Origin of the sequence: Pseudomonas sp. Irchel 3A7, from assembly GCF_900187565.1 — a bacterium.
In the GTDB taxonomy this organism is placed as follows: domain Bacteria; phylum Pseudomonadota; class Gammaproteobacteria; order Pseudomonadales; family Pseudomonadaceae; genus Aquipseudomonas.
Window position 1 is genome coordinate 243193 of the sequence record NZ_FYED01000002.1, and the last position, 57448, is coordinate 300640.

General features: G+C 60.4%; 55 protein-coding genes and 1 pseudogene (1 of these 56 cut by a window edge). 29 read left to right on the top strand and 27 right to left on the bottom strand.

From position 1 onward, the window contains the following. Window positions 1-381: 381 nt before the first annotated feature. The 4 genes from betA to speB all read right to left on the bottom strand — a co-directional run bounded on the left by betA (window position 382) and on the right by speB (window position 6343). On the bottom strand, window positions 382-2070 hold the full coding sequence (betA, locus tag CKW21_RS03685) for a choline dehydrogenase (RefSeq protein ID WP_095192665.1): 1689 nt from the start codon (window positions 2068-2070) through the stop codon (window positions 382-384). Window positions 2071-2073: 3 nt separating this feature from the next. Beyond that, window positions 2074-3642, bottom strand: a complete 1569-nt coding sequence (locus tag CKW21_RS03690) for a cytosine permease (RefSeq protein ID WP_095192666.1) — start codon at window positions 3640-3642, stop codon at window positions 2074-2076. Window positions 3643-3822: 180 nt separating this feature from the next. Further along, the gene (locus CKW21_RS03695) at window positions 3823-5334 is read right to left on the bottom strand and encodes an aldehyde dehydrogenase (protein ID WP_095192667.1); all 1512 of its coding nucleotides are present in this window, start codon (window positions 5332-5334) and stop codon (window positions 3823-3825) included. A gap of 10 nt (window positions 5335-5344) precedes the next feature. Further along, on the bottom strand, window positions 5345-6343 hold the full coding sequence (gene speB, locus CKW21_RS03700) for an agmatinase (protein WP_095192668.1): 999 nt from the start codon (window positions 6341-6343) through the stop codon (window positions 5345-5347). Between the two features lie 151 nt (window positions 6344-6494). Between speB and CKW21_RS03705 the strand changes: the two genes are divergently transcribed. The 3 genes from CKW21_RS03705 (at window position 6495) to CKW21_RS03715 (ending at window position 10512) form a co-directional block, all read left to right on the top strand. Beyond that, window positions 6495-7418: a LysR family transcriptional regulator gene (locus tag CKW21_RS03705; RefSeq protein ID WP_095192669.1), complete on the top strand. Its 924-nt coding sequence runs from the start codon at window positions 6495-6497 to the stop codon at window positions 7416-7418. A 251-nt stretch (window positions 7419-7669) separates the two neighbouring features. Further along, window positions 7670-8926: a serine hydroxymethyltransferase gene (gene glyA / locus CKW21_RS03710; protein WP_095192670.1), complete on the top strand. Its 1257-nt coding sequence runs from the start codon at window positions 7670-7672 to the stop codon at window positions 8924-8926. A 161-nt stretch (window positions 8927-9087) separates the two neighbouring features. Further along, window positions 9088-10512 (top strand): M15 family metallopeptidase, encoded by a 1425-nt coding sequence (locus CKW21_RS03715; RefSeq protein ID WP_095192671.1) that lies wholly within the window; start codon window positions 9088-9090, stop codon window positions 10510-10512. Between the two features lie 69 nt (window positions 10513-10581). On the opposite strand, the gene CKW21_RS03720 is transcribed toward CKW21_RS03715, so the two are convergent. The 5 genes and pseudogenes from CKW21_RS03720 to CKW21_RS03740 form a co-directional block, all read right to left on the bottom strand. Next, window positions 10582-11634: a sterol desaturase family protein gene (locus CKW21_RS03720; protein ID WP_095192672.1), complete on the bottom strand. Its 1053-nt coding sequence runs from the start codon at window positions 11632-11634 to the stop codon at window positions 10582-10584. Between the two features lie 186 nt (window positions 11635-11820). Then, on the bottom strand, window positions 11821-13218 hold the full coding sequence (locus CKW21_RS03725; protein ID WP_095192673.1) for a cytosine permease: 1398 nt from the start codon (window positions 13216-13218) through the stop codon (window positions 11821-11823). Window positions 13219-13284: 66 nt separating this feature from the next. Then, window positions 13285-14190, bottom strand: a pseudogene (locus CKW21_RS03730) (amidohydrolase); the annotation flags it as partial. Continuing rightward, window positions 14163-14354: a hypothetical protein gene (locus CKW21_RS03735; RefSeq protein WP_141232896.1), complete on the bottom strand. Its 192-nt coding sequence runs from the start codon at window positions 14352-14354 to the stop codon at window positions 14163-14165. The gene CKW21_RS03735 and the pseudogene CKW21_RS03730, both read right to left, overlap by 28 nt. Before the next feature lie 155 nt (window positions 14355-14509). Next, window positions 14510-14869: a DUF6124 family protein gene (locus CKW21_RS03740; protein WP_095192675.1), complete on the bottom strand. Its 360-nt coding sequence runs from the start codon at window positions 14867-14869 to the stop codon at window positions 14510-14512. A gap of 490 nt (window positions 14870-15359) precedes the next feature. Here CKW21_RS03740 and CKW21_RS03745 point away from each other — a divergent pair, with 490 nt between their 5' ends. Continuing rightward, complete coding sequence (locus CKW21_RS03745) at window positions 15360-15743, top strand: DUF6124 family protein (protein WP_095192676.1); 384 nt, start codon at window positions 15360-15362, stop codon at window positions 15741-15743. On the opposite strand, the gene CKW21_RS03750 is transcribed toward CKW21_RS03745, so the two are convergent. From CKW21_RS03750 to CKW21_RS03765, 4 genes are all read right to left on the bottom strand, one after another. After that, entirely contained in the window at window positions 15720-16748 is a 1029-nt protein-coding gene (locus tag CKW21_RS03750; protein WP_095192677.1) for a helix-turn-helix transcriptional regulator, read from the bottom strand. The genes CKW21_RS03745 and CKW21_RS03750 overlap by 24 nt on opposite strands. A gap of 254 nt (window positions 16749-17002) precedes the next feature. Further along, complete coding sequence (locus CKW21_RS03755; RefSeq protein WP_095192678.1) at window positions 17003-17725, bottom strand: gamma-glutamylcyclotransferase; 723 nt, start codon at window positions 17723-17725, stop codon at window positions 17003-17005. 83 nt (window positions 17726-17808) lie between these two features. Continuing rightward, the gene (locus CKW21_RS03760) at window positions 17809-18654 is read right to left on the bottom strand and encodes a nitrilase family protein (protein ID WP_095192679.1); all 846 of its coding nucleotides are present in this window, start codon (window positions 18652-18654) and stop codon (window positions 17809-17811) included. Continuing rightward, a complete protein-coding gene (locus CKW21_RS03765) occupies window positions 18651-20150 on the bottom strand; it encodes a cytosine permease (RefSeq protein ID WP_095192680.1) in 1500 nt (499 codons plus the stop codon). Before CKW21_RS03765 ends, CKW21_RS03760 begins: the two co-directional genes overlap by 4 nt. Before the next feature lie 199 nt (window positions 20151-20349). On the opposite strand from CKW21_RS03765, the gene CKW21_RS03770 reads away from it, so the two are divergent. Then, window positions 20350-21252, top strand: coding sequence for a LysR family transcriptional regulator (locus CKW21_RS03770; protein ID WP_095192681.1), 903 nt, complete (start codon window positions 20350-20352; stop codon window positions 21250-21252). Between the two features lie 116 nt (window positions 21253-21368). Here the strand turns inward: CKW21_RS03770 and CKW21_RS03775 are convergent, their stop codons facing one another. Beyond that, window positions 21369-21902 carry a cysteine hydrolase family protein gene (locus CKW21_RS03775; RefSeq protein ID WP_095192682.1) on the bottom strand — a complete coding sequence of 178 codons (534 nt, stop codon included), beginning with the start codon at window positions 21900-21902 and terminating at the stop codon, window positions 21369-21371. 69 nt (window positions 21903-21971) lie between these two features. Next, the gene (gene ggt, locus CKW21_RS03780; RefSeq protein WP_095192683.1) at window positions 21972-23699 is read right to left on the bottom strand and encodes a gamma-glutamyltransferase; all 1728 of its coding nucleotides are present in this window, start codon (window positions 23697-23699) and stop codon (window positions 21972-21974) included. A 135-nt stretch (window positions 23700-23834) separates the two neighbouring features. On the opposite strand from ggt, the gene CKW21_RS03785 reads away from it, so the two are divergent. Then, a complete protein-coding gene (locus tag CKW21_RS03785) occupies window positions 23835-24356 on the top strand; it encodes a methylated-DNA--[protein]-cysteine S-methyltransferase (protein WP_095192684.1) in 522 nt (173 codons plus the stop codon). 170 nt (window positions 24357-24526) lie between these two features. Here CKW21_RS03785 and CKW21_RS03790 read toward each other — a convergent pair whose 3' ends face one another. Further along, window positions 24527-25117, bottom strand: coding sequence for an NUDIX domain-containing protein (locus CKW21_RS03790; RefSeq protein ID WP_095192685.1), 591 nt, complete (start codon window positions 25115-25117; stop codon window positions 24527-24529). 64 nt (window positions 25118-25181) lie between these two features. After that, window positions 25182-25619 (bottom strand): hemerythrin domain-containing protein, encoded by a 438-nt coding sequence (locus tag CKW21_RS03795; RefSeq protein ID WP_095192686.1) that lies wholly within the window; start codon window positions 25617-25619, stop codon window positions 25182-25184. Window positions 25620-25764: 145 nt separating this feature from the next. Between CKW21_RS03795 and CKW21_RS03800 the strand changes: the two genes are divergently transcribed. Further along, window positions 25765-26199, top strand: coding sequence for a GNAT family N-acetyltransferase (locus CKW21_RS03800; protein ID WP_095192687.1), 435 nt, complete (start codon window positions 25765-25767; stop codon window positions 26197-26199). 31 nt (window positions 26200-26230) lie between these two features. Here the strand turns inward: CKW21_RS03800 and CKW21_RS03805 are convergent, their stop codons facing one another. Then, window positions 26231-26581, bottom strand: a complete 351-nt coding sequence (locus tag CKW21_RS03805; protein ID WP_095192688.1) for a hypothetical protein — start codon at window positions 26579-26581, stop codon at window positions 26231-26233. Between the two features lie 92 nt (window positions 26582-26673). Here CKW21_RS03805 and CKW21_RS03810 point away from each other — a divergent pair, with 92 nt between their 5' ends. The 7 genes from CKW21_RS03810 to CKW21_RS03840 all read left to right on the top strand — a co-directional run bounded on the left by CKW21_RS03810 (window position 26674) and on the right by CKW21_RS03840 (window position 30677). Beyond that, on the top strand, window positions 26674-27009 hold the full coding sequence (locus CKW21_RS03810; protein WP_095192689.1) for a DUF6388 family protein: 336 nt from the start codon (window positions 26674-26676) through the stop codon (window positions 27007-27009). 199 nt (window positions 27010-27208) lie between these two features. Next, on the top strand, window positions 27209-27601 hold the full coding sequence (gene tusD, locus CKW21_RS03815; protein ID WP_095192885.1) for a sulfurtransferase complex subunit TusD: 393 nt from the start codon (window positions 27209-27211) through the stop codon (window positions 27599-27601). A 1-nt stretch (window position 27602) separates the two neighbouring features. Continuing rightward, window positions 27603-27965 (top strand): sulfurtransferase complex subunit TusC, encoded by a 363-nt coding sequence (gene tusC, locus CKW21_RS03820; protein WP_095192690.1) that lies wholly within the window; start codon window positions 27603-27605, stop codon window positions 27963-27965. Then, window positions 27965-28258, top strand: coding sequence for a sulfurtransferase complex subunit TusB (tusB, locus tag CKW21_RS03825; protein ID WP_095192691.1), 294 nt, complete (start codon window positions 27965-27967; stop codon window positions 28256-28258). The genes tusC and tusB overlap by 1 nt, the downstream gene beginning before the upstream one ends. After that, a complete protein-coding gene (locus tag CKW21_RS03830) occupies window positions 28255-28590 on the top strand; it encodes a TusE/DsrC/DsvC family sulfur relay protein (RefSeq protein ID WP_095192692.1) in 336 nt (111 codons plus the stop codon). Before tusB ends, CKW21_RS03830 begins: the two co-directional genes overlap by 4 nt. Further along, on the top strand, window positions 28587-29588 hold the full coding sequence (locus CKW21_RS03835) for a glycosyl transferase family protein (RefSeq protein WP_095192693.1): 1002 nt from the start codon (window positions 28587-28589) through the stop codon (window positions 29586-29588). The genes CKW21_RS03830 and CKW21_RS03835 overlap by 4 nt, the downstream gene beginning before the upstream one ends. 90 nt (window positions 29589-29678) lie before the next feature. Next, window positions 29679-30677 carry a glutathione S-transferase family protein gene (locus CKW21_RS03840; RefSeq protein WP_095192694.1) on the top strand — a complete coding sequence of 333 codons (999 nt, stop codon included), beginning with the start codon at window positions 29679-29681 and terminating at the stop codon, window positions 30675-30677. A 111-nt stretch (window positions 30678-30788) separates the two neighbouring features. Here the strand turns inward: CKW21_RS03840 and cysG are convergent, their stop codons facing one another. From cysG to CKW21_RS03870, 6 genes are all read right to left on the bottom strand, one after another. Next, window positions 30789-32183 carry a siroheme synthase CysG gene (cysG, locus tag CKW21_RS03845; RefSeq protein WP_095192695.1) on the bottom strand — a complete coding sequence of 465 codons (1395 nt, stop codon included), beginning with the start codon at window positions 32181-32183 and terminating at the stop codon, window positions 30789-30791. Then, window positions 32184-33464 carry a serine--tRNA ligase gene (gene serS / locus CKW21_RS03850; protein WP_095192696.1) on the bottom strand — a complete coding sequence of 427 codons (1281 nt, stop codon included), beginning with the start codon at window positions 33462-33464 and terminating at the stop codon, window positions 32184-32186. It abuts the gene before it with no gap. A gap of 16 nt (window positions 33465-33480) precedes the next feature. Beyond that, window positions 33481-33855 (bottom strand): fluoride efflux transporter CrcB, encoded by a 375-nt coding sequence (gene crcB, locus CKW21_RS03855; protein ID WP_095192697.1) that lies wholly within the window; start codon window positions 33853-33855, stop codon window positions 33481-33483. Then, the gene (locus tag CKW21_RS03860; RefSeq protein ID WP_095192698.1) at window positions 33855-35177 is read right to left on the bottom strand and encodes a replication-associated recombination protein A; all 1323 of its coding nucleotides are present in this window, start codon (window positions 35175-35177) and stop codon (window positions 33855-33857) included. Before CKW21_RS03860 ends, crcB begins: the two co-directional genes overlap by 1 nt. Before the next feature lie 156 nt (window positions 35178-35333). Continuing rightward, the gene (lolA, locus tag CKW21_RS03865) at window positions 35334-35957 is read right to left on the bottom strand and encodes an outer membrane lipoprotein chaperone LolA (protein WP_095192699.1); all 624 of its coding nucleotides are present in this window, start codon (window positions 35955-35957) and stop codon (window positions 35334-35336) included. Between the two features lie 66 nt (window positions 35958-36023). Continuing rightward, window positions 36024-38432 (bottom strand): DNA translocase FtsK, encoded by a 2409-nt coding sequence (locus tag CKW21_RS03870; protein ID WP_056854604.1) that lies wholly within the window; start codon window positions 38430-38432, stop codon window positions 36024-36026. A 329-nt stretch (window positions 38433-38761) separates the two neighbouring features. Between CKW21_RS03870 and trxB the strand changes: the two genes are divergently transcribed. The 4 genes from trxB to infA all read left to right on the top strand — a co-directional run bounded on the left by trxB (window position 38762) and on the right by infA (window position 41574). Continuing rightward, entirely contained in the window at window positions 38762-39721 is a 960-nt protein-coding gene (gene trxB, locus CKW21_RS03875; RefSeq protein WP_095192700.1) for a thioredoxin-disulfide reductase, read from the top strand. Window positions 39722-39787: 66 nt separating this feature from the next. Continuing rightward, complete coding sequence (gene aat, locus CKW21_RS03880) at window positions 39788-40468, top strand: leucyl/phenylalanyl-tRNA--protein transferase (protein ID WP_095192701.1); 681 nt, start codon at window positions 39788-39790, stop codon at window positions 40466-40468. Window positions 40469-40535: 67 nt separating this feature from the next. Continuing rightward, window positions 40536-41243: an arginyltransferase gene (locus CKW21_RS03885; protein WP_095192702.1), complete on the top strand. Its 708-nt coding sequence runs from the start codon at window positions 40536-40538 to the stop codon at window positions 41241-41243. Window positions 41244-41355: 112 nt separating this feature from the next. Further along, complete coding sequence (gene infA, locus CKW21_RS03890) at window positions 41356-41574, top strand: translation initiation factor IF-1 (protein WP_002553999.1); 219 nt, start codon at window positions 41356-41358, stop codon at window positions 41572-41574. A gap of 239 nt (window positions 41575-41813) precedes the next feature. Here the strand turns inward: infA and clpA are convergent, their stop codons facing one another. Together clpA and clpS are read right to left on the bottom strand one after the other, a co-directional pair. Next, window positions 41814-44084: an ATP-dependent Clp protease ATP-binding subunit ClpA gene (clpA, locus tag CKW21_RS03895; RefSeq protein WP_095192703.1), complete on the bottom strand. Its 2271-nt coding sequence runs from the start codon at window positions 44082-44084 to the stop codon at window positions 41814-41816. 30 nt (window positions 44085-44114) lie between these two features. Beyond that, window positions 44115-44477 (bottom strand): ATP-dependent Clp protease adapter ClpS, encoded by a 363-nt coding sequence (clpS, locus tag CKW21_RS03900; RefSeq protein ID WP_015094394.1) that lies wholly within the window; start codon window positions 44475-44477, stop codon window positions 44115-44117. A 224-nt stretch (window positions 44478-44701) separates the two neighbouring features. Here clpS and cspD point away from each other — a divergent pair, with 224 nt between their 5' ends. Beyond that, entirely contained in the window at window positions 44702-44968 is a 267-nt protein-coding gene (cspD, locus tag CKW21_RS03905; RefSeq protein ID WP_095192704.1) for a cold shock domain-containing protein CspD, read from the top strand. 81 nt (window positions 44969-45049) lie between these two features. On the opposite strand, the gene icd is transcribed toward cspD, so the two are convergent. Beyond that, a complete protein-coding gene (gene icd, locus CKW21_RS03910; RefSeq protein WP_095192705.1) occupies window positions 45050-46306 on the bottom strand; it encodes an NADP-dependent isocitrate dehydrogenase in 1257 nt (418 codons plus the stop codon). Between icd and CKW21_RS31435 the strand changes: the two genes are divergently transcribed. The 10 genes from CKW21_RS31435 to aceA all read left to right on the top strand — a co-directional run. After that, window positions 46305-46472, top strand: a complete 168-nt coding sequence (locus tag CKW21_RS31435) for a hypothetical protein (RefSeq protein WP_170948625.1) — start codon at window positions 46305-46307, stop codon at window positions 46470-46472. The two genes, icd and CKW21_RS31435, sit on opposite strands and share 2 nt — an antisense overlap. A gap of 351 nt (window positions 46473-46823) precedes the next feature. After that, window positions 46824-49049: an NADP-dependent isocitrate dehydrogenase gene (locus CKW21_RS03915; RefSeq protein ID WP_095192706.1), complete on the top strand. Its 2226-nt coding sequence runs from the start codon at window positions 46824-46826 to the stop codon at window positions 49047-49049. Window positions 49050-49265: 216 nt separating this feature from the next. After that, the gene (locus tag CKW21_RS03925) at window positions 49266-49712 is read left to right on the top strand and encodes an NUDIX hydrolase (protein WP_095192708.1); all 447 of its coding nucleotides are present in this window, start codon (window positions 49266-49268) and stop codon (window positions 49710-49712) included. Window positions 49713-49771: 59 nt separating this feature from the next. Next, window positions 49772-50905: a tRNA 2-thiouridine(34) synthase MnmA gene (mnmA, locus tag CKW21_RS03930; RefSeq protein WP_095192709.1), complete on the top strand. Its 1134-nt coding sequence runs from the start codon at window positions 49772-49774 to the stop codon at window positions 50903-50905. Further along, window positions 50902-51525: a high frequency lysogenization protein HflD gene (hflD, locus tag CKW21_RS03935; RefSeq protein WP_095192710.1), complete on the top strand. Its 624-nt coding sequence runs from the start codon at window positions 50902-50904 to the stop codon at window positions 51523-51525. Before mnmA ends, hflD begins: the two co-directional genes overlap by 4 nt. Window positions 51526-51652: 127 nt before the next feature. Beyond that, on the top strand, window positions 51653-53023 hold the full coding sequence (purB, locus tag CKW21_RS03940; protein WP_095192711.1) for an adenylosuccinate lyase: 1371 nt from the start codon (window positions 51653-51655) through the stop codon (window positions 53021-53023). A gap of 86 nt (window positions 53024-53109) precedes the next feature. Continuing rightward, window positions 53110-54279 carry a cupin domain-containing protein gene (locus CKW21_RS03945; protein WP_095192712.1) on the top strand — a complete coding sequence of 390 codons (1170 nt, stop codon included), beginning with the start codon at window positions 53110-53112 and terminating at the stop codon, window positions 54277-54279. Further along, on the top strand, window positions 54272-54697 hold the full coding sequence (locus CKW21_RS03950) for a GNAT family N-acetyltransferase (protein WP_095192713.1): 426 nt from the start codon (window positions 54272-54274) through the stop codon (window positions 54695-54697). The genes CKW21_RS03945 and CKW21_RS03950 overlap by 8 nt, the downstream gene beginning before the upstream one ends. Window positions 54698-55081: 384 nt before the next feature. After that, window positions 55082-55843 carry a secretin N-terminal domain-containing protein gene (locus CKW21_RS03955; RefSeq protein WP_095192714.1) on the top strand — a complete coding sequence of 254 codons (762 nt, stop codon included), beginning with the start codon at window positions 55082-55084 and terminating at the stop codon, window positions 55841-55843. Between the two features lie 512 nt (window positions 55844-56355). After that, window positions 56356-57448: the 5' portion of an isocitrate lyase gene (gene aceA, locus CKW21_RS03960; protein WP_057399864.1), read on the top strand. Its footprint extends 233 nt past the window's final position; 1093 of the gene's 1326 nt are visible here — the first part of the coding sequence; it begins with the start codon at window positions 56356-56358; its stop codon lies beyond the right edge, outside the window.

A 57448-nucleotide genomic window follows, 5' to 3' on the forward strand; every position in this document is an offset into this window, starting at 1 on the left:
CGTCTTCGCGAGCAGGCTCGCTCCCACAGTGGATCTGCGTCGTACCGCAGTTTTGTGTTCACTGACGATCAGATGTGGGAGCGAGCCGGCTCGCGAAAGCGGTGGGTCAGGCACCCGCAATGTCGACTGACACTCCGTCTTCGCGAGCAGGCTCGCTCCCACAATGGATCTGCGTCGTACCGCAGTTTTGTGTTCACTGACGATCAGATGTGGGAGCGAGCCTGCTCGCGAAAGCGGTGGGTCAGGCACCCGCAATGTCGACTGACACTCCGCCTTCGCGAGCAGGCTCGCTCCCACAATGGATCTGCGTCGTACCGCAGTTTTGTGTTCACTGACGATCAGATGTGGGAGCGAGCCGGCTCGCTCCCACATTGACTTGCACTACACCCGCACGTTACGCCCCGGTAACGCCGAGCGTTGGCTGTTTTCCCAGTTCTCCACAAGCCCGACCGGCACCTGCGATGCCGGCAGCATCGTCACCCCGCGCACCAGATCCGACGCCCGCTCGGCCAGCATGATGGTCGGGGCGTTGAGGTTGCCGTTCGGTTCGGTCGGAAACACCGAGGAGTCGATCACCCGCAGCCCGGCAATGCCATGCACCCGCAGCTCGGAATCCACCACCGCCATGTCGTCCTCGCCCATGCGGCACGAGCCACAAGGGTGATAGGTGCTTTCGAGGTTGTCACGGACGAAGGCGTCGATCTGTTCATCGGTTTGCACCAGCGGACCAGGGGCGATTTCGCCGTCGCGGAAACGGTCCATGGCCTTCTGGCCGATGATCTCACGGGTCAGGCGGATGCAGCGGCGGAAGCCTTCGCGATCCTCCTCGCGTTGCAGGTAGTTGAAGCGGATTTCCGGGTGTTCATACGGGTCGGCGGAACGCACCCGCACGTAACCACGACTTTTCGGTTTATTCGGCCCGGTGAGCACCATGAACCCGTGGCCCTTGATCGGCTTGTTGCCGTCGTAACGCATGGCGGCCGGCAGAAAGTGAAACTGGATGTCCGGCCAGCGCAGGCCCTTGTCGGAGCGGATGAAACCGCCGGCCTCGAAGTGATTGGTGGCGCCCAGGCCATCCTTGAACAACAGCCAGCGCAGGCCGATCAACAACTTGCTCAGGGGGTCCATTTTGCTGTTGAGCGTCACCGGCTCCTTGCAGCCGAACTGGATGTACACCTCGGCGTGATCCTGCAGGTTCTCCCCTACCCCGGGCAGGTCATGGCGCACCTCGATCCCGGCTTTGCGCAGAACCTCGGCCGGGCCGATGCCGGAGCGTTGCAGCAAATGCGGCGAACCGATGGGGCCGGACGAAATCAGCACTTCGCGGTTGCAATACACCTCATGGGTCTGGCCATTGTGGTCATAGCGGATGCCCACCGCGCGCTTGCCTTCGAGGATGATCTGCCGGGTCATCGCGTGGGTGATCACGGTCAGGTTCGGGCGGCCCATGGCCGGGCGCAGATAAGCGTTGGCGGTGGAACAACGCACACCATTCTTCACGGTCATGTGCATCGCCCCGAAGCCCTCCTGCATGAAGCCGTTGCAGTCGTCGGTCTTGATGTAGCCCGCCTCGGCACCGGCTTCGACCCAGGCCCCGTACAGCGGGTTTTTCATGTGGTTGCCGTTGGTGGTGTGCAGCGGGCCGGTTTGCCCGCGATAGCTGTCCCCACCGGACTCGTAACTCTCGGCACGCTTGAAGTACGGCAGGCAATTTTTATAACCCCAGCCCTGGGCGCCGAGGGTTTCCCACTCATCGAAGTCATAGGCATGGCCACGGATATAGACCAAACCGTTGATCGACGACGAACCACCCAACACCTTACCGCGCGGGCAGTGAATGCGCCGGCCATTGAGGTACGTCTCAGGCTCGGTTTCGTAGCGCCAGTTGTACTTTTTGGTGTTCATCGGGATCGAAAACGCGCTCGGCATCTGGATCACCACACTGCGGTCGCTGCCGCCGAATTCCAGCACCAGCACAGACGTGGCCGGGTCTTCGCTGAGACGGTTGGCCAACACACAACCGGCCGAACCGGCACCGATGATGATGTAGTCGTATTTTTGCGTAGCCATGATTTATCTCCGAGCCGCCGATTCGTTGAACACCGGCAACGAGGGTTTGCTCAGCGGGTCGCCGGTGGTGTAGTGCGGGCAGGTTTTTTCGATGTGCTGGATGATGATTTCTTCGCGCTTGAGATCGATGGAGCGGCTCAGCCAGTAGTACGCCAGCCCCGACACGATCAGCCCGACCAGCCAGGCGATGTCGATGCTGCCCAGCGCCTTGGCCAGCGGGCCGACATACACCTCGCGCTGCTCGACACCGTCGTAGATGTAGAAGAACGGGATCATCGAGATGAAGCCGATGGCATACGCGGCAATGCCCCGCAGGCCCCAGCTGCCGTAGATGTTGCCGTGGGGCATGAAGAAGTGCGGAATGGCGTAGCGGCCCTTGCGCACGAAGAAGTAGTCGGTGAGGTTGACCGAGGTCCAGGGCACCAGGAAGTACAGCATCACCACCAGGTAGATGCCGAGCACCGACAGGCCCTTGCCCGAACTCTGGATGCTCAGGGCCACGCCCAGTTGCAGCAGGATCACGAAACCGATGGCCAGGATTCGCGCCTTGCGGGTCGGTTCGATGTGTTTGATGGAATCGATGCAGGTCAGCGTGGTCAGCTTGGCGCTGTAGATGTTCATCGCAATCACCGGCAGGAACGCCAGGATGGTGATGACCACAACCGCGGTGCCCATCAGCGGCGACACGGTATTGCCGACTTGCCCCAGGGCCACCAATACGTCGGTGGAGTGCAGGTGATCGGCCAGCCAGCCGCCCACGGAAATCATCCATGCACCGGACAACGACGCACCGAGGAACACCACCGCGATCAACTTGCCGCTGGAGGTGTTCTTCGGCAGGTAACGCGAATAGTCGGACACATACGGGGCGTAAGCGATGTTGTAGCTCGCCGCCGCCGCGAACTGCGCGATGAAGCCGGTCCAGTTGAAACCCAGCGGCGCCGGGGCCACTTCACCTTCGGCGAGTGGTGGCAGCACCGCATCCGGCACCCAGCCCATCAACACTGCCAGCGTCACCAGGCCGTACAGCGGCAGCGACAGGTACAGGGCCCATTTGAAACTGCGGTGCATCCAGTCATGACCCAGAATCGCCAGCACCGCCGCCGGGATGGTCACCGCCACCGCAATCACCGTGGGGCTGAACCCGAACAGCGTGTGCAGCCCCTGCATCATCAACACCAGATTGACGATGTTGAAACCGGCGAACACGAACAGCGTCGCCAACAGCACCAGGATCACCCCGCGATAACCGAACTGCGCCCGGGACTGGATCATCTGTGGCAGGCCCAGGTGCGGACCTTGCGAACCATGAAAGGCCATGAACAGCGTGCCGAACATGATGCCCAGCGTGCCGGCCAGGGTGGTCCAGAGCGCCGTCAGGCCAACGCTCGGCCCGACGAAGCCGATGGTCATGGTGAAGAAGGTGAAATTGCCGAGGAACCAGAACGGGCCTTGGCTCGACAGTTTGTCAGTGCGCTCGTTCTCAGGGATGAAATCGATGGAATGCCCCTCGACCACGGATTTGTTGTCGAGGATGGACAGACTCGGAGCAGGCTTGGCGTCAATGTTCATGATGGTCTCTTATTGTTGGAAGATCATGACGAAATAACCGCATTCTTTTGGCGCGTCCGTGCCGACAAACCTGTAGGAGCGAGCTTGCTCGCGATGAACCCAGGAACACCACGGGGTGTCAGGCTGCCAGCGTTATCGTTGGCGACCATCGCGAGCAAGCTCGCTCCTACAGGGTCAAGGTCAGCCGGGCAGCGTGATCCACACCGCCTTGGTTTCGAGCAGGTAGTCGAGCTGCTCCGCGCCCAGGTCCTTGCCGAAACCCGACTGCTTGTAGCCACCGAACGGCATCGACGGGTCGAGGGTGCCGTGGACGTTGACGTAGACCGAACCCGCTTTCAACCGCGGAATCAGGCTGTGCACTTTTCCAAGGTCGTTGGAATACAGGGCCGCCGCCAGGCCGTAAGGCGAGTCATTGGCCAGGGCCAGTGCCTCTTCTTCATCGTCGAACGCGGCGGTCACCAGCACCGGGCCGAAGATCTCTTCCTGGACGATGCGCATGTCGTTGCGGCAATGGGCAAAAATGGTCGGCTCGACGAAGAAACCCGGACCCTCGACCGGCTGGCCGCCGTAGACCAGTTCGGCACCTTCGCGCTTGCCGGTCTCGATGTACTCGGTCACGCGCTGCTTCTGCAACGCCGAGACCAGCGGGCCGATGAAACAGTCCGGGTCCAGCCCCGGGGCCATCTTCAACGTCCGGGTGTAGGCGATCAGTTCACCCAGGAATTCGTCGTAGACGCTGCGATGAACATAGGCCCGCGTACCGGCGTCGCATACCTGCCCCGAGTTGAAGAACACGCCATTGGCGACCGCTTGCGCGGCGGCGGGAATGTCTGCGTCGGCCAAGACGATTACCGGTGATTTTCCTCCGAGTTCCAGGGTTAGTCGCTTCATTTCGTCGAGCGCGGCGCGGCCGACGGTGCGGCCCACCGGGGTCGATCCGGTGAAGGTCAGTTTGTCGATGCCGGGGTGGGTGGCCATGGCCGCGCCGACCACGCTGCCGCGCCCGGTGACGATGTTGATCACGCCGTCCGGGATGCCCGCTTCCTGCACCAGCTCAGCAAATCGCAGGGCCGAGAGCGAGGTCAGTTCGGCGGGCTTGACCACCACGGTGCAACCGGTGGCCAGCGCCGCGCCAAGCTTCCAGGCCATGGTTTGCAGCGGGAAATTCCACGGCACGATAGCGCCGACCACCCCCACTGCTTCCTTGCGGGTATAGGCCAGGTAATTGCCCGGCAGCGAAGGTTCGACGGTACGCCCGTGGAGCTTGGTGGCCCAACCGGCGAAGTAACGCAGGGTGTCGACCGTGCCCTGGATATCGACATCCTTGGCGAACGCCACGGATTTGCCCATGTCGATCGATTCGATCTGCGCCAGCTCAAAGGCGTTTTGCTCGATCAGGTCCGCCAGGCGCTGTATCAGCCGTTCGCGTTCCGCCGGTTTGGCCTGGCGCCAGGCGCCGCCGTCGAACTGGGCACGGGCGGCTTGTACGGCGCGGTCCAGATCTTGCGTGGTGCCCATGGGAATGCGGGTGATCAGGCCTTCGGTCGAGGGTTCGATCACCTCGGAGGTCTGGCCGTCGCTGGCTTCGACCCAGGCACCGCCGATGAACATTTTCTGCACCTTGCTGAGGAAGGTTTGGGTGGCTTCGCTGACGCCGAATTTTTGCAGGTAGTTTTTGACGATCGTGTCCATTTTTATGCTCTCAGGCCGGAGTGGCTTCGTTGATGGACTGCCGCGCCTGGGCGCGCTCGTGGAAGATGAAACCGATGCTGTTGAGCAGCAGTTGCGCGGCGAGAATCGAGGTCATGCCGGTCGGGTCGTACACCGGCGCGACTTCCACCAGGTCCATGCCGACGATGTTGCCCTGGCTGCGTTTGGCCAGCGCCTGGATGATCTCCAGCACTTCGTAGTAGAGGAAGCCGCCATGGCTGGGGGTGCCGGTGCCGGGGGCGATGGACGGGTCGAAACCGTCGATGTCGATGGTGATGTAGTAATTGATGTTCTGCGGGATCAGCGCCAGCACCCCGTCGACGCCGAGCCGACGCACGTCGCGCACCGAAAGAATCTTCGAACCCGCCGCGTGGGCCGCTTCGTAGTCATCGCGGTTGGACGACGACACGTTACGAATGCCCATCTGGGTCATGCCGACGATGTGGTTCATTTCCGAGGCGCGGCGCAGCGGGTTGCCGTGGCCGTAGCGCACGCCATGGCGCTCGTCGACGAAGTCCAGATGCGCATCGAAATGGATGATGTGGATCGGACCGCGCCCTTCGAACGCCTTGATCACCGGGGCATGCACCGAGTGATCACCGCCCAGTACCACCGGCATCACGCCGGCATCGAGGATCTTGCGCACCGCGTATTCGGTGTTGTGGTTACTGGTGACCATGTCGGTGTGGACGATGTCGGCATCCCCGACGTCGACCATGCGCACGTCGGCGGCGGTCAGGTACATGACGTCATCTTCGTGGTCGTACGCGCCGGCATGGCCGAAGGAAAACAGCGTCGATGCCTCGCGAATGCCCCGTGGTCCGAAGCGTGCGCCGGAGCGCCACTGGGTGCCCATGTCGTTGGGCACGCCGAGCACCGCCACGTCTGCGTCCAGGGCATCCCAATCGGTGCACACCGGGGATTTGCCGAAGGTGCAATGCCCCACGAATGGCAGGTTCAGGCGGCCGGATTCATAACCGTTGTTCGACATTTCAAGCCTCTCCACTTCTTGTTATCGGCTGGGCGGACTGCAAGGCGACCGCCGTTGGAAAGACTATGGGCGCAGCTTTTCGTGGAAAAAATGCTAAACATCAGATACTCATATCGGCATTGCCGATGTATTCGCAGGCGGGAGGCCCAAGGTGATTCAACTGCACGATGTCGACCTGAAATTGCTCAGGGTGTTTGCCACGATTGTCCGCTGTGGTGGCTTTTCCGCGGCGCAGGCGGCGTTGAACGCCGGCCAGTCGACCATCAGCGAACAGATGACCCATCTGGAGACCCGGCTTGGGGTCAAGCTCTGCCAGCGTGGACGCAGTGGCTTTCGCCTGACCGAGCAAGGCGTGGCGATTCATGAGGCCACCCAGCGCCTGCTCTCGGCGGTGGAAAATTTCTGCATGGACGCCGATGTGCTCAAGCAGCACATCAGCGGCAAGCTCAACCTGGGGATCATCGACACCACCATCACCGACCCCGATTCGCCGATCCCGCGCACCACCCAACGCTTCGTATCGCGCGGGCACGATGTGCACCTGAGCGTGTACGTCGGCGAACCTGCCGAACTGGAGGAACGGGTGCTCGACGGCCGCCTGCACCTGGCCATCGGGCACTTCCCGATCCATGTGCCGGGGTTGCAGCATTCACCGCTGTATCAGGAAGCGCTGGGTCTGTATTGCGGGCGGCGGCATCCGCTGTTCGGCAGCCAGGCCGAAGGTGACGAGCTGCTTGAAGAAATCAGCACCAGCCGCATTGTCGTGCGCGGCTACATGCAGCAATACGACCTGGAACACCTGGGGGTGAGCAAGGCGGCGGCGACCGTGGACAACATCGAGGCCCTGGCGATCCTGATCATCTCCGGGGCTTACCTGGGCTTTCTGCCGGCCCATTTCGCCGCCCAGTGGATCAAGACCGGCGAGATGCACCAGCTCGCCCCGCAGAGCCTGCAACTGATGTCACCGTTCGACGTGATCACCCGGCGCGGCACGGCACCGCCGCCGATTCTCCAGGCATTTCTTGAGGATCTGGCGGCCTGTTCGCGCAAAGTGGCTTCACCCGGGAAGCCCTGACAAACCTCCTCCCACAAGGGCTGTGTATGCAAATCGATACACCGTAGTGAATTCAAGACAAGCCCCTGATCACCCGCACAGCCTGGACGTCGTTCACTCATGCCTGCATGCCTGTATTGATTTCAATACGACCCACTCGCGCCATTCCATACAAGAACAATCATAAGCCTTTGTTTTAAAACAAATAACCAACACTGGCATCAGCCTTGCGAACAGCAACGTCCAACAACAACGAAAGCAGAGGGCTCACCATGTTCAGCAAGCACGACCAGATCAAAGGCTACGACGACGAACTGCTGGCAGCGATGGACGCCGAAGACGCACGGCAGGAACACCACATCGAATTGATCGCTTCGGAGAACTACACCAGCCAACGGGTGATGCAAGCGCAAGGCAGCGGCCTGACCAACAAGTACGCCGAGGGCTATCCGGGCAAGCGTTATTACGGCGGTTGCGAACACGTCGATGTGGTCGAGCAATTGGCCATCGACCGCGCCAAGCAACTGTTCGGCGCCGATTACGCCAACGTCCAACCGCATTCCGGCAGCCAGGCCAACGCCGCGGTTTACCTGGCGTTGCTGCAAGCGGGCGATACCGTGCTGGGCATGAGCCTGGCCCACGGCGGGCATCTGACTCATGGTGCCAAGGTGAGTTTTTCCGGCAAGTTGTACAACGCCGTGCAATACGGCATCGACACCGCGACCGGGTTGATCGACTACGACGAAGTCGAACGTCTGGCGGTTGAGCATCAACCGAAGATGATCATTGCCGGTTTCTCGGCTTACTCGAAGACCCTGGACTTCCCGCGTTTGCGGCAGATCGCCGACAAGGTGGGCGCGTACCTGTTCGTCGACATGGCCCACGTTGCCGGGTTGGTGGCGACCGGTCTGTATCCGAACCCGATTCCATTCGCCGACGTGGTCACCACCACGACCCACAAGACCCTGCGCGGTCCGCGTGGCGGATTGATCCTGGCCAGGGCCAATGCGGAACTGGAGAAAAAACTCAACGCAGCCGTGTTCCCCGGCGGCCAGGGCGGCCCACTGATGCACGTGATCGCGGCCAAAGCGGTGTGCTTCAAGGAAGCGCTGGAGCCGGCCTTCAAGACTTACCAGGCGCAAGTGATCCGCAACGCCCAGGCGATGGCGCAGGTCTTCATCGAGCGCGGCTACGATGTGGTGTCCGGCGGTACCGACAACCACCTGTTTCTGGTCAGCCTGATTCGCCAGGGCCTGACCGGCAAGGACGCCGACGCCGCGCTCGGCCGTGCCGGCATCACCGTGAACAAGAACGCGGTGCCCAATGATCCGCAGTCGCCGTTCGTAACCTCCGGCCTGCGCATCGGTACGCCGGCGATCACCAGTCGCGGTTTCAAGGAAGCCCAGAGCATCGAACTGGCGGGCTGGATCTGCGACATTCTCGACCACCTCGGCGATACCGGGATCGAGGCCCGGGTCGCCCGGCAAGCGGCAGCCCTGTGCAGTGATTTCCCGGTCTACCGCGACTGATTTGTAAGGGCAGTCCCTTGTGGGAGCGAGCCTGCTCGCGAATGCGATATGTCAGCTACATTGATGTCGACTGACAGACCGCATTCGTCGGAACGCCGCCCGGAGCCGGCTCGCTCCCACAGTTTTTTTTTGCACCAACACCACCATGGAGGCCCGGCGTGATGCCATATGCAGCTCGATCATTGCTCCTGTTCCTGAGCCTCGCCCTGCCCGGCTTCGCCGGTGCCGAAGACAGGCCCGGGCACATGGTTTATCTGCGCACGATCGATCCCGGCATCGAGCAGGACATCCGTTATGCCGCTGCCCACAACTTCACCGGGCACCCGCTCGACGGCTACGAAGCAGCGGAGTGCCTGCTGTCGCTGGACGCCGCCAAGGCCCTCGCCCGGGTGCAATCGGCATTGCGGGCGCAAGGCTATGGTTTGAAGGTATTCGACTGCTATCGCCCCAGTCGGGCGGTGGCGGACATGGGGCGTTTTGCGACGGAACCGGGCGACCCGCGCAAGGCCGAGTTTTATCCACGGGTGGACAAACAGGACTTCTGGCGCCTGGGCTACGTGGCACGGGTGTCCAATCACTCCAGGGGCGGCACGGTCGACCTGACCCTCACCGGTCCGGGTGCCCTGCCCGCCGACACCTGGACGCCTTCAGCCACACCCGTCGATTGCACGGCACCTTATGGCCAGCGCTGGCACGATGGCGCCGTCGACATGGGTACCGGTTTTGACTGCTTCGATGAGCGCGCCCACACCAACACGACATTGATCAACGCCACAGCCATGGAAAATCGCCAGCGGCTCACCCGTGCCATGGAGGCAGAGGGCTTCACTGGCTATTCCGCCGAGTGGTGGCATTTCACATACTCGCGCGATCCTGGCTTGAAGACCGTCATGGACTTCCCCATTACCCCGCTTGAACCCCTGGCCCAGGGGCTCGGCGACAGTCGGCAGTTGATCGTCGTCACCAGCAAACATTGGGATGACATTCAGGGCACTGCCCAGCGCTATGAACGGCGCGACAACAGGTTTGAAAAGCTCGAGGCCGCTTTTCCTGTGGTTCTGGGCAAAAACGGAATGGGTTGGGCCCAGGAACCCGACAGCCTTGAAAAACGTCAGGGACCTATCAAACAGGAAGGCGACGGTAAAGCCCCGGCCGGGATCTTCAAACTGGGTACGGCGTTCGGTTACGGCCCAAAAGCTGAAACGAAACTGCCCTACCTCGCGCTGACGCCGGCCATCGAATGCGTGGATGACAGCCAGTCGAAACGCTACAACCAACTGGTCGACGGCTCGACGGTCGCCAAGGACTGGAGCAGTTCCGAACGCATGCGGCGCAGCGATGACTTGTATCGCCAAGGCATTTTCATCGAACACAACACCCCGGCATCCCCCGCCGCCGGCTCATGCATTTTCTTCCACATCTGGCGCGGCCCAACGACGCCGACCCGGGGTTGTACCGCCATGGCACCGACAGATATCGAGCGCCTGTTCAACTGGCTGGACCCACGCCAGTCTCCGCTGCTGGTGCAATTGCCCGAGGCGCAATACGAGCAGTTGCGCGAACACTGGAACCTTCCCGAGCGCTGATCGTGCCCCAGTCAGCGGTGAAAAACCTGTGGGAGCGAGCCTGCTCGCGAAGGCGGTGTTTCAGTCACATCAATACTGAATGTGCCGACGTATTCGCGAGCAGGCTCGCTCCCACAGGGATGGTGAGCGCCTGGATTTGCGCAACGTGCGCGCGGTTTCGACAAACGGCGTCACGATCAGGCTGTAGAGTGTCAGGTAACGCTGCTGATCCGCCTCGCCAGTGCCGAAGCGGATGGCCTCGGGCTCGGACCGCGTGACGTAGAGCGTGCCAAACATCCAGTCCCAGAGTGACAGGTTGACCCCGAAATTCTTGTTGATGTGCCGAGGTGCGTCGCTGTGGTGGACCTGATGCTGCGCCGGGCTGTTGAGCACATGCTCGACCACCGGCCCGAACGACAGCCAGACATGGCTGTGCCGCAGGTTGGACGCCAGGGCGTTGAAGATGAACACCATGTAGGTCACACCGAGCAGCGTGTAGCGGTCGATCTCCCCGCCGCAGGCGTACCAGAAGAGGCCGGCGAAGGCGCTGATAAACACGATATCGATCAGCCGCTCGATCATTTTCTCGATGAAGTGCACCCGGCTGGCCGTGACCGGCACCAGCACCGGCGCCGAGTGATGGACCTTGTGGAACGCCCACAGGTAGCGCGAATGGTAGGCGCGGTGGGCCCAGTAATGCAGGAAGTCCTGCAACAGGAACACCCCCAGACCGTAGAGCAAGGACAACCCAAGCTGCTGCTCCACCTGCACCCGTGCGCCCCACAGGTGGGTGAAGAAACGCACGTAATCCCCTGAGCGCAACACGTACGGGTCCACGAGGCCGACGATGGGCACCACCAGCATGACTTTCAGGATCGCACGCACAAAGTAGTAGCGGTAATCGAGCAGCGCCGAGGGATGAAAATGCACGCGGTTACCGCCGATGAACCGCCAGAACGTGGGCGCATCGGTCAGCCCGCGGGACTTGCGCCAGCGGAACAGGCCGTAGGCAACGGCGTAGGACGTGAATAGAAAGACTACGCAGAGCCGGCCGTTAAGGTCGAAAAGACCAAGGAATTGGTCGCTGACAGGCGCGATCACCCACCTGAACAGGTATTGGTAGAGAAGTGCTAGAACATCCATGAACGGCAGGCCCGAAAGGTAGAGCGTTGTGGGTAGGTTAAGAACGACGCGGATAATAATGACCCGTCCCTTTCTAGCCAACACCCTTCCCCTACAGGGGGGCACACCCGCCAGATAGCCTGTGCGCCCGCCTTCCCGGTGGTTGCCGTATCACCGAGTGTAGCCGTTATTGCGTATGTTTCTTGTTTACGCTTTGGTTCGTCCTTCAACGGGCACGACAACCGCCGATGGCCGGGCCAGCCAGTAATACAGAACGCCCGGCACCACCAGTCCCACGATCCAGGAGATGTCTACGCCACCAAGCTGCGCGACCATCGGTCCGGAGTAGAAATGGGTGTCGACGAAAGGCAACTGAATCAGCACGCCGATCACGTACACGCTGATCCCCAGCAGGTTCCAGCGGCCATATCGGCCGGCCGGATCGGACAAGGCCGGGATGTCATAACGCTCCTTGTTGATGAAGTAGTAATCCACCAGGTTGATCGCACTCCAGGGGGTGAAGAACGTCAGCAAGAACAGGATGAAATACTTGAACGAGTTGAGGAACGAGTACTGCCCCAGCAGCGCCAGGGTGGTGGACGCCGCGACAATCAGCAACACGAACACCATGCGCTGGCGGGCGCTGAATGCCAGGTGACTGCGAAAACCGGTGATGATGGTGGCCACGCACATGAAGCTGCCATAAGCATTGAGGGTCGACACCGTGACCTTGCCAAAGACCACGCTCAGGTACAGCAAGGAAGCCATCACCCCGCTGCTGCCCAAACCGACGATGGTCGCCACTTCGTGACCACGGAAGTTCGCCCCCGCCAATGCCGCGGCGAACACCCCCAGCACCATGGAAGCCTGGGCGCCCAACACGGTGCCCAGGCCGACGGCGGCGAAGGTTTTCCACGATGACGTCTTGCTCGGAAGGTAGCGTGAATAGTCGGCCACATACGGGCCAAAGGCGATTTGCCAGGATGCCGACAGCGACACCGCCAGCAGGAAAGTACTCCAGGCGAAATGACGGTTTTGCAGCAACAGGCCGATATCGTTGAGCGTCATCAACCGGGTAAACAGATAGACGAACGCGATGACGCCGAGCACGCTGGCAACCCGCCCGACCAGGTGGATCACCCGGTAACCGAACATCGTCAGCAAGGCGATGCCGGCGGCGAAAATCAGGATGCCGGCACTGTCGCTGACGCTGATCAACTGGGCAATCGCCTGCCCCGACAACACCGCGCCGGTGGCGCTGAAGCCGAGGTACATCAGGCATACCAGCACAATCGGGATCGCCGCGCCGTACACCCCGAATTGCACGCGACTGGAGATCATCTGTGGCAACCCGAGTTTCGGCCCTTGCGCCGCATGCAGCGCCACCACGGCACCGCCGAGCACCTGGCCGATCAGCAAGCCGACGAGCGACCAGAACACATCACCGCCCAACACCACGGCCAGCGCTCCGGTGACAATCGCGGTGATCTGCAGATTGGCCCCGAGCCACAGGGTGAACTGGCTATACAGGCTGCCATGGCGCTCGGCCTCGGGGATGTAGTCGATCGAACGGGTTTCGATCAGGGGACTTTGTTGCTGGGTCATTATTCTTGTTCTCTTCCAAATTGAAGGGCATCACACATTCCCCTGTGGGATTGTGTGTAACCGAGGTCATTTTTGTTGTTCGATAACAGCCACCTGCCCCACAAACGGTGCCTTGGCCCACACCACCTTGCCGCCTACCATCGTCATCAGCACCTGATTGCGCCCCAGTTCCTCCTCGGGCACTTGCATGAAGTTTTTATCCAGCACAATCAGGTCGGCGAACTTGCCCACTTCGACCGAACCGACCACTTGTTCCAACCTGAGCTGCTCGGCGGCGTTGAGGGTGATGGTGCGCAACACCTCGGCACGGGACAGCGCCGGGTCGGCATTGAGCCGGCCTGCGTACTTGGGGCCATAGCTGTGCGGGTTCTGCGGATCGCCGGAACGGGTGACGCCGATTTTCAGCGCGAGGAACTCGTCAAGCGGATCCACCGGCCAGTCGCTGCCATAAGCCACCCGGCCTCCGGCACGGGCGATGCTGCCTGACGGTTCCATGCGCGCGAACCGTTCGGCACCGAGGTGATCGCTGGTGCCGTCCACTGTGGACGGCGCCTGCTGTGCCCACTGGAAGGACATGTTGGCGGTGACGTCGAGCGCATTGAACCGCCCGTAGTCGGCAGGGTCCACCGATTCGGCATGGGTGATGGCCGGGCGGAAGGGATTGCCGGGTAATTGCCGGCGCACGTATTCGATGCCATCGAGCGAATCGCGCACCGCCCGGTCGCCGGTGGCGTGCAGGTGCGGATCGAGACCGGCCTGCACCGCTTTGAGCAACAATGGATTGAGCACTTGCGACGGGAAGTACAGCTCGCCCCGGTTTTTCCCCGGCGTCCATTTCGGCGTTTTTTCGGTGCCGGCGTTGTGCAGATACGGCGTTAACATCGCCCCGGTATCGGCCGGCGCGTTGATGATGCCGTCCATGAACAGTTTGACGTGACGCATGCTCACCCCCGGCGCGACCTTGGCTTCACCCTAACCGCCACCGCCTGCTGCACCGGATTTTTACCGTCGACGGTGTACACATAACCGTTGCGCATGACCATGTCGGCGCTGGTCGAACCCTGACTCTGGCACCCCACCAGCGCCACACAGGAAACGGCCGTTGCGCCGGCCACCGCGATAAATAGCCTGGACAATTTCAATTGCCTCACCCCTTTTTATTGTTTTGCAAGGACTCGACCGGACGGCGCGTATGTCCTTGATATGCAGGGCATACCCTATAGGGCGCGGTGAGCGGACGGACCTCTGCAAATGAGGAGGGGTGAGGTGATTTTTTTGATTTATCGAAGAACTATTCAGGCGGATCGATCTGGTCCAGTACACGGTTTGCCGTGATCTCCGCCAGCATGACGCTGTTGGAAATGCCCAGCAGGGCATTGCGGTCTCCCCCGTCCAGATGATCCACCAGTTGATGGACCATCACATCCACAGAGGCCAGTGTCTCGACCAGGTAAACCATCAGGGTTTCAGTCGTGACCTTTGGATCGACGGTAAACAGGGTACTCGGCGTGCGCGGTGTGGCCTTGATGTCGGCAATCGACGGGAAGTGATAATCGAGGGCGCGTTCGGCGGCCTCGTTGAGTTTTTTTGAATCGGGTTCGTAGGGGGATGCTGGATCGATATCCGGCGGGTTTGGTGAAGGCTTTTTCATATTTCGCTCTCTCGTATGGGGCCGTCACCGAGTCGCTGCTAAACGATGGGTGGCAGCTGTGCGCAGGTTAGCAGACCGGGAGAACGAAACCGGCGCGCCCGAGGGCGCCCTGTGCACAGCTACCATAAAGTGCAGGCATGGAATGACCTGACTCTGGATGCAAGTGCGTTCGTAATACCACGGGCTGCTAAACCCGATCACTGATGGGCAGTGACGCGAATCAAGTTACCGAGGGGGTCCAAAGCGCACAAGCCGGCGGATTCTGGCGTACCCGTAGGCAACGCCGCAAGGCTTTGTAGCTTTCAGGAAGTGAATCCGACCGCGATTAAACACACCCTTTCGAACAGTGTTTAACGGGTTGAAATTCTACCCCCGTCCTTGATGAAAACTGCCAGAAAAACCCGGAAGCATCCGACATGTTTTTAGGGTTGGCCGTCGGAAGCGTGACCGTTAGCGTGATAGCTCCACCAACACTTCACGGAGATTCACCATGCGCAAGATCCCCGACGTCCTCACCCGATCAGAAGTAGAAAGCACGGCCCCCTATGTCTCCACGCCTTCGAAAAAGCTGCACCAGGCTGTCAACAACGCACTTGACCATTACCTGAATCCACCGCCTCCTGACATGACCACCAAACTCCCGCCCAGCGCCCTTTTTGTCGTTGCGCCTGACATCAACAACCAAACGCTACTGGCCTACGCCTGTGAGTCGCTCGCCTCGGCGAGCGTGTTGGCCAATGAATTTTCCGGCATGTTGGAAGGTACGCACCGCAACACGATGTTGGCCCTTCAACAGGTGATCATGCTGGGTGAGCTGGCGGTGAATCGGGTGCTGGACAATATGGAACCCTCACACACCCTCCCGGCGACCTGACTCCCCCTGCGAACCCGTCGAGCGCAAGACCGAGCCCAGCTCCACCTTGCTCTTCACCCCCAGTTGCAGGTAGCAGTTACGCAGGTAGGTGCGCACCGTCGCCGGGCTGAGGGTGAGAATTCGGGCGATTTCCTTATAGGAGTGCCCGGCGGCGAACAGCATGGCGACGGTCCGCTCCCGTGGTGCCAGCACCGCCCCGCGCGGCGGTGTTTCCAGGGACAGGATGACGTGTTCGGCATTCGGACTCAGGGTCAGCGCCGAGCGGCCCAGGCGCATGACACAAGGCGCCTTGGGCAATTGTGCGATCACTTCGGCGGGCAGCGTCGAGCCGTTCCAGCCGGGCAATTCCCGCTGAATGGCCGCACACAACCCGGCGCCGACGTAGAGCAATCCTCCGTCCAGCCGCGCGACCGCGAAATCGGTGGCGCCGTTGCCGGTGTCGACGCGGATCATGTCCTGCACCTGAAAGCGCCACAGCTGCAACAGGTGATCGCAGAACGCGGAAAACAGATCGGCCTCGCGGTCGTTGAAAGCCGGCGCTGCAACGCCACGGTAAAGACAGACGAAAAACATCAGGCCACTTTCCGGCAGCTCGAAGGTGATGCACATCGGGTGGTAGAGATCATGGCGCCGGGCGAACGCGTCCACCTCGGCATCGGGGTCGGTGAAACCGCTGTCGCGGATGACCTCGCCGGGGCGGCTCAAGGTGTCATGGGAGAATTTGTCGCTGCCGGCACTTTGTTGCCATTGGGCGGCAAAGGAGTCGGCCAGGTCGATGCGCCCGTGCATCCAGCTCTGCGGGGGTGTGCTGGCGGCCGAAGCAGACATCTCGCCCCACCACGCCGAGGCGAACGGCACCAATGGGCGGAACGCCTGCAGGCCGTCGGCAATGAACTCGGCGGCACCCCGCTCCCGTGCCAGACGCCCCAGGTGCAACACACAACGGTTGAACGCCTGGAGCGTGGTCATCGAGGTGTCGACATCGCCCTGGTTACCCTCCTCCATTGTGCCGGTCCTGTTCGTTGCTTGATCTGTGGCCTGGACCATGCCACAGGGGCTGTAATGACGTCCATGCCTCTGTATCAGCTGGATTTGTTGTGTTCACTGCATGGGTGGACAACACAAATCGTGTGGGAGCGTGGCTTGCCCGCGAAGAGGCCGGCACATACAACATTGATGTTTGCTGAAGCGACGCCTTCGCTGGCAAGCCAGCTCCCACAGGGGATTGGGTACATCTGCAAATAAGTCGTTACAGGCATTCAAGGATTTTTCGCCGTCAGCAACGACGCTTCAATTTCCTCGGCGACCAGACCTTCGAGGCGACTCATGTTGCGGTCACGGATGCCTTGCTCCTTGAGCATGGTCACCGTGCGGAACAGGTATTGCGCCGCCGACCCCCAATGCCCTGCCGCGCGGGCCAGGACTTGCGCGACCTTGTCCATCGGCAACTTGCCGGCGTAGGCCTTGCCGTTCCGCGCCGCGACAAAAGCCAGTGCCCGCAGTGGCCCGGACGCCGTTTTCACCGATATCCAGCGCGCCACGTTGGTGGGCGGGTTGGCGTCGATTTCCCGGGCCAGCAACAGACCGATCTGTTTGAAGTGATCCTGCGAGGGCAACCGGTAGGCCAGGCCCTGACAGCTGCCACCGCGATCGAGGGCCAGCATCAGCGCCGGCAATTCGCGAGTGCCGCGCCAGCGGGTCAGGGTCAGGCAGAACGAGCGATGCCAGCCATAAGCGGTGGCGCTGCGGCACTCGTCGAATTGAAATTCCGGGTTCCAGATCAACGAGCCGTAGGCGAACACCCAGAGATCCTTCGGCGTGTATTCCCGCAGAAGGACCTCCACCATCGCGTCGACTTCTTGCGGCGTATGCTCGGTGGTGCCGGGGTCAGGCCCGGGGTCGGGCTCGAACCGTTCGACATGGGCGACCAGTTCCGCCGTCAGGTTTCGTCTGGTCGTTTGCCGGGTTTTGCCTGCGTCCATATCCGCCTCTCAATATGGATCCAACTCATCATTGATCAAACTAAAAGACTAGCAGCGCGCAGCAAATTTTCCCGAGCCGAGCGTCACTGCACCGCACTGCTCAAGCCATACAACTGCGGCCGCCGATCCCGGTGCAGGTCATTGCGCTCACTGATGCGCTTGTTACGCGCCTCGGCGAGGTTCAGCGTGGCCAGCAGAATCTGCTCGCCGCCCTGCTCCGCCGGCCCCGCCAACGGATAACCATCGGCATCGACGATCACCGAGCCCTGCACCCAGCCCACGCCGCGCTCATGTCCATAACGGTCACAGGCGGCGATGAACAAGCGGTTGACCGAAGCGTTGGCCTGCACCCGCAAGACCTCCGCCGGACGCTCGGTTTGCGGTCGCGGGCCATCGGGCCAGTTGACCGGCGCACAGATCAGGTCGGCGCCGGCAAGGGCCGGGAGACGCACCCACTCGGGGAACTCCAGGTCGTAGCAGATCAGCACGCCGATCCGCCCGTGGATCGTTTCGACCACCGGCGGCGCAGCATCCCCGGCGCTGAAGATGCCCTTTTCGCCATCCCACAGATGCGCCTTGCGGTACACCGCACGCAAGCCCCGGGCATCGATCAGTGCCGCGCTGTTGGCCAGTTCATCGTCGTCCAGCCGCTCACAGAAACCGCCCACCACGACCACGTTCAATTCCCGAGCCAATGCCTGCCACAGGCTCAGGGTCGGGCCGTCACGGGTTTCACTCAGGGCCAGGGCTTCTTCGCGGTCGGCAAACAGGTAGCCGCTCTGCACCAGTTCCGGCAGTACCACGACCTGGGCGCCCTGCAGCGCCGCCGAGCGGATCGCCCGTTCGGTGAGGGTACGGTTGTAAGCGAGGTCGCCGATTTTCGGTGCCAGTTGGCAGCAGGCGACCAGGGTACTCTTGGCAATACTCAACGCACGGTCTCCGCGGATTGATGGGTCATGGCGACGATGTCGTCCTCGGTGATCGCGTCGATGACCCGGCGTTCGGCTTTCAAGTCCAGCGAACGGCTGAGGATGTAGTAAGTCAGGCCCGACACCACCAGCCCCACCAGCCAGGCGATGTCCACGCCTTCGAGCATCCGCGCCAGCGGGCCGACGAACACTTCCTTGCCGGCCGCGGCATCGTAGATGTAGAAGAACGGCACCATGGCGGCAAAGCCGATCAGGTAGGCGACGATGCCGCGAAATTGCCAGGCACCATAAATGCCCTTCGGCGTGAAGAAATGCGGGATCGCGTAGCGACCTTTGCGCACGAAGAAATAGTCCACCAGATTGACCGCGGTCCACGGCACGAGGAAGTACAGCAGCAACACCAGGAAGGTGTTCAACAGCGCGATGCCGTCACCCTTGATCGACAGCACGCAGGTCAACAGGATGAGGCTGATCACGCTGATCGACAGCACCCGGGCACGGGGTGTCGGGGTGATTTTTTTGATCGAGTCGACACCGGTGAGCAAGGTCAGCATGGCGCTGTAGGTGTTGAGCGCGATGATCGGCAGGAAGCCGGCCACCGATACCACCACCAGCAAATTGCCCAGCCCCGGAATCATCGAAGAGCCGACCTGATTCAACGCCACCAGCGCATCTGCCGCTTTCAGTTCCTGGGCCAGCCAGGCACCGAGGCCGATCATCCAGCTACCCGACAACGAGGCGCCGATGAACACCGCCGCGATCAGTTTCGGCCGGCTGGTGTTTTTCGGCAGGTACCGGGAATAGTCGGATACGTAAGGCGCATAGGAAATGTTGTAGCTGGCGCCGATGGCAAACAACGTGGCGAAGGCAATCCAGCTGAAGCCCAGATCAGTCGCCGGGGTGACGCCTTCGGAACCTGCGCCGAACATCAGGGCGATGGTGACCAGTGCATAGAGCGGCAAGGTCGCCAGCAACGCCCACTTGAAAGCCTTGTGCATCAGGTCGTGCCCGTAGATCGACAGCAACGCACCGATCAGCACCACGACCACGGCGACAATGGTCGGATCAACGCCAAACACATGCTCAAGCCCGTTCATGATCAACGAGATGTTCACCACGTTGAACCCGACGAACACAAACATCGTCGCCATCAACGCCAGGATCACCCCGCGATAGCCGAACTGGGCGCGGGACTGGATCATTTGCGGCAGGCCCATTTCCGGACCTTGTGAGCCGTGGAACGCCATGAAGACAGTGCCGAACATGATGCCCAGCGCACCGGCCAGCAGGGTCCACAGCGCCGACAAGCCAAGGCTTGGCCCGACGAAACCGATGGAGATGGTGAAGAAGTGGAAATTGCCGAGAAACCAGAACGGCCCCTGGCTACTGAGTTTGGCGTGACGTTCGTTTTCCGGGATGTAGTCGATCGAGTGGCCTTCGATGGCCAACCCGCTGCCAGCCTCGGCGGCGTGCGCGGAAAGTGGGGACCCTGACATACGATGGTTCCTATGCAGATGATTGTTTTTGTTGTGGGTGCAGAGGCCGGTACAACATCCAGATCCGGTGAAACGCCAGAAAAAGCTGACGATGCCCCTGGTTTCCCTGCAATGTATGGCGAAGGCCTGTTCGGTAAAATATTGCAAACACACTGTTCACATAGATCTGTATCTATGTAATCGACTGTCGGGAGCCCCCATGCTGGGAACTGTAACGGAGCTGGATTTGCGCTTGATCCGGGTATTTCTCACGGTCGTCGAGGCCGGCGGGATTTCGGCGGCGCAAACCGCCCTCAATACCACGCAGCCGACCATCAGCGCGCAGCTGGCGACGCTGGAGGCACGGGTAGGGTTTCGTTTGTGCGAACGCGGTCGCGGCGGTTTTTCGGTGACGCCCAAGGGTGGCCAGTTCGTCGAGGCCGCACGGCGCCTGCTGGCGGCAGCCGAGGGCTTTCGGGTCGAAGTCCAGCACATCAACCGCAAGGTCTCGGGCAACATCAACATCGGCCTGCTGGGGCAGATCGATCCGGTGGCGAACAAGAAAATCGGCTTGGCCATCGCACGTTTGCGGGCTCGGCATGAAGGCCTGTACTTCCATTTCACCGAATTGTCGTCGTCGCTGCTGGAAGAGAAAATCATCAACAGCCATATCGATCTGGCGATCGGGTATTTCTGGCACCGCTTGCCAAATATCGATTACTTCCCGTTGTTCCAGGAAACCCAGATCGCCTATTGCGCGCCGTCACACCCGTTGTTCGAGCAAGTGGGGGCACTGACCCGCGAGGATGTCAGCCACTACGACTGGGTCTGGCCGAGCCACCCGTTGCCGGAAATGCCGGCGCCGACGTCAATCGAACGCCTGACCGTACTCACCGACAGCATGGACGGCGCTGCCCTGCTCATCCTGTCGGGTCAACACCTGGGTTTCCTGCCGCAGCACTATGCAGCCCGGCATGAACAGCTGGGGCAGTTGCATCCGCTCAATCCCGAGTTGCTGCGCTATGAGGTGGGCTTTCACGCAGCGGTGCGGCACTCGGCGCGGCAGCGGGATCTGGTCAGTGCTTTTTTGAATGAGTTGATCGACATCTTCGGCTCGCCTTGAACACACAACTCATGTGGGAGCGAGCCTGCTCGCGAAAGCGGTCTTTCAATCACATTGATGTTGGCTGACACGCCGTCTTCGCGAGCAGGCTCGCTCCCACAGGGATTGCGGTGGTTTCAGAATTGGACGTCTTTGGCCGGGATCACGTCAATTCTGGCCACCGAACCACTCAGGTCCGCCCAATCCTTGTTGTGCTCGGCAATGATGTCTTCGGCAGTCACATTGCCATTGTCGACGGTGGAATGCGCGTCGGCGGCCAGCACCACGTCGTAACCCAGTTGATGCGCCTGACGCACGGTGGCGTTCACGCAGTAATCGGTTTGCAGACCACAGATGACCAGGCGTTCGAAGTCTTGCACGGGTACCAGGTTCTGCAGGTTGGTCTGATAGAACGAATCACCGGTGGTTTTACGTACGCGATGATCGTCCGGTGAGGTTTGCAGCCCTTCGGCCAGTTGCCAGCCGGGGGCACCGTGTTTCAACAGATCGCCCTCTTCTTCGTGCTGGATCAGCACCACCGGAACCCCGGCTTTTCTCGCCCGGGCACTGAGGCCGTTGATGGTGTCGATGACGCGCCTGATCTCGAAGCACTCGTATTCGCCGGAACACAGGGCCTGCTGAACGTCGATGATTAACAGTGCGGTGGTCATGATGCCTTCCTTGATGAGTTGAAAAACCAGGGGACAAACATAAGTCTGCCCCCCTTTCAAACACAACCGTCAGTAACCCAGCGACAACCCGGTGTTGCGCCGTGGATCGTTGGCGCCGTAGAAGCGGTTCTTGCCCACGGGTTTGCCCTCCAGCGACGGAGCCCCGACGAGGATCGCCGCCAGGTGGTTGGCGTCCTGGGGACCGGCAAACTTGTGGCCCCAGCTTTCGAGAAGCTTCACCGTGTCCGGGCTGGTAGTAAAGTTCTCCAGGTTGGTTTCCTCGGGCAGCCATTGCTGGTGGAAACGCGGCGCATCGACCGCTTCCTGAATGTTCATGCCGTAGTCGATCACGTTGAGCATGGTCAGCAAGGTCGCGGTGATGATGCGGCTGCCGCCGGGCGTGCCGACGACCATCACCACTTTGCCGTCCTTGGTGACGATGGTCGGGCTCATGGACGACAGCGGCGCCTTGCCGGGGGCGATGGCGTTGGCTTCGCCCTGCACCAGGCCATACATGTTCGGCACGCCGACTTTCGAGGTGAAGTCGTCCATCTCATCGTTGAGGATGACCCCGGTCTTGCTGGCCATGACCCCGGCACCGAACCAGTCGTTGAGGGTGTAGGTCACCGACACCGCATTGCCCCATTTGTCGACGATGGAGTAATGGGTGGTGTTGCTGCCTTCATGGGGCGCCACGCCAGGCTTGAGATCCTTGGAGACGCCGGCCTTTTGCGGCTGGATGGCTTGGCGCAGTTGGGTGGCGTAGTTTTTGTCGAGCAGGTGGGCAATCGGGTTTTTCACGAAGTCCGGATCGCCCAGGTAGCTGTTGCGATCGACATAGGCGTGACGCATCGCTTCGATCTGGTAGTGCATACCCTGGGCCGAGTGATAGCCCAGATCCTTCATCGGATAGCCTTCGAGGATGTTCAGGATCTGGCAGATCACCACGCCGCCGGAACTCGGTGGGGGTGCCGAAACCACGTGGTAGCCGCGGTAGTCGCATTCGATCGGCGCCAGTTCACGGGTCTTGTACTTGTCGAGGTCGGCCTGGCTGATGATGCCCTTGTTGGCCTGGCTGGAGGTGACGATGGCGTCAGCCACCCAGCCTTTGTAGAAACCGTCGCTGCCTTTCTCGGAAATTTCCCGCAGGGTTTTGCCGAGGTCTTTCTGCACCAGTTTCTGCCCGACCTGCATCGGTTCGCCGTTGCTCAGGAAGATCGAGCCGGAATCCTTCATGTCCTTCTTGAACACGTCGGTGGCGTACTCCAGCAACTCGACATCGCCCTGCTCCAGCACGAAACCGTCCTCGGCGAGCTTGATGGCCGGGGCGATGACTTCCTTGCGGGGCTTGGTGCCGTATTTGCTCAGGGCCAGTTCCATGCCGGAGACGGTGCCCGGCACGCCGACGGCCAGGTGACCGCGGGTGCTCAAGTCCGGAATGACATTGCCCGCCTTGTCGAGGTACATGTCGGCAGTGGCCGCCAGCGGAGCTTTTTCGCGGAAATCGAGGAAGGTCTTGCGGCCATCGGCCAGCTGAATGGTCATGAAACCGCCGCCGCCCAGGTTGCCCGCCGCGGGATACACCACCGCCAGCGCATACCCCACCGCGACCGCGGCATCGACGGCGTTGCCGCCGTTCTTCAGCACATCCACACCCACGTGACTGGCCAGATGCTGCGCGGTGACCACCATGCCGTTTTCGGCCGCGACCGGCGCCACGGAGGCTGCGTGGGCCATGAGGCAGCTGAGCGCCAATGAGGTCGCGATCAGCGATTTGGCAAAAGGTTCGTACTTCATGAGTCAGTCTCTTTTTGTTTTTAAGTAGGAAAACGCATCAAGAGCAGTACGCAGTATGGTCGGGATTGCGTATTGCGCCTCCCCGGCGAGGCAGTATGCTTAACGCCTGTTCAGCACATCGGCGAAGTCTGCGGCATGACCTATACGTACCTCACCCTCGCGTCACCGGTCGGCGAATTGAAGCTGGTGGCGAACGGTTCACGACTGGCGGCCATCCTCTGGGAAAACGACAAACCCGGCCGGGTGCGCCTCGGTCCGATGAGCGAAGCGCCGGACAACCCGATCCTGATGCGCACCGCCCGGCAACTGCGCGAATACTTCGCCGGCACGCGCCAGCGTTTCGAACTGGAGCTGGATTTTGCCGGAACGGAATTTCAGAAGAAGGTCTGGGCAGCGTTGCTGACCATTCCATTCGGCGAGACCCGCAGCTACAGCCAGATCGCCGAACAGATCGGCAACCCGAGCGCGGTGCGGGCGGTGGGTGCGGCGAATGGTAAAAATCCGATCTCGATCATTGCGCCGTGTCATCGGGTGATTGGTGCGTCGGGGAAACTGACGGGGTTTGCCGGTGGGCTGGAGGCGAAGGAGATGTTGCTGACGCTGGAAGGATGCGAGTGGACAGACGCCGGCAGGATGAATGACTTGTTTTCGACCTGACCGGCCCCTTGAGGTGAGTAATGCTATTCAATTTGTGGCGAGGGGATTTATCCCCGTTCGGCTGCGAAGCAGTCGCAAATCCAGACAACTCAATTTGTTTGAACGGACGCTGGGGGGCCGCTTCGCAGCCCAACGGGGATAAATCCCCTCACCACAGGACGGAGTATGACTTAGCTCGCAAAGATGTTTTTCATCGAGGCGTATTGCAGCAGCATGATGGTCTTCGCGTCGCAGATCTCCCCGCGATAGAAAGCTTCCAGCGCTTTATCGAACGACCACTCCAGCACTTCCAGTTCTTCGGTTTCCTCCTCCAGTCCGCCACCATCACTGACCTTTGAAGTCGCATCATATTCAGCGATGAAGAAGTGCAGTTTCTCCGTCACCGAGCCTGGGCTCATGTAAGACTCGAACACTTTCTGCACATGGTGTACGCGATAGCCGGTTTCCTCTTCGGCTTCGGCGCGGATGCGCTCTTCGGGCGCAGCACCGTCGAGCAATCCAGCCGCCACTTCGATCAGCAAGCCGTCATGCCCGTTGACGAACACCGGCAGGCGGAATTGCCGGGTCAGTACCACGGTTTTCCTTGCGCGGTTGTACAAGAGAATCGCCGCGCCGTTGCCACGGTCGTAGACTTCCCGGGTCTGGCGTTGCCATTCACCATTATTGCGTTGGTAATCGAAAGTGATTTTTTTCAGCAGGTACCAGTCGTGGGACAACACCTGGGACTCGAGGATGTTGACCCGCTCGGCTGTGTTGGACATGAAAACGCATCCTGTTTTTTCAGTGAATCGACATCTTAGGTGAAAACGCCCGGCGCTGGCCTCCTCAAGTAAGCTGCGCCTTGTATTCCTTCACATACTGGTTCGCCAGCGTCTCCTTCTGCTTGTCGTCGAGCAACTTGCCGGCCATCTGGAAGAACTTCTGCTCTTCCTCCTCGAGGTGATGGTGGACCTTTTCGGATAGTTTTTTCGCCGTCGCCAACCACGCCGGGCTGGACATCTCGGTCTCGTCCAGCTCTTCCATCATTTCATCCATTTCGTGATGCTCGGCGATCGCATGGCGGCTGAGGTCGACGCCGTTGTCGAACTCCATCAGCGGGATGTAGAAATGCCGTTCCTCAGCGGTTTCGTGAGCCTGCAGTTCGGACTTCAGCTGTTTGTAAGCCTCGACCCGCTCCGGGGTGTCGCCGCTGGTCTTGATCAGTGCTTTGGCATAGGTACGTTGGCGCTCGTGGCTTTCGCGCAAGGCTTCGAAAATATTCACGGAGTGTCCTCATCGGCCGCGTTCTGGAATGACGCTTCTTGAGGCTAGACATCCGCGCGCAGGCGACGGTTCCACTTCTACCGGGGGGATGGATCAATCGCCATGACCAAGATAGGCTGCGACCTCACTGCATAAGGATATAGTCATGACCTTGCGTATCGAGCTGACACAAAGCCCCACGAATGAAGAACGCGAGGCGATCCTGGCCCCGTTGCGTGACTACAACACCTTGCAGGCGGGACCGGGGAACTCCGAATTGATCGCGCTGCTGGTCCGTGGTGAAAACGACGAAATTCTCGGCGGACTCTACGCGCGCATGCTTTATCAGTGGCTGTTCATCGAACTGCTGTCGGTACCGGAACAGGCGCGTGGACAAGGTATGGGTTCGAAGCTGATGCAGATGGCCGAAGACCTGGCGCGGGAAAAGGGCTGCGTTGGGGTCTGGCTCGACACCTTCGACTTCCAGGCACCGGAGTTCTACAAGAAGCACGGCTATAGCGAGCTGGGCCAGATCGTCGACTACCCGCCGGGGCACAAGCGCGTCTTCTTCCAGAAGCGCCTGTCTGATCACAACAAATAAAACTGTGGGAGGTATTACTCTAGCGTTTAGATCACAGGCACGTTGCCAACGCCGCCAACCGGCGTTTGGCGACGAAGTCATCCTGCTGCGCGTAATAACTCAGCACCGTGCCTGACGCATCGGTGGTCACGTCCACGAAGGACTCCGCCGAACGCGTGTACACGGTCGTGCCACCCTTCTCGCCTGGCTGCAGATAGCCGCTGGCATCGACACCGAACACCGCTTCGTCCTGCCAGGAAAACTGCACGCACTGGGCCACGACTTTTTCCGGCTTGTCCGAGTTCAGGGTCTTGTACGGGGGTTTGCTGCGGGCGTCGCTCATCACCGAGCCCGCGCACCCGGCCAGCATTGTCACGGCCAGCGCCACCATCAGAATTCGCATTGCAGTCGCTCATCAGGAAAAAGCGGACTTTATCACTGTGGCAGGGCTTACCGATCTGCTTTACTGCATTTACATCTATCGAAGGAGCGACCATGGCTGCACCCGAACAACACCATGAACAAGCACTGAAGCGCTTTCTCGATGAGCGTCCCGAACTTCGCGCCGAGCTGGACAACCTCAATCCGCTGCTCGCTCAGGCCAAGGGCGAAACCCTCGCGCAGTTTCGCGACGAGCGTTTGCACGAAGCCTTCGAGGCCGAAGCCGAGCGCCTTGGCCTGTTTGCCTGGGAATTGACACTGCAACTGACCGCCGCCACACCTGAGGACTACGAGGCCCAGCGCCTGGAAGTACACAGGGAAGTGGCCGAGATGGCCGGGATGGATTGGCTGGAGTATTGCGAGCTGTATGGGTTGGGTGATCAACCTTGATGGCAGCTGCGCCTGTGAGTCCGCCTTCGCGAGCAGGCTCGCTCCCACAGGGATTTGTGTCGTATACACAATTGAATTCCACTGCAAAACCCTTGTGGGAGCGAGCCTGCTCGCGAAGGGGCCAGCAAAGACAACATCGATTTAGCCGCCCCGCCGATAAAGCTTTATCATGGCCGCAGTTTCGCTGATCGAGTCCGTCATGAAGTTCGCCATCGCCGTGTTTTGCGCCGCCCATGCGCCCTCCTCGCGCCGTGCCTTGTTGTTCGCCCAGGCCGCGCTGGCCGGCGGGCATGAGATTGTCCGGCTGTTTTTCTACCAGGATGGCGTCTACAACGCGTCCAGCAGCGTGGTCACGCCCCAGGACGAACTGGATTTGCCCAAACAATGGCGCGCCTTCGTCAGCGAACAGCAACTGGACGGCGTAGTCTGCATCGCGGCTGCGCTGCGCCGTGGCGTGTTGAACGAGGAAGAAGCCAGGCGCTATCAGCGTGGGGCTGTCGCCGTCAGCACACCATGGGAGTTGTCGGGCCTGGGTCAGTTGCATGACGCGGTGCAGGACGCCGACCGCCTGATCTGTTTCGGAGGCGACTGAAATGGCCAAATCCATGTTGATTATCAGCCGTCAGGCGCCGTGGTCCGGGCCGGGTGCGCGGGAAGCGCTGGACATCGTGCTGGCCGGGGGCGCGTTCGATCTGCCGATCGGCCTGCTGTTTCTCGATGACGGCGTGTTCCAGCTTGCGACGAAACAGGACGCCAAGACCCTGCAACAGAAAGACTTGAGCGCCAATTTGCAGGCCTTGCCGATGTTTGGCGTCGAAGAACTGTTTGTCTGCGCTGAAAGCGTGGCCCAGCGTGGCCTGGACTCCAGCGCTCTGTCGCTGGAAGAAGCCCGGGTGCTGGCCGCCCATGAAATCACTGCACTCATTGACCGTTACGACCAGGTGATCACCCTCTGATGTCGACTTTGCATGTGTTGTCTCATTCCCCGTTCGGCGACGACCGCCTGAGCAGTTGCCTGCGACTGATCGGCGCCGACGATGCGCTGCTGCTGTCCGGTGACGCGGCCTATGCCTTGCAGCCGGGCACCGTACCCTTCACGGCTCTCGAGGCTCGTGGCTTGAAACTCTATGTCCTGGCCGAAGACGTCCAGGCCCGGGCGATTGAGGTGCCGGACTGGGCCGAGTCCATCGACTATCCGGCCTTCGTCGAGTTGTCGATCCACCACGACAAGGTCAACAGTTGGTTATGAATTCCCTGACGGTCGGCGCCCGCGCCATCGAGTTGGACAAGGACGGTTTTCTGGTCGAGCTCAATGACTGGTCCACCGACGTCGCCAGCGCCCTGGCGGCCGCCGAAGACATCGAGTTGACTCCTGCACACTGGGAAATCCTCGAACTGCTGCGCAGCTTCTACGCCGAATTCCAGCTGTCACCGGCCACCCGCCCGCTGATCAAGTACACCGCATTGAAACTCGGCCCGGACAAGGGCAACAGCCTGCACCTGAACCGATTGTTCAAAGGCACACCCGCCAAACTCGCCGCGAAACTGGCGGGCCTGCCCAAACCGACGAATTGCTTATGACCGATTACACAGCGCTGACCCTCGAAACGCCCGCCGAACATCCGTTCGCCCAATTCGTACGCATCCTTGGCAAAGGCAAGCGCGGCGCTCGCGACCTGACCCGCGAAGAAGCCCGCCAGGCCATGGGCATGGTGCTCGATGAGCAGGTCGAAGAGACCCAACTCGGCGCATTCCTGATGCTGCTGCGGCACAAGGAAGAAAGCGCCGAGGAAATGGCCGGGTTCACCGAAGCTTTGCGTGAGCGCTTGCAGCCACCGGCATTGAACGTCGATCTGGACTGGCCGACCTACGCCGGCAAGAAGCGTCATCTGCCGTGGTATCTGCTGGCGGCCAAGTGCCTGGCGCAGAACGGCGTGCGGATTTTCATGCACGGCGGCGGCGCACATACCGCGGGGCGGCTGTACAGCGAACAATTGCTACACGCGTTGAAAATCCCGCTGTGCCGTAACTGGCAGCAAGTCGGCGCGGCACTGGACAACGGCGGCCTGGCCTTCATGCCGCTGGTGGACTGGGCTCCCCAGTTGCAACGCATGATCGACCTGCGCAACACCCTGGGCCTGCGCTCGCCGATCCACTCCCTGGCGCGGATTCTCAATCCGCTGGTTGCCCGTTGCGGCCTGCAAAGCATTTTCCACCCTGGCTATCAGGCGGTGCATCGCGATGCCAGCGGCCTGCTCGGCGACACGGCAATCGTGATCAAGGGCGATGGCGGCGAAATCGAAATCAACCCGGATGCCGACAGCCATCTGTACGGCACCACGGGCGGTGAGAGTTGGGACGAGGAATGGCCGCAGCTGTCGAGCCAGCGCCACGTCAAACCGGCCAGCCTCGACCCCGAGCACCTCAAAGCCGTATGGCGTGGCGATGTGGTCGACAGTTATCCGCAAATGGCCCTGGTTTCGACCATGGCCCTGGCCTTGCGCGGCCTCGGCCAGACCCGCGAGCAGGCCTTCGAAACCGCCCAAAAATATTGGGATGCGCGAGACAAATCGATTTAATCGATAGTGACCCTTTAATCTTTGCGCTTTTATATCGAACCTATCGGAATAGACTCCTCTCCAACGCTTACTGGTTGAGGAGTCTTGGACATGGGTTTGCTCGTTGAAGGTCGCTGGCAGGACAAGTGGTACGAAAGCAAGGACGGTGCATTCCAGCGCGAACAGGCGCAGCGTCGCCACTGGGTTACCGCTGACGGCCAACCCGGCCCGAGCGGTATCGGTGGCTTTGCTGCCGAGGCGGGTCGCTATCACCTCTACGTGTCCCTGGCCTGTCCGTGGGCTCATCGCACGCTGATCTTGCGCAAACTCAAGGGGCTGGAAAGCCTGATCGACGTGTCGGTGGTCAGCTATCTGATGCTGGAAAACGGTTGGACTTTCGACAAGTCCCACGGCTCCACCGGCGACAAACTCGACCACCTCGAATTCATGCACCAGCGCTACACCGCCGATGCCGCCGACTACACCGGCCGTGTCACCGTGCCGGTGTTCTGGGACACGCAGCAAAAACATATCGTCAACAATGAATCGGCGGAAATCATCCGCATGTTCAACAGCGCCTTCGATGAGTTGACCGGCAACGATCTGGACTTCTATCCGGCGCCGCTGCGTAGCGAGATCGACGCGCTGAACGAGCGCATCTATCCGGCGGTGAACAATGGCGTGTACCGCGCCGGTTTTGCCACCTCGCAGCAAGCCTATGAAGAGGCGTTCGACGCGTTGTTTGTCGAATTGGATCGACTTGAACAACTGCTAGGTGCCAACCGTTACTTGACCGGTGAATACCTGACCGAAGCGGACATCCGCCTGTTCACCACGCTAATCCGCTTCGATGCGGTGTATCACGGCCACTTCAAGTGCAACCTGAAGCGGATTGCCGATTATCCGAACCTGTCGAACTGGCTGCGGGAGATCTATCAGTGGCCAGGGATTGCCGAGACGGTGGACTTCACCCACATCAAGCATCACTACTACGGCAGTCACAAGACCATCAATCCGACGGGTGTTGTGCCTAAAGGTCCGGCGCAGGATTTCACCGCGGCCCATGATCGGGCGCGGTTGAGCGGCAAAGGGGTTTGGCGCAGGGTTTAAAATTTGTGGAAATTTTGAGGCCCCCATCGCGGGCAAGCCCGCTCCCACAGTCCCGTGGTTGGCACAGATCCTGTGGGAGCGGGCTTGCCCGCGATGAGGGTGACTCGGTCTCTAGACCTGCCCCTGAGCCCCTTCAAACCACGCCAGTTTCTCGCGCAGTTGCACCACTTCCCCCACGATTACCAGTGTCGGCGCATGCACTTCATGCTCCGCCACCAGTTGCGGCAGGTCAGCCAAGGTGCCGGTAAACACCCGCTGATTGACCGTGGTGCCCTGCTGGATCAACGCCGCCGGGGTATCTTTGCTGCGACCGTGCTTGATCAACTGTTCGCAGATGATCGGCAGGCCCACCAGCCCCATGTAGAACACCAGGGTTTGCGCCGGCGCGACCAGATCGGCCCATGGCAGATCGGTGGAACCGTCCTTGAGATGTCCCGTGACAAATCGAACCGACTGCGCGTAATCGCGATGGGTCAGCGGGATCCCGGCATAAGCCGCGCAACCACTGGCCGCCGTAATGCCCGGCACCACCTGGAACGGGATGCCATGGGCTGCCAGTTCTTCGATCTCTTCACCGCCACGCCCGAAGATGAACGGATCACCGCCCTTCAACCGCACCACACGCTTGCCCTGCTTCGCCAGGTCCACCAATTGCTGGTTGATCTGATCCTGCGGAACCGCGTGATCGGCGCGACGCTTGCCGACGTAAACCCGCTCGGCATCACGACGGCACAACTCGAGAATGGCCGGTGCCACCAAGCGGTCATACAGCACCACGTCGGCTTGCTGCATCAGGCGCAAGGCGCGGAACGTCAACAGGTCCGGATCACCCGGTCCGGCGCCGACCAGATACACCTCGCCAGTGGCCGCCGGTGCCTCGCCATCCACCTTCGCCTGCAGCAAACGCTCGGCTTCGGCGCCCTGCCCGGCCAGTTGCCGGTCGGCAATCGGCCCCTGGAACACGTCTTCCCAGAACGCCCGACGCTGCTGCACATCCGGAAACAGGTTTTTTACCTGGTTGCGAAAACGCGCCGCCAGTCCGGCCAGTTGACCGTAGGTGGAGGGAATCCAGGTCTCGATCTTGGCGCGGATCAAGCGCGCCAGCACCGGCGCATCGCCGCCGCTGGACACGGCAATGATCAGCGGCGAACGATCGACGATCGCCGGGAAGATCACGCTGCACAGGGCCGGCGCGTCCACCACGTTGACCGGCACGCATCGCCGATGAGCATCGGCGGAGACCTGTGCGTTCAACGATTCGTCATCGGTGGCGGCAATGATCAGCCCGCAACCGTCCAGATCGGTTTCGACATAGCCACGCAACAGGCACTCGCCACCACTGGCGGCCACCAATTCGCGCAGTTGCTGTTCGATTTCAGGTGCGACCACCCGCAGCAGCGCACCGGCATCGGCCAGCAGGCGGGATTTGCGCAAGGCAATTTCCCCCCCACCGACAACCAACACACGACTGCCGCGCAGGTTATGGAACAGCGGCAGATATTTCATTTAGCCAATGACCTCGAGGCCACCCATGTACGGTTTCAGTACCTCTGGCACGCGGATCGAACCGTCGGCCTGCTGGTAGTTTTCCAGTACCGCCACCAGAGTACGACCGACCGCCAGGCCGGAACCGTTCAGGGTGTGCACCAGTTCCGGCTTGCCGGTTTCCGGGTTGCGGAAACGCGCCTGCATGCGGCGGGCCTGGAAGTCGCCGCAGTTGGAGCACGACGAAATTTCACGGTACTTGTCCTGGCTCGGAATCCACACTTCCAGGTCGTAGGTCTTGACCGCGCTGAAGCCCATGTCGCCGGTGCACAGCGCAATGGTGCGGTATGGCAGTTCCAGCAGTTGCAGGACTTTTTCGGCGTTGGCGGTCAGGCCTTCCAGCGCTTGCATGGAAGTCGACGGCTCGACGATCTGCACCATCTCGACCTTGTCGAACTGGTGCTGGCGAATCATGCCGCGGGTATCGCGACCCGACGCACCGGCTTCGCTGCGAAAGCACGGCGTATGGGCGACGAACTTGATCGGCAGCAGTTTGGAATCGACGATCTCGCCGGCAACGATGTTGGTCAGCGACACTTCGGCGGTCGGGATCAGATACAGATCGGCTTCGCCGTCACGACCGATCTTGAACAGGTCTTCTTCGAACTTCGGCAGCTGGCCGGTGCCTTGCAGCGCCGGGGCCTGGACCAGATAAGGCGTGTAGGCCTCTTCGTAGCCGTGCTCGGTGACGTGCAGGTTGATCATGAACTGCGCCAGGGCGCGGTGCATGCGGGCAATCGGGCCGCGCAGCAGGGCGAAACGCGCGCCGGACAGCTTGGCCGCGGTTTCGAAGTCCAGCCAGCCGAACTTCTCGCCCAGCGCGACGTGGTCCTGCACCGGGAAATCGAACGCGGTCGGGGTACCCCAACGGCGCACTTCGACGTTGCCGTCTTCGTCGTCGCCGATCGGCACCGATTCGTGCGGCAGGTTCGGGATGCCCAGCAGGATCGAGTCCAGTTCGGTCTGGATCGCGTCCAGTTCGGTTTTACCGGCAGCCAACTCGCCCGCCATGCGCTCGACGTCCGCCATCAGCGGCGCGATGTCTTCGCCGCGCTGCTTGGCCTGGCCAATGGATTTGGAACGCGCATTTCGTTCAGCCTGCAGTGCTTCGGTGCGGGTCTGGACGGTCTTGCGCTGTTCTTCCAGCGCTTCGATGCGCGCGACATCCAGGGCAAAGCCACGGGATGCCAGGCGGTCCGCTACGTCCTGAAGGTTGCTACGTAACAGTTTGGAATCGAGCATGTCGGTCTCTCGTTTATCAAAGTTTGGTCAAGGATAGGCCAGCCCAGGTGGCTAGCAACCCGCCGAACACGCTGATGGCCAGATAACCGAAGGCTATCGGCGCCTGCCCGCTTTCCAGCAGGCGCAGCGTATCCAGTGAAAAGGATGAAAAAGTCGTCAGCCCCCCTACAAAGCCCACGATCAGGCCGGCGCGAATTTCGATCGGTACTTCCGGGCGCGTCAGAAACAGCCCGTACAGCACGCCGATGATCAGACAGCCGACCAGATTGACCGCCAGGGTTGCCGTATAAAAATGCCGGGGCCAGTTGGCGCTGACCCAGTTGCCGGTGGCGAAACGCAGTAATGTACCAGCGATGCCGGCCACGGACACCGCAAGAATCGTTTGAATCACTATTTTCTCCGCTGCCGGGGGCTTAAACGATCGAGTTGCGCCAGATGATTGAGCTTTTCGCCGATCTTCAGCTCCAGGCCACGGGGCACCGGTTGATAAAACGGGATCGGGTCAAGTTCTTCGGGGAAGTAATCCTCGCCGGCGGCATAGGCGTCCGGTTCGTCGTGGGCGTAACGGTATTCGTCGCCGTAGCCCAGCTGTTTCATCAGCTTGGTCGGCGCATTGCGCAGGTGCAGCGGCACTTCCAGCGAACCATGTTCGGCGGCGGCGCGCAGGGCCGTCTTGAAGCCCATGTACACGGCGTTGCTTTTCGGCGCGCAGGCCAGATAGGTGATGGCCTGGGCCACCGCCAATTCGCCCTCGGGACTGCCGAGGCGTTCCTGCACTTCCCACGCCGCCAGGCACAGGCTCAGGGCGCGTGGATCGGCGTTGCCGATGTCTTCGCTGGCCATGCGCACCACGCGCCGGGCCAGGTACAGCGGATCGCAGCCACCGTCGATCATCCGCGCGAACCAGTACAGCGCGCCGTCGGGGTTGGAGCCGCGCACCGACTTGTGCAGCGCGGAAATCTGGTCGTAAAAGGCTTCGCCGCCCTTGTCGAAACGCCGACGGGTATCGCCCAACAGACTTTGCAGCAGTTCGACGCCGATTTCGCTGTTGTCTTCGGCCAGGTCGGAGGCGTTTTCCAGCAGATTGAGCAGGCGCCGACCATCGCCATCGGCAGCCGACAACAACATCTGAAAGCCTTCATCGCTGAGGGTCAGGTTGCGTTTGCCCAGGCCGCGCTCTTCGGTGAGCGCACGATGCACCAGTTTGCGCAGCGCCGTTTCATCGAGGCTTTTGAGTACATAAACCCGGGCACGGGATAACAAAGCGTTGTTGAGTTCGAAAGACGGATTTTCCGTGGTCGCGCCGATGAAAATCAGCGTGCCGTCCTCGACGTAGGGCAGGAAAGCATCCTGTTGGGACTTGTTGAAACGGTGCACTTCGTCAACGAACAGAATCGTGCGCCGGCCGTACTGCGCCGCCTGCTGCTTGGCGATCTCCACCGCCTGACGGATTTCCTTGACCCCCGCCAGGACCGCCGACACCGTTTCGAAGTGCGCTTGCGAGACGTCCGCCAGCAATCGCGCCAGCGTGGTCTTGCCCACCCCCGGCGGCCCCCAGAAAATCATCGAATGCAGGGCACCCTGCTCCAGGGCTTCGCGCAAGGGCTTGCCGCGAGCGAGCACGTGTTCCTGACCGACGTACTCATCCAGATTGGTCGCACGCAGACGGGCGGCCAAGGGCTGAGCGATCGGGGTGCTGCGAAACAGGTCCATCACTGTTTAGGAAACCTCACTGGGTCCTGATGCCGACTTGATTAACACCACACCCCCTGTGGGAGCGGGCTTGCCCGCGATAGCGTCAGCACATCCAGCATCTATGTGACTGACAGGCCGCCATCGCGGGCAAGCCCGCTCCCACAGGTTCTGCGTTTACTCTTGAATGACATCGGCACCCTTGGGGATGTCGAACTTGAATTTGGACGCCGGGATCGGCTCGTTGGCCTTCACGCCGGTGAACAGGATATTGGTGCGCTGGCCGACGCTGTCGATCAGTTGCATATCATTGACCAGGCCGTTGCGGAACGACAGGCGCAGGCTGTCGAACAGGGTGTCCTTGGTTTTCGGCTTCAGGATGAAGTCGATCACGCCGCCGGCTTCCTTGGCGCTGATGTCGAAGCTCTGGCTGATCTTGGACACATCACCGGACAACAGCAGCGCTGGCGTCTGGGTCAGGCGCTGATCGAGGTTCTTGATGGTGACCTGCTCCAGGTCCGGGTCCCACAGGGACACCTTCTTGCCATCGGACACCATCAACTGCTCTTGCGGTGCGTCGGTGTGCCAGTAAAACAGACCCGGACGCTGCAGGGACATCTGACCAGCGGTTTCCTGCAATTGGGTGCCGGTGCCGTCGAGGGTCAACTGGGAGAAACGCGCGGTCAAGGTCTGGGATTTTTCCAGCAACTGAGTCAGACGCGCCACGTCCTTGTCGTCGGCGTGGGCCGAGAGCGTGGTCAAAGCCAGTACCGGCAGCAACAGCATGCGGATAAGACGCATGGGAGTCCTCATAACATTCGTGGGAGTGCGGGTGGCGCCCGAGAGCGCCGCCCTTTCAATATCAGGTCAGTCGCGTACCGGGCCAGGGGCCAGGACTTCACGCGAACCGTTGGTGTTCATCGACGTCACGACACCGGCCATTTCCATGGCTTCGATCATGCGCGCAGCACGGTTGTAGCCGATTTTCAGCTTGCGCTGAACCGCGGAAATGGACGCGCGACGGCTTTCCAGGACGAACTGCACCGCTTCGTCGTACAGCGCGTCGGCTTCAGGGTCATCGCCATCGCCACCCCCGCTGCTGCCTTCAAAGCCACTGCCGGCCTCTTCGACACCGTTGAGGATGTCGTCGTTATACTCCGGCGCGCCGCGCAGTTTCCAGGCTTCCACCACCCGGTGAACCTCGTCATCGGAGACAAAGGCACCGTGGACACGGATCGGCAGACTGGTGCCCGGCGGCATGTACAGCATGTCACCGTGACCCAGCAATTGTTCAGCGCCACCCTGGTCGATGATGGTCCGGGAGTCGATCTTGCTCGATACCTGGAACGCCATGCGGGTCGGGATGTTGGCCTTGATCAGACCGGTGATCACATCCACCGACGGCCGCTGGGTCGCGAGGATCAAGTGGATACCGGCCGCACGCGCCTTCTGGGCGATACGGGCGATCAACTCTTCAACCTTCTTGCCGACGATCATCATCATGTCGGCGAATTCGTCCACGACCACTACAATGGTCGGCAGCTTCTGCAGCAACGGCGCTTCGTCGTGGATGCTTTCACGCTTGTACAGCGGATCGCTCAACGGCTCGCCGGCGTCCTGGGCTTCCTTGACCTTGGCATTGAAGCCCGACAGGTTTCGCACGCCCATCTTCGCCATCAACTTGTAGCGCCGTTCCATCTCGGCGACGCTCCAGCGCAGGGCGTTGGCCGCGTCCTTCATGTCGGTGACCACCGGACACAGCAGGTGCGGAATGCCTTCGTAGATCGACAGTTCCAGCATTTTCGGGTCGATCATGATCAGCTTGGCGTCTTCCGGGCCGGACTTGAACAAGATCGACAGGATCATCGCGTTCACACCCACCGACTTACCGGAACCTGTAGTACCGGCCACCAGCAAGTGAGGCATTTTCGCCAGGTCGGTGATGACCGGCTTGCCGCCGATGTCATGGCCCAGGGCCAGGGTGACCGGCGACTTGAAGTTGTCGTACTCAGGGGTCGACAAGACTTCGGAAAAGCGCACGATCTGCCGGTCTTCGTTGGGAATCTCGATACCGACGGTGGTCTTGCCCGGAATCACTTCCACAACCCGCACGCTGGTCACGGCCAGGGAACGCGCCAGGTCCTTGGCGAGGTTGGCGATGCGGCTGACCTTGACCCCGGCCGCCGGCTGGATTTCGTAACGGGTAATCACCGGGCCCGGATGGATCGAATCGACGGTGACTTCGACGCCGAATTCCTTGAGCTTGATTTCCAGCAGGTGGCCGACCGCCGCCAGGGATTCCGGTGAGTAATTGAGTTGTTTCTTTTCCGCGGGATCGAGAATCGAGATCGGCGGCAAGGTGCCTTCCACGGCGCTGTCGACGAACAGCGGCGCCTGTTTCTCCTTTTCCACGCGTTTGCTCGGCGCTGGGGGTTTGACCGGGGCCGGGGCAATCACCGGCGGCACCTGCTTCTCGCGCTCGGACATGTGCTTGCTCAGGGCCTGCTCGCGCTCGATCAGGCGTTCCTTGACCTTGGCCTGCTCGCGCTTGTCCGTCACGGTCGGCGCGACCACGTCGTGCACGCGATCATCGACTTCACGCAATTGCGCGACCAGCTGTTTGCGCTCGGTCCGGGCCGCCCACCAGCGATTGGCCGCGCCCTGGAACAACTCGAACAGGTCGAGGGTGATCTTGCCGGTGACGTCCATCACCTTGAACCACGACAGGTCGGTGAACACGGTCAGGCCGAACAGGAACAGGGCGATGAACAGCAGCGTGCTGCCCTGGATGTTCAGCGCGTTTTTCGCCAGATCGCCCAGGCTTTCGCCCAGCGCGCCGCCAGCGCCGGCCGGCAGACCGGTCGCGGCATGGAAATGGATATGCGCCAGCGCCGCGCCGGACAGCACCAGGAACACCAGGCCGATCAGGCGCCAGGAAAACAGCCAGCCGCTCCACTGCCACGGCTCATGGCGCTGACGGAAGATCTGATAAGCCTTGATCGCCAGCAGCAACGGGAAGATATAGGCGAAGTAACCGAGCACCATGAACAGGATATCGGCGCTGTAGGAGCCGGCGGGTCCGCCGAAGTTCTGCACGTCATCGATCTTGCTGTTATGGCTCCAGCCCGGATCGTCCTTGCCATAGGTCAGCAAGGCCATCATCAGGAACAGGCACAACGCACCGATGGCGATCAATGCACCTTCCTTGAGCCGGTAGTGCAATTGCTGGCGCCAGAGCGGAACGACTGTTTTGGGTGCTTCGGTGGATTTCTTCAAAACGCTTCTTTTCCTGCGCCATCGGCGCGTCCATCTGGTGAATGTCTAAAAAACAGCCCAAAAAACTGCCCAATCCAGGCAGGTAAAAAAGTTAACAGGCGCAACCGGGTCTACTTTTAACACTGTGCCCCGGTTTTTATAAACACGAGGTGCACGCTTATTCTGTTACAACCACAGTTACAAACGCTGTTACAACCAAGCATTGTACGGGTTTGTTCGTCCGATGCCATGCTTGAAACACTTGTATGCAGCATAGTCAAAAACACATCACATGCGACTCAATTGGAGCATGCATTCTCTTTTGTGACAAAGGCTTATGAGGTGTTTTTATGAGCGAAGCGCAACATCACCGCCTGATCATCCTGGGTTCCGGCCCCGCCGGTTACAGCGCAGCCGTGTATGCCGCCCGCGCCAACCTCAAACCCGTTGTCATTACCGGCATACAGGCAGGTGGCCAGCTCACCACCACCGTCGAAGTCGATAACTGGCCAGGTGATGTCGAAGGACTCACCGGCCCGGTCCTGATGGAGCGCATGCAAAAACACGCCGAGCGCTTCGATACACAGATCGTTTACGACCACATCCATACGGCCAAGTTGCAACAGCGCCCGTTCGAATTGACCGGCGACAGCGGTACTTATACGTGCGACGCACTGATCATTGCCACCGGCGCCTCGGCGCAATACCTGGGGCTGCCATCGGAAGAAACATTTGCCGGAAAGGGAGTTTCGGCCTGTGCGACCTGTGACGGCTTCTTTTACCGCAATCAAGTGGTTGCGGTGGTCGGCGGCGGCAACACGGCGGTTGAAGAAGCGCTGTACCTGTCGAACATCGCCAAAGAGGTCCATCTGATTCACCGTCGCGACAAGCTGCGGTCGGAGAAAATCCTCCAGGACAAACTCTTCGAGAAGGCCGCCAACGGCAATATCCGCCTGCACTGGAACCAGAATCTGGACGAAGTGCTGGGCGATGCCAGCGGCGTGACCGGCGCCCGCCTGCGCGACAGTCATACCGGCGAAACCGCTGAACTGGCACTGTCCGGCGTGTTCATCGCCATCGGCCACAAACCCAATACCGACCTGTTCGTCGGCCAGCTGGAAATGCGCGATGGCTATTTGCTGGTCAAGGGCGGCAGCGAGGGCGATGCCACTGCAACTGCCATTGCAGGCGTGTTCGCTGCCGGCGACGTGGCCGATCACGTTTATCGCCAAGCGGTCACCTCCGCCGGGGCCGGCTGCATGGCGGCCCTCGATGCGGAAAAATACCTCGACGACATTCCTGCCGTTTGACGGCACACTGAGTGACGGGCCAAATTGCGCCCGTCACCGCCCTCCCCTTCTGCAAGCCCGGACGCCATGCTGACTTGGTTACAACGCAACTCCCTGACTTTCCCGCCGCTGGAAAAAGCCATGCGCGACCCCAACGGTCTGTTGGCCGCCGGCGGCGACCTGTCTGCCGATCGGCTGATCCAGGCCTACCGTCACGGCTGTTTTCCATGGTTCTCGGAAGGCCAGCCGATTCTCTGGTGGTCGCCGGATCCGCGCACCGTCCTGTTTCCCGACGAACTGCACGTTTCCCGCAGCTTGAACAAACTGCTGCGCCAACAACGTTATCAAGTGACCTTCGACCAGGACTTTTCCGCCGTCATTCGCGCCTGCGCCGCCCCACGGGAGTACGCCGACGGCACCTGGATCACCGAGGCCATGCAGGACGCCTACCTGGAGTTGCATCATCGCGGTTTCGCGCACTCGGTGGAGGTCTGGGACCAGGGCACGCTCGTCGGCGGGCTGTACGGCCTGGCGATGGGCCGGCTGTTTTTCGGCGAATCCATGTTCAGCCGCGCCGACAACGCCTCCAAATATGGCTTTGCCACACTGGTCAGACATCTGAAAGACTCGGGTTTTGTGCTCATCGACTGTCAGATGCCCACCGACCATCTGCACAGCCTGGGCGCACGGGCGATTCCCCGCAGCGCATTTGCCGGCTACCTGGCGCAGTATCTGGATCAACCCAGCCGTGCCACCTGGGTTTGCTGAGCGACTTTTGCGCGCGTGGCTTACACTTAGAGACGCCCCTAATTAAAAGCTTATCCGAGGGTTGATCATGACCGAGTTGGCGCGCTTGAAGTTTTATGCCACTCAGCCCCATTCTTGCAGCTATCTGCCCGAGGAGCAGGCCACGACCCTGTTTCTCGACCCCAGTCAGCCCATGGATGTGCATGTCTATGCAGACCTGTCGGAAATGGGTTTTCGTCGCAGTGGCGACCACTTGTATCGCCCCCATTGCCAGAACTGCAATGCGTGCGTGCCGGCGCGCATTCCTGTTGCGCAATTCACACCCAACCGTCAGCAGAAACGCATTTTCAAGCGCAACGCCGACTTGCAGGTACGCCCGGCCAAGCCAGGATTCAGCGAAGAGTATTTCGACCTTTATCAGCGTTACATAGAAGAGCGGCATGCCGACGGCGACATGTACCCACCCAGTCGCGATCAGTTTTCGACGTTCCTGGTGCGCGACCTGCCGTTTTCCCGGTTCTACGAATTCCGCCTCGACGGCCGGTTGCTGGCGATTGCCGTCACTGACCTTCTGCCGAACGGTCTGTCGGCGGTCTACACCTTCTACGAACCCGACGAAGAGCGTCGCAGCCTGGGGCGTTATGCCATCCTCTGGCAAATCGCCGAGGCCCGGCGCCTGGGGCTGGATGCGGTCTATCTGGGTTACTGGATCAAGAACTGCAAAAAAATGAGCTACAAGACCCAGTATCGCCCCATTGAATTGCTGGTTAACCAGCGTTGGGTCGTTCTGAACTAGAGCACACCCTTAAACCCCTTGGCTTGACCCCCACTTTTCGGGCACAATGCACGCCGCTTTTGCCTGGCGCAGTTGCACCGGGCCATTCACTGGACACCGAGGGCTTTACTGCATGTCGAAAGAAGACAGCTTCGAAATGGAAGGCACTGTCGTCGACACCCTGCCCAACACCATGTTTCGCGTGGAGTTGGAAAATGGGCACGTCGTAACCGCGCATATTTCCGGCAAGATGCGCAAGAACTACATTCGTATTCTTACCGGTGACAAAGTGCGCGTCGAGCTGACGCCCTATGACTTGAGCAAAGGGCGCATCACTTACCGCGCTCGCTAATCAAGTCAATACAAAACGCCCGGCATTGCCGGGCGTTTTTGTTTGCCTGAAACAACCTCAAGTCGGCGCAGATCCCCTGTGGGAGCGAGCCTGCTCGCGAAGGCGATTTGTGATTCAGCATTGATGTCGAATGACCTGGCGCTTTCGCGAGCAGGCTCGCTCCCACAGGTGCCAACTCAATAACAGACAGACAGCAAAAAGGCGCCAAACGGCGCCTTTTTGCTTTGTTGCGATCAACGTCAGGCCATTTCCGCCGTGGTCTCGAACTCGAAGGTCAGCTCGCCGTCCTTGATGTCGATGTGTACTACACCGCCATGTTCGGCCAGTTCGCCAAAGAGTATCTCCTCCGCCAATGGACGCTTGATCTTGTCCTGGATCAGGCGCGCCATGGGTCGAGCGCCCATCATCGCGTCGTAACCACCGGCCGCCAGCCAGCTGCGGGCAGCATCGGTGACTTCCAGCAGTACACGCTTGTCTTCCAGCTGAGCCTGAAGTTCGATAAGGAACTTGTCCACCACGCTCTTGATGACCTCATGACTGAGGCGACCAAACTGGATGATGGTGTCCAGACGGTTACGGAATTCAGGCGTGAAGCTCTTCTTGATCACTTCCATCGCATCGGAGGAGTGATCCTGAAGGGTGAAGCCGATCGAGGCACGCGCCGCGGTTTCAGCACCGGCGTTGGTCGTCATGATGACGATCACGTTACGGAAGTCCGCCTTGCGCCCGTTGTTATCGGTCAGCGTACCGTGGTCCATGACCTGCAGCAGCAGGTTGAAGACTTCCGGATGCGCTTTCTCGATCTCATCGAGCAGCAGCACACAATGTGGCTGCTTGGTAATGGCTTCAGTCAGCAAACCGCCCTGATCGAACCCGACATAACCAGGAGGCGCACCGATCAGACGCGATACGGTGTGACGTTCCATGTACTCGGACATGTCGAATCGAACCAGCTCGACACCCAATGCCTTGGCCAGCTGACGCGCCGCTTCGGTTTTACCGACACCGGTAGGACCGGCGAACAGGAACGAACCGACAGGCTTGTCAGGCGACTTGAGACCGGCGCGGGACAACTTGATCGCGGTCGCCAGGGAGTCGATCGCGGCATCCTGACCGAACACGGTCAACTTCAGGTCACGCTCAAGGTTACGCAGCAACTCTTTGTCGGAGCTGGTGACGTGTTTTGGCGGAATCCGCGCGATTTTCGCGACGATATCCTCAACCTGAGGCACTTCGATGCGTTTTACGCGCTTCTCGATCGGTTGCAGGCGCTGATAGGCACCCGCCTCGTCGATGACATCGATGGCCTTGTCCGGCATGTGCCGGTCATTGATGTAGCGCGACGCCAGTTCGGCAGCGGCACGCAGGGCTTCATCGCTGTACTCGATGTTGTGGTGAGTCTCGAAACGCCCCTTCAAGCCACGCAGGATACCGATGGTGTCTTCCACCGACGGTTCCGACACATCGACCTTCTGGAAGCGTCGTGCCAGGGCACGGTCTTTCTCGAAGATGCCGCGAAATTCCTGGAACGTAGTCGAACCGATGCACCGGATATCACCGGACGACAGCAGCGGCTTGAGCAGGTTGGAAGCATCCATGACGCCACCGGACGCGGCACCCGCACCGATGATGGTATGGATTTCGTCGATGAACAGGATCGCCTGCGGACGTTTTTTCAGCTCATTGAGCAACGCCTTGAAGCGCTTCTCGAAATCGCCGCGGTATTTGGTCCCGGCCAGCAAGGCGCCCAGGTCAAGGGAATACACCACGCTGTTGGCCAGCAGGTCCGGTACCTGGTTGTCGACAATGCGTTTGGCCAGGCCTTCGGCAATCGCGGTTTTACCCACGCCCGCCTCGCCCACCAGCAGCGGATTGTTTTTGCGACGACGCGCCAGGATCTGCGCAACGCGTTCGACTTCCAGCTCACGGCCTACCAGCGGATCGATGCGACCCTGGCGCGCGAGTTCGTTCAGATTGCTGGCATAAGCATCCAGAGGATTGCCTGAAGAAGAAGACTCACCGCCCTCATCGTCCTGCATATCTTGCTCGCCCTCAGAGTGATCGCCGTGCCCTGGCACTTTGGAAATGCCGTGGGCGATGTAATTGACGACATCGATTCGGGCAACGCTCTGCTGTTTCAGCAGGAACACTGCCTGACTCTCTTGCTCACTGAAGATCGCGACCAGCACATTGGCGCCAGTCACTTCGCGTTTGCCCGAGCTCTGTACGTGAAACACAGCACGTTGCAGGACACGCTGGAAGCCCAGGGTTGGCTGGGTTTCACGATCCTCGTCATGCACGGGGATCAATGGCGTGGTGGAGTCGATGAACTCCTGCAGGTCATGCTTGAGTTTGTCGAGGTTTGCGCCGCACGCACGCAAAACGGTGGCGGCAGCCTCATTATCCAATAGGGCCAGCAGGAGATGCTCGACGGTCATGAATTCATGACGCTTCGAACGGGCCTCCTTGAAGGCAAGATTGAGGGTGACTTCGAGCTCGCGGTTTAACATAGCTTCACCTCATACCCAAGTGTCCGGCGATTAACCGTCCTTCTCGATTTCACAGAGTAGCGGATGCTGGCTTTCCCTGGCGTACTGGTTGACCTGCATGGCCTTGGTCTCGGCGATGTCGCGGGTAAACACTCCACATACTGCCCGTCCTTCTGTATGGACGGCCAGCATGACCTTGGTCGCCAGCTCGCGATTCAGGTTAAAAAACACCTCGAGCACTTCGACGACGAAATCCATCGGTGTGTAGTCATCATTAAACAAAACCACCTTGTACATCGGCGGCGCCTGTAAAGCAGGCTTAGCCTCCTGAACAGCAATGCCTGCGGAATCGTCGTCGTGTAAATCAGGGCGATCCTGATTGAATGTTAGTCGAATCTGGCTGATTGCATGCATGGAAAGAAAGGTTCGTCAGTTGTGCAAATACAGTGGTGGGGGCACCCATTAACGTTTTCAACTCCGACTGCCGGGTCACCTTGACTATCGGCAAAACGGTGTTACAACCAATAGAGCCCACAGTGGGTAAAAAAGGTCCGCGGAGTCAAATTTTTTCGAAGAAATGACTGCGGATGAACTGGATGATACTCCAGTGATGGAGTCTGTTGCAGAGGGAGTTGGGTATGTCAGGCGTCAAGGTCAGTGGCAAGGTGAAATGGTTCAACAACGCCAAGGGTTACGGTTTCATTAACGAGGATGGCAAAAGCGAAGATCTGTTTGCCCATTACTCAGCCATCCAGATGGACGGCTATAAAACCTTGAAGGCCGGCCAGGCGGTCGTCTTCGAAATCATCCAGGGGCCAAAGGGCTTGCATGCCGTCAATATCAGCGCCCCTGTAGAGGCTTCGAAAACCACGACACCTGCCACGCAACAGTCCGTGACGGTCTGACACCGCACCGTCATCCAGTCATAAAAAAACCGCCCGACTCAATCATTTGAATCGGGCGGTTTTCGTACGTCTGTCGCTTGCTTACATGTGCTTGATCAACGCCTCACCGAATCCGGAAGACGAAACCAGCGTGGCGCCTTCCATCAGACGCTCGAAGTCATAGGTCACGGTCTTGGCCTTGATCGCGCCATTGGTGCCCTTGATGATCAGGTCCGCCGCCTCGGTCCAGCCCAGATGGCGCAGCATCATTTCCGCCGAAAGAATCACCGAACCCGGGTTGACCTGGTCCTTGCCGGCATACTTCGGCGCAGTACCGTGGGTCGCCTCGAACATGGCCACGGTGTCGGACAGGTTGGCGCCCGGCGCGATACCGATACCGCCCACTTCCGCCGCCAGGGCATCGGAGAGGTAGTCACCGTTGAGGTTGAGCGTGGCGATCACGTCGTATTCGGCCGGACGCAGCAGGATCTGCTGGAGCATGGCGTCGGCAATGGCGTCCTTGACGATGACTTCGCGGCCGGTTTTGGGGTTCTTGAACTTCATCCACGGGCCGCCATCGAGCAGCTCGGCGCCGAACTCTTCCTTCGCCACCTCATAGCCCCAGTCCTTGAAGGCACCTTCGGTGAATTTCATGATGTTGCCCTTGTGCACGATGGTCAGCGACTTGCGGTCGTTGTCCACTACATATTGCAGGGCCTTGCGCACCAGACGCTTGGTGCCTTCCTTGGATACCGGCTTGATGCCGATACCGCAGTCCTGGTCGAAACGGATCTTGGTGACGCCCATTTCTTCTTTCAGGAACTTGATGACTTTAGTGGCTTCCGGCGAGCCGGCCTTCCACTCGATACCGGCATAGATGTCTTCGGAGTTCTCGCGGAAGATCACCATGTCGACGTCGCCAGGCTTTTTCACCGGGCTTGGCACGCCCTCGAACCACACCACAGGTCGCAGGCACACATACAGGTCAAGCTGCTGGCGCAGCGCCACGTTGAGCGAACGGATGCCACCACCGACCGGAGTGGTCAGCGGCCCCTTGATGGAAACGACGTAATCTTTTACGGCGTCCAGGGTTTCCTGGGGCAGCCAGGTGTCCTGGTCGTAGACCTGGGTGGCCTTTTCACCGGCGTAGACTTCCATCCAGGAAATCTTGCGCTTGCCCCCGTAGGCCTTTTCCACAGCAGCATCAACCACTTTGATCATGACGGGACTGACGTCGACGCCAATGCCGTCGCCTTCAATGAACGGGATGATCGGATTATCAGGAACATTGAGAGAATGGTCTGCGTTGACGGTGATTTTGTCGCCGACGGCTGGAACCTGAATCTTCTTGTAACCCATGCTGAACTCCATTGATTGGATTGAACATCTGGCTTGGTTCGAGCGTAACCCAGTTAAATCAACGCGCAAACCCTATGTTCCATTCATCTGCCGCAAAGCCGCACAACAGCTGACCTACAAGCCTGAAAGCAAAGGGAAAAGCGCCAAACTCCAGCACGACGAATGACCCTACGCCGCTGACGTCTTTCCATTGCCCCTGCGACCTTTAGACCAATGGACGAGAATCGATTCACATGAACCATCGGCAGATTGCCAGCTACCTATGTATAATGCCGCCCGCTGACCATAGGGTCACAACGGCCGACCTCTCCTTGCTACCCAAAACGTAGCCGAGACTTTCCGCCCAAAGCCGGGCTGTTACCGCAACCCGACTGCTTGACGCTCTACTGATGCACCCAACATCACCGCGAAGAAACCTCGACATTCGGCTCATGGATGACTTTGAACGAACGCGCTTACCCGGCGCCCCTCGAGTTTCTGCGCACGCTTTAGCAAAGAAGAGAGAGTTAATCCGAATATGCCCACCCGCTCGAAGATCATCTATACCTTCACCGACGAAGCTCCCGCCCTCGCCACCTATTCACTGTTGCCTATCGTAGAGGCCTTCACCGCCTCGGCTGATATCGCCGTGGAAACCCGCGATATCTCTCTTGCAGGGCGCATCCTGGCCAGCTTCCCCGAGCAACTGGGCGACAAAGCCGTAGCTGACCACCTCGCCGAACTGGGCGACCTGGCCGTTACGCCTGAAGCCAACATCATCAAGCTGCCGAACATCAGTGCCTCGGTTCCGCAGCTGCAAGCCGCGATCAAAGAACTGCAAGCCCAGGGCTACGCACTGCCGGACTACCCGGAAACCGTGACCAGCGACGCCGACAAAGAAGCCAAGGCCCGTTACGACAAGGTCAAGGGCAGCGCCGTGAACCCGGTTCTGCGCGAAGGCAACTCCGACCGTCGCGCCCCGCTGTCGGTCAAGAATTACGCACGCAAGCACCCGCACAAAATGGGCGCCTGGGCCGCAGACTCCAAGTCCCACGTCGCGCACATGAGCAGCGGTGATTTCTACGGCAGCGAAAAAGCCGCCCTGATCGACGCCGCCGGCGCGGTCAAAATCGAACTGATCGCTCAAGACGGCACCACCACCGTCCTGAAAGAAAAGACCAGCGTTCAGGCAGGCGAGATCCTCGACTGCGCCGTGATGAGCAAAAATGCCCTGCGCCGCTTCATCGCCGCTGAAATCGAAAGCGCCAAGCAACAAGGCGTACTGCTGTCGGTTCACCTCAAAGCCACCATGATGAAGGTCTCCGACCCGATCATGTTCGGTCAGATCGTTGCCGAGTTCTATAAAGACGCACTGGCCAAGCACGCTGACGTGCTGGCGCAGATCGGCTTCAACCTGAACAACGGCATCGGCGACCTGTACGCCCGCATCAAGGCCCTCCCGGCCGAGCAGCAAGCGCAGATCGAAGCCGACATCCAGGCGGTCTACGCCGTTCGTCCGTCGCTGGCGATGGTCAACTCCGACAAGGGCATCACCAACCTGCACGTGCCGAGCGACGTCATCGTCGACGCCTCGATGCCGGCAATGATCCGTGACTCCGGCAAGATGTGGGGCACCGACGGCCAGCTGCACGACACCAAGGCGGTGATCCCGGATCGCTGCTACGCCACCATCTACCAGGCAGTGATCGAAGACTGCAAGGCAAATGGCGCCTTCGACCCAACCACCATGGGCAGCGTGCCGAACGTTGGCCTGATGGCGAAGAAAGCCGAAGAGTACGGCTCCCACGACAAGACCTTCCAGATCAAGACCAACGGTGTGGTTCGCGTAACCGACACCAACGGCACCCTGCTGCTGGAACAGTCGGTTGAAGCCGGCGACATCTTCCGCATGTGCCAGACCAAAGACGCGCCGATCCAGGACTGGGTCAAACTGGCCGTCAACCGTGCCCGTGCAAGCGCCACCCCAGCCATTTTCTGGCTGGACCCGATGCGCGCCCACGATGGCGTGGTGATCGAGAAAGTTCAGGCCTACCTGAAGGATCACGACACCTGCGGCCTGGACATCCGCATCATGTCGCCAGTCGACGCGATGAAGTTCACCCTGCAGCGCACCCGCGAAGGCAAGGACACCATCTCGGTGACCGGCAACGTACTGCGCGACTACCTGACCGACCTGTTCCCGATCATGGAACTGGGCACCAGCGCCAAGATGCTGTCGATCGTGCCGCTGATGAACGGTGGCGGCCTGTTCGAAACCGGCGCCGGCGGTTCGGCACCCAAGCACGTGCAGCAACTGCTGGAAGAGAACTTCCTGCGCTGGGATTCCCTGGGCGAGTTCCTGGCCCTGGCCGCCTCCCTCGAGCACCTGGGTGTGACTTACAACAACCCTAAGGCGCTGGTTCTGGCCAAGACCCTGGACCAGGCCACCGGCCAGTTCCTGGACAACAACAAGTCGCCATCGCGCAAAGTCGGCAACATCGACAACCGCGGCAGCCACTTCTACCTGGCGCTGTACTGGGCCCAGGCCCTGGCCGCCCAGTCCGAAGACACTGCACTGCAAGCGCAGTTCGCGACCCTGGCCAAGACCCTGACCGAGAACGAAGCAACCATCGTTGCCGAACTCAACGCCGTTCAGGGCAAGCCAGTGGACATCGGTGGTTACTACCACGCCGATGCCGAGCTGATCAGCAAGGCCATGCGTCCGAGCGCCACGCTCAACGCGGCGATTGCTGCGCTGGTGTAAGGTTGTAGTGATGCAAAGAAACCCCGGCCCCGTGCCGGGGTTTCTGTTTAAGCGTATCTGCCGAAACCGGCCCTTGTGGGAGCGAGCCTGCTCGCGAATGCGGTTTATCATTCGACATCGATGCTGGCTGACCCACCGCTTTCGCGAGCAGGCTCGCTCCCACAGGGGCCGGTTTCCATATTGAAATCTTTGCACCCCTGAACTGGAGGTAATCCCATGGACTGGCAACCCCACATCACCGTCGCCACCATCATCGAAGACAACGGCCGCTTCCTGATGGTCGAAGAGCTCAAGCACGGACGAACGGTACTCAACCAGCCCGCCGGCCACCTGGATCCGGACGAAACCCTCACCGAAGCCGCCGTACGCGAAACCCTCGAGGAAACCGGCTGGGACGTCGAACCGACCGGGGTGCTGGGCATTTATCTCTATACCGCGCCGAGCAACGGCGTCACCTACCAACGGGTGTGCTTCATTGCCAAACCGCTGAAACACCACCCCGACTATCAACTGGACGACGGCATCGTCGGCGCCAAGTGGCTGACCCGCGAGGAGTTGATCGAGCAGCGCGAGCACTGGCGCAGCGAGCTGATCATCCGCTGCATCGACGACTATCTGGACGGTAAACACTTCGGTCTCGAACTGATCCGTCCTTCTCTTTAGCCTTGCAGGCCCGAGCCTGTTAGAATCGCGTCCTTTTTCAAGACACTCATTGAATACCTATGCGTGATCCAGCCCCTTCTGACACACAAAAGAAGCGCGTCATTGTCGGTATGTCCGGCGGCGTGGACTCTTCCGTTTCCGCTCTCCTGCTGATCGAGCAGGGCTATGAGGTGGAAGGCCTGTTCATGAAGAACTGGGAAGAAGACGATGGAACGGAATACTGCACCGCCATGGATGACCTGGCGGACGCCCAGGCCGTGTGCGACAAGATTGGCATCAAGCTGCACACCGCCAACTTCGCCGCCGAGTACTGGGACAACGTGTTCGAGCACTTCCTGGCCGAATACAAGGCCGGTCGCACGCCGAACCCGGACATCCTGTGCAACCGCGAAATCAAGTTCAAGGCGTTCCTCGACTACGCCATGATGCTCGGCGCCGACCTGATCGCCACCGGTCACTACGTGCGTCGCCGCGACATCGACGGCCGCACCGAATTGCTCAAAGGCCTGGATCCGAACAAGGACCAGAGTTACTTCCTGCATGCGGTCGGCGGCGAACAGATCGCCAAGACCCTGTTCCCGGTCGGCGAACTGGAAAAACCCCAGGTCCGTGCAATTGCCGAGAAATACGAACTGGCGACCGCGAAGAAAAAGGATTCCACCGGGATCTGCTTCATCGGCGAGCGCCGCTTCAGCGATTTCCTCAAGCAATACCTGCCGGCGCAACCGGGCGAAATCAAAACCCCCGAAGGCGAAGTCATCGGCCGTCACCACGGCTTGATGTACCACACCATCGGCCAGCGCCAGGGCCTCGGTATCGGCGGCCTGAAGGACGCCGGCGAAGAGCCGTGGTACGTGCTGATCAAGGACCTGGAACACAACGAGCTGATCGTTGGCCAGGGCAATGACCACCCGTGGCTGTTCTCCCGCGCCCTGCTCGCTTCCGACATCTATTGGGTCAACCCGATCGACCTGAGCCAGCCGCGCAAACTGACCGCCAAGGTCCGCTATCGCCAGAGCGACCAGCCTTGCACCCTGGAAAAGACCGCCAGCGGTTATCGCGCGACCTTCGATGACCCACAACGTGCGGTCACTCCGGGTCAGTCCGTGGTGTTCTACGACGGTGAAATCTGCCTCGGCGGCGGCGTGATCGAAGTCGCCGAACCCTGGACAAGCAAAGGCCAGCAACAATGAGCCCGACTCAGGAGCAACTGACGGCGCTGGGCGGCGTGTTTCTCGCCGCGGTGCTGGTGGACAAGATCGCCAAGACCGGACAGACCAGCGAAGCCGGCCTGACCTGCATGCTCGGCAGCCTGTTGATCCGCGACCCCAAGGACACCCTGGAAGTCTACGGCGGCGACGACATCAATCTGCGCGAAGGCTATCGCGCCTTGATCGGCGCCCTGGAACGCGACCCGAGCGCCCTGCAGCGCGAACCGTTGCGCTATGCACTGGCCATGCTCGGCCTTGAGCGTCAGCTGGCCAAGCGCAATGACATGCTGGACGTGATCGGCAAACGCCTGCCGCAGATCCAGTCCCAGGTCGAACACTTCGGCCCGGCTCACGAGAACGTGATCGCCGCGTGCGGCGCGCTGTACCAGGACACCCTGAGTACCCTGCGCCAGCGCATCCAGGTCCATGGTGACATGCGCAACCTGCAGCAACCGAGCAACGCCTCGAAAATCCGCGCCCTGTTGCTGGCCGGTATTCGTTCGGCACGCCTGTGGCGGCAATTGGGCGGTCATCGCTGGCAACTGGTGGTCAGTCGCCGCAAATTGCTCAAAGAGCTTTACCCACTGATGCGCAGCAGCTGAAGCGCATCAACAACACCGTTTTGTAGTCAGTAACGCGTAATACGCTGGTCAGTTGGCAACGGACCCGCGGATTTTTTCATGTATGATACGCGCCCCATTTCGTTGCCCGACTGTCCGAGAACACCCCATGCAGCTCTCTTCGCTCACTGCGGTTTCCCCTGTTGACGGCCGCTACGCCGGCAAAACCCAGGCCCTGCGCCCAATTTTCAGCGAGTACGGCCTGATCCGTGCCCGCGTTCTGGTTGAAGTGCGCTGGCTCCAGCGCCTGGCCGCTCACCCTGCCATCAGCGAAGTGCCGGCGTTCTCCGCCGAAGCCAACGCGGTGTTGAATGCCCTGGCGGAAAACTTCTCCCTGGAGCACGCCGAGCGCGTCAAAGAGATCGAGCGCACCACCAACCACGACGTCAAGGCCATCGAATACCTGCTCAAAGAGCAAGCGGCCAAGCTGCCGGAACTGGCCAAGGTCAGCGAATTCATCCACTTTGCCTGCACGAGTGAGGACATCAACAACCTGTCCCACGCCCTGATGCTGCGCGAAGGCCGTGATGACGTGATGCTGCCACTGATGCGCCAGACAGCCGAAGCCATTCGCGAACTGGCCATCCGCTTCGCTGACGTGCCGATGCTGTCGCGCACCCACGGCCAACCGGCTTCGCCGACCACCCTGGGCAAAGAGCTGGCGAACGTGGTTTACCGCCTGGAGCGCCAGATTGCTCAAGTCGCTGCCGTTCCTCTGCTGGGCAAGATCAACGGCGCTGTCGGCAACTACAACGCACACCTGTCGGCCTACCCTGAGATCGACTGGGAAGCCAATGCCCGCGCCTTCATCGAAGACGAGCTGGGCCTGGGCTTCAACCCGTACACCACGCAGATCGAACCACACGACTACATTGCCGAGCTGTTCGACGCGATCGCCCGCTTCAACACCATCCTGATCGACTTCGACCGCGACATCTGGGGCTACATCTCCCTGGGCTATTTCAAACAGCGCACCATCGCTGGCGAAATCGGTTCGTCGACCATGCCGCACAAGGTCAACCCGATCGACTTCGAAAACTCCGAAGGCAACCTGGGCATCGCCAACGCACTGTTCCAGCACCTGGCGAGCAAACTGCCGATCTCCCGCTGGCAGCGCGACCTGACCGACTCCACCGTACTGCGCAACCTCGGTGTCGGCTTCGCCCACAGCGTGATCGCGTACGAAGCGAGTCTTAAAGGCATCAGCAAACTCGAGCTGAACGCAGACAAAATCGCTGCCGATCTGGATGCCTGCTGGGAAGTCCTGGCCGAGCCGATCCAGACCGTGATGCGTCGCTACAACATCGAAAACCCGTACGAGAAGCTGAAAGAATTGACTCGCGGCAAGGGCATCAGCCCTGAAGCGCTGCAGACTTTCATCGACGGCCTGGACATGCCAGCCGCCGCCAAGGCCGAGCTGAAATTGCTCACCCCGGCGAACTACATCGGCAACGCCGTGGCACAAGCCAAACGCATCTGATCGACCGCTGGACCCTTTTGAGACGCCCGGCAGCGCCGGGCGTTTTTATTCCCGTCTGAAAAGTGCTTTTTTTCAATAGGTTACACATGAATCCTGACATTCCTCTTCAACTTCTGGGCGGCATCACGGCACGGGAATTCCTGCGCGACTACTGGCAGAAAAAACCGCTGCTGATCCGTCAGGCGATTCCTGACTTCGAAAGCCCGATCGACGCCGACGAACTGGCCGGCCTGGCGCTGGAAGAAGAAGTCGAATCGCGCCTGATCATCGAGAACGGCGAGCGTCCGTGGGAATTGCGTCGCGGCCCGTTTGCCGAAGACGAATTCAGCAAACTGCCGGAACGCGAATGGACCCTGCTGGTTCAAGCCGTTGACCAGTTCGTACCGGAAGTCAGCGAATTGCTGGAGCACTTCCGCTTCCTGCCGAGCTGGCGGATCGACGACGTGATGATCAGCTTCGCCGCCCCCGGTGGCAGTGTCGGTCCGCACTTCGACAACTACGACGTGTTCCTGCTGCAAGGCCACGGCAAGCGCAACTGGAAAATCGGCCAGATGTGCGACTCCGAAAGTCCGCTGCTGCAACATGCGGACCTGCGCATCCTTGCCGACTTCGAAGCCACCGACGAATGGGTCCTGGAACCGGGCGACATGCTGTACCTGCCGCCGCGCCTGGCCCACTGCGGCGTGGCCGTCGACGACTGCCTGACTTACTCCGTCGGTTTCCGCGCCCCGAGCGCCGCTGAAGTGCTGACCCACTTCACCGACTTCCTCAGCCAGTTCCTGCCGGACGAAGAGCGCTACACCGACGCCGATGCACTGCCTGCGGCCGACCCGCATCAGATCCAGCACGACGCCCTCGACCGCCTGAAAAGCCTGCTGGCCGAGCACATGAGCGACGAACGCCTGCTGCTGACCTGGTTCGGCCAGTTCATGACCGAGCCGCGCTATCCGGAATTGGTGGTGGGCCCTGAAGACCTCGCCGAAGACGACGTACTCGGCGCACTGGAGCAAGGCGCGGTGCTGATTCGCAACCCGAGCGCCCGCCTGGCCTGGTCGGAGGTCGATGACGACCTGCTGCTGTTCGCCAGCGGCCAGAGCCGTTACCTGCCCGGCAAACTGCGCGAGCTGCTGAAAATGATCTGCGCCGCCGATGCCCTGCACCTCGACAACCTCGGCCAATGGCTGAGCGATGAAGACGGTCGCGGCCTGCTGTGCGAACTGGTCAAGCAAGGAAGCCTGGGGTTTGCCGATGAATAAGATTCACGTACGTGTCGCAGACTGGCAGAAGGACAACGCCGAGATCCGGCGCATTCGTGAAGCGGTGTTCGTCGCCGAGCAGTCCGTTCCACCTGAACTGGAATGGGATGCCGACGACCTGACTGCCGTGCATTTCCTGGCTCTGGAAGGCGACTTTCCGATTGGCACCGCGCGCTTGCTGCCCGACGGTCATGTCGGCCGGGTATCGGTACTCAAGGACTGGCGCGGACTGAAAGTCGGCGACGCACTGATGCAGGCGGTGATCGGTGAAGCCGAGAAGCGCGGGCTGAAGCAACAGATGCTCAGCGCCCAGGTACAGGCCACGGCATTCTATGAGCGCCTGGGCTTTCACATGGTCAGCGAGGAATTCCTGGAAGCAGGCATTCCACATGTGGACATGGTGCGCCAATCCGCTTGAGACGCTGTGGTGAGGGGATTTATCCCCGTTCGGCTGCGCAGCAGTCGCAAACCCTGCGCATGCAGTGTACCTGAATAGCAGTGGTAGCAGGTTTTAGGGCCGCTCCGCAGCCCAACGGGGATAAATCCCCTCGCCACAAGGGCCCCGAAGCACACCCCAAAACGCCCCGTCATTTTCGGATGCCGGGGCGTTTTGCTGTCCAGGATTCAACTTGCCCCACCCCGGGCCGACAAACTGGCAATATCAACACACCTGTAGGAGCGAGCTCGCTCGCGATGACCTTGAAAACGCCGCGGGGTGTCAGGCTTCCAACGTTATCGTTAACGACTATCGCGAGCGAGCTCGCTCCTACAGATCAAAAATTCGAAGGCGGAGATAACGGATATGTCCCTACGCACCCTGCTCACCACACTGTTGGTAACTTGCAGTTTTTCGGTCATGGCAGCCACCGAGATCGTGCCACTGAACTACCACACCAGCGCCGATCTGCTGCCGGTGGCGCAGGATTTCATCGGCAAGGACGGCCAGGTCAGCGCCTACGGCAATCAGCTCATCGTCAACGCCGATCAGCGCAAGATCGACGAACTTAAGGCGCTTTTAAGCCAGCTCGATACCGCACCCAAACGCCTGCTGATTACCGTCGACACCAACGAAAACAACGTCCAGGGCGATCAGGGTTATTCGGTGAACGGCGCCAAGCCGAGCCAGACCCGCATCATCAACCGCAGCACCGACAGCCGTGACGGCGGCATCCAGCAAATCCAGGCCACCGATGGCATGCCGGCACTGATCCAGGTCGGCCAGAGCGTACCGCTGACCAGCACCCAGACCGACTCCTACGGCGACTTGCGCAGCCAGACCGAATACCGCAACGTCACCCAGGGTTTTTACGTCACCGCCAATGTCACCGGCGAGATCGTTCACCTGTCGATCAGTACCAACCGTGACCGCATGAGCCAGGAACGTCCCGATGTAGTGAACGTACAAAGTACCGACACAACCGTCACCGGCCGCCTGGGCGAATGGATCCTGCTGGCCGGGGTAAACGGCCAGACACAGGCCGACAAACAGGGCCTGACCCGCAGCTACTCGACCCAAAGCCGCAATGACATGACCCTGCGGGTGAAAGTCGACACCTTGGACTGAACCACCGAAAACTGACCGGCAAGTCGTATTAGACCAAAGATGTAGTGCTTGAAAAAAAGCACTACAAAACGTTTGACGAGCCAAAAAAGCGAAGGCATGATGGCCTCGCTCCCGCTAATCAGAGGCCCTGGCAAGGGCCTTCGAGGCGATGTTCGCACCTACCCCGCGAACCGCTTCGTGTCTGTACCGCCCACAAGGTGTGTTTGACGAGGTTGTCGACTGGAACGAAGTTGTCCCGAGGGACGGAAGCGTTATTAGGTAACCCGGCACCACACTGATGTTCGTACCAAGGCCCACGACGCCCGAATGCGCCCGCAGTTCGCCTTTACCTGCTCACTTCCCCCTCGAGCCCATCGTTCATCCCGTCGCCTCCCCCGCCGAATCCGACTTGACCGCCTAAGCTTCTGGTCAGCGAGCAGCCATCTACGCCATTTTCAGGATGCGTAACTGGCGAACAGGAATTTTCCACCGCAGAACAACTTTTCATACAAGACGCGACGAGGTTTATCTCCATGGCACTGACACGCGAACAGCAAATTGCAGCCCTCGAAAAAGACTGGGCTGAAAACCCGCGCTGGAAAGGCGTGACACGCACTTACTCCGCTGCTGACGTCGTCCGTCTGCGTGGCTCGGTTCAACCTGAGCACACCTTTGCAAAAATGGGCGCCGAGAAGCTGTGGAACCTGGTTACCCAGGGTGCCAAGCCAGCCTTCCGTCCTGAGAAAGATTTCGTCAACTGCATGGGCGCCCTGACCGGCGGCCAGGCTGTGCAACAAGTCAAGGCCGGTATCCAGGCGATCTACCTGTCGGGCTGGCAAGTGGCTGCGGACAACAACTCCGCCGAATCGATGTACCCGGACCAGTCGCTGTACCCGGTTGACTCGGTTCCAACCGTGGTCAAGCGCATCAACAACTCGTTCCGTCGTGCCGACCAGATCCAGTGGAAAGCCGGCAAGAACCCGGGCGACGACGGCTACATCGACTACTTCGCGCCAATCGTGGCCGACGCTGAAGCCGGTTTCGGCGGCGTACTGAACGCCTACGAGCTGATGAAGAGCATGATCGAAGCAGGCGCCGCCGGCGTTCACTTCGAAGACCAACTGGCTTCTGTGAAGAAATGCGGCCACATGGGCGGCAAGGTACTGGTTCCGACCCAGGAAGCCGTACAGAAGCTGACCGCTGCCCGTCTGGCGGCTGACGTTGCCGGTACGCCGACCATCATCCTGGCCCGTACCGACGCCAACGCCGCTGACCTGCTGACGTCCGACTGCGACCCGTACGACCAGCCATTCGTGACTGGCGAACGTACCCAGGAAGGCTTCTACAAAGTGCGCGCCGGCCTGGACCAGGCGATCGCTCGCGGCCTGGCCTACGCGCCATACGCCGACCTGATCTGGTGCGAAACCGCCAAGCCGGATCTGGAAGAAGCCCGTCGCTTCGCTGAAGCGATCAAGAAGGAATACCCGGACCAACTGCTGTCGTACAACTGCTCGCCTTCCTTCAACTGGAAGAAAAACCTGGACGACGCGACCATCGCCAAGTTCCAGCGCGAACTGTCCGCCATGGGCTACAAGCACCAGTTCATCACCCTGGCCGGCATTCACA

Bases quoted from the DNA above. Each gene is read 5' to 3' on its own strand.
- betA (WP_095192665.1), bottom strand. From the start codon at position 2,070: ATGGCTACGCAAAAATACGACTACATCATCATCGGTGCCGGTTCGGCC.
- CKW21_RS03690 (WP_095192666.1), bottom strand. From the start codon at position 3,642: ATGAACATTGACGCCAAGCCTGCTCCGAGTCTGTCCATCCTCGACAAC.
- CKW21_RS03695 (WP_095192667.1), bottom strand. From the start codon at position 5,334: ATGGACACGATCGTCAAAAACTACCTGCAAAAATTCGGCGTCAGCGAA.
- speB (WP_095192668.1), bottom strand. From the start codon at position 6,343: ATGTCGAACAACGGTTATGAATCCGGCCGCCTGAACCTGCCATTCGTG.
- glyA (WP_095192670.1), top strand. From the start codon at position 7,670: ATGTTCAGCAAGCACGACCAGATCAAAGGCTACGACGACGAACTGCTG.
- CKW21_RS03715 (WP_095192671.1), top strand. From the start codon at position 9,088: ATGCCATATGCAGCTCGATCATTGCTCCTGTTCCTGAGCCTCGCCCTG.
- CKW21_RS03720 (WP_095192672.1), bottom strand. From the start codon at position 11,634: ATGGATGTTCTAGCACTTCTCTACCAATACCTGTTCAGGTGGGTGATC.
- CKW21_RS03725 (WP_095192673.1), bottom strand. From the start codon at position 13,218: ATGACCCAGCAACAAAGTCCCCTGATCGAAACCCGTTCGATCGACTAC.
- CKW21_RS03740 (WP_095192675.1), bottom strand. From the start codon at position 14,869: ATGAAAAAGCCTTCACCAAACCCGCCGGATATCGATCCAGCATCCCCC.
- CKW21_RS03745 (WP_095192676.1), top strand. From the start codon at position 15,360: ATGCGCAAGATCCCCGACGTCCTCACCCGATCAGAAGTAGAAAGCACG.
- CKW21_RS03750 (WP_095192677.1), bottom strand. From the start codon at position 16,748: ATGGAGGAGGGTAACCAGGGCGATGTCGACACCTCGATGACCACGCTC.
- CKW21_RS03755 (WP_095192678.1), bottom strand. From the start codon at position 17,725: ATGGACGCAGGCAAAACCCGGCAAACGACCAGACGAAACCTGACGGCG.
- CKW21_RS03765 (WP_095192680.1), bottom strand. From the start codon at position 20,150: ATGTCAGGGTCCCCACTTTCCGCGCACGCCGCCGAGGCTGGCAGCGGG.
- CKW21_RS03770 (WP_095192681.1), top strand. From the start codon at position 20,350: ATGCTGGGAACTGTAACGGAGCTGGATTTGCGCTTGATCCGGGTATTT.
- CKW21_RS03775 (WP_095192682.1), bottom strand. From the start codon at position 21,902: ATGACCACCGCACTGTTAATCATCGACGTTCAGCAGGCCCTGTGTTCC.
- ggt (WP_095192683.1), bottom strand. From the start codon at position 23,699: ATGAAGTACGAACCTTTTGCCAAATCGCTGATCGCGACCTCATTGGCG.
- CKW21_RS03785 (WP_095192684.1), top strand. From the start codon at position 23,835: ATGACCTATACGTACCTCACCCTCGCGTCACCGGTCGGCGAATTGAAG.
- CKW21_RS03790 (WP_095192685.1), bottom strand. From the start codon at position 25,117: ATGTCCAACACAGCCGAGCGGGTCAACATCCTCGAGTCCCAGGTGTTG.
- CKW21_RS03800 (WP_095192687.1), top strand. From the start codon at position 25,765: ATGACCTTGCGTATCGAGCTGACACAAAGCCCCACGAATGAAGAACGC.
- CKW21_RS03805 (WP_095192688.1), bottom strand. From the start codon at position 26,581: ATGCGAATTCTGATGGTGGCGCTGGCCGTGACAATGCTGGCCGGGTGC.
- CKW21_RS03810 (WP_095192689.1), top strand. From the start codon at position 26,674: ATGGCTGCACCCGAACAACACCATGAACAAGCACTGAAGCGCTTTCTC.
- tusD (WP_095192885.1), top strand. From the start codon at position 27,209: ATGAAGTTCGCCATCGCCGTGTTTTGCGCCGCCCATGCGCCCTCCTCG.
- tusC (WP_095192690.1), top strand. From the start codon at position 27,603: ATGGCCAAATCCATGTTGATTATCAGCCGTCAGGCGCCGTGGTCCGGG.
- tusB (WP_095192691.1), top strand. From the start codon at position 27,965: ATGTCGACTTTGCATGTGTTGTCTCATTCCCCGTTCGGCGACGACCGC.
- CKW21_RS03830 (WP_095192692.1), top strand. From the start codon at position 28,255: ATGAATTCCCTGACGGTCGGCGCCCGCGCCATCGAGTTGGACAAGGAC.
- CKW21_RS03835 (WP_095192693.1), top strand. From the start codon at position 28,587: ATGACCGATTACACAGCGCTGACCCTCGAAACGCCCGCCGAACATCCG.
- CKW21_RS03840 (WP_095192694.1), top strand. From the start codon at position 29,679: ATGGGTTTGCTCGTTGAAGGTCGCTGGCAGGACAAGTGGTACGAAAGC.
- cysG (WP_095192695.1), bottom strand. From the start codon at position 32,183: ATGAAATATCTGCCGCTGTTCCATAACCTGCGCGGCAGTCGTGTGTTG.
- serS (WP_095192696.1), bottom strand. From the start codon at position 33,464: ATGCTCGATTCCAAACTGTTACGTAGCAACCTTCAGGACGTAGCGGAC.
- CKW21_RS03860 (WP_095192698.1), bottom strand. From the start codon at position 35,177: ATGGACCTGTTTCGCAGCACCCCGATCGCTCAGCCCTTGGCCGCCCGT.
- lolA (WP_095192699.1), bottom strand. From the start codon at position 35,957: ATGCGTCTTATCCGCATGCTGTTGCTGCCGGTACTGGCTTTGACCACG.
- trxB (WP_095192700.1), top strand. From the start codon at position 38,762: ATGAGCGAAGCGCAACATCACCGCCTGATCATCCTGGGTTCCGGCCCC.
- aat (WP_095192701.1), top strand. From the start codon at position 39,788: ATGCTGACTTGGTTACAACGCAACTCCCTGACTTTCCCGCCGCTGGAA.
- CKW21_RS03885 (WP_095192702.1), top strand. From the start codon at position 40,536: ATGACCGAGTTGGCGCGCTTGAAGTTTTATGCCACTCAGCCCCATTCT.
- infA (WP_002553999.1), top strand. From the start codon at position 41,356: ATGTCGAAAGAAGACAGCTTCGAAATGGAAGGCACTGTCGTCGACACC.
- clpA (WP_095192703.1), bottom strand. From the start codon at position 44,084: ATGTTAAACCGCGAGCTCGAAGTCACCCTCAATCTTGCCTTCAAGGAG.
- clpS (WP_015094394.1), bottom strand. From the start codon at position 44,477: ATGCATGCAATCAGCCAGATTCGACTAACATTCAATCAGGATCGCCCT.
- cspD (WP_095192704.1), top strand. From the start codon at position 44,702: ATGTCAGGCGTCAAGGTCAGTGGCAAGGTGAAATGGTTCAACAACGCC.
- CKW21_RS31435 (WP_170948625.1), top strand. From the start codon at position 46,305: ATGCTGAACTCCATTGATTGGATTGAACATCTGGCTTGGTTCGAGCGT.
- icd (WP_095192705.1), bottom strand. From the start codon at position 46,306: ATGGGTTACAAGAAGATTCAGGTTCCAGCCGTCGGCGACAAAATCACC.
- CKW21_RS03915 (WP_095192706.1), top strand. From the start codon at position 46,824: ATGCCCACCCGCTCGAAGATCATCTATACCTTCACCGACGAAGCTCCC.
- CKW21_RS03925 (WP_095192708.1), top strand. From the start codon at position 49,266: ATGGACTGGCAACCCCACATCACCGTCGCCACCATCATCGAAGACAAC.
- mnmA (WP_095192709.1), top strand. From the start codon at position 49,772: ATGCGTGATCCAGCCCCTTCTGACACACAAAAGAAGCGCGTCATTGTC.
- hflD (WP_095192710.1), top strand. From the start codon at position 50,902: ATGAGCCCGACTCAGGAGCAACTGACGGCGCTGGGCGGCGTGTTTCTC.
- purB (WP_095192711.1), top strand. From the start codon at position 51,653: ATGCAGCTCTCTTCGCTCACTGCGGTTTCCCCTGTTGACGGCCGCTAC.
- CKW21_RS03945 (WP_095192712.1), top strand. From the start codon at position 53,110: ATGAATCCTGACATTCCTCTTCAACTTCTGGGCGGCATCACGGCACGG.
- CKW21_RS03950 (WP_095192713.1), top strand. From the start codon at position 54,272: ATGAATAAGATTCACGTACGTGTCGCAGACTGGCAGAAGGACAACGCC.
- CKW21_RS03955 (WP_095192714.1), top strand. From the start codon at position 55,082: ATGTCCCTACGCACCCTGCTCACCACACTGTTGGTAACTTGCAGTTTT.